Genomic DNA, 56,036 nt, shown 5'->3' on the forward strand with positions numbered 1-56,036 from the left:
TGTCCTTCACGACCGGATGAAAGGCGCGGCAGGCTTCACAAGCCGGATCGAAAAATTCGACAATTGTAACCGGTGCGTCTTTAGGGCCGAGAACAGGCGAGTAGGAACGGATAAGTGTTTCGGCGATTTCGGGTGCGACAGGCTCGGTATTGCCTGAAGCGGTCGTTCGGTTCACGTACCAGGCGGCGGCCCCGAATCCGGCCCCACCGAGCGCGAGAACGGACAAGATCATGCCACGTCTGTTCATACTTGTTTCTCCTTGAGTGAAAGAGCACATAGCGCGCCGATCAGCGCAAACGAAACGAGCGCCATCAGCGGAATCGGGATGCCCAAAACAGATTGATTTGCGTCGGTGCAGGACGGACCACTTGCCGAGCATGGTTGGATTTTTTCGGGGATCAGACCAGCATACAGGCCCATGTGCCACAAGGCGACAGCAGCGCCCCCAAATGCCAGTGCTATCCCGTATCGGCCCACGTTCTGGTCCTGCCACCACAGGCCAAGCCCCAGTACGATCGCCAATGGGAACATGAACGCGCGCTGGAACCAGCACAGCACACAGGGCGTCTGCCCCAGGATCTCTCCAATGAACAGAACAGAAAGAGAAGCAACCAAGGCAATCGCCCAGGCCAGGCCGAGAAGTGTATCTTTGGAAAACCGGGTCATGGTGCTCAGAGTCTCTGTTTCAGATCCGCAAGAATTTCTTCGGCAGGCGTGCCATATGACCAGGACTGGACGAATCCAGCGTCCTTGTTGAACAGAAACAGATGAGCGGTATGCCCCATCGTATATCCATCCGGCGCAGTGGCTTGTTCGATCCGTTCGTAGAATATCGGGAAGGTCTTGGACGTTTGCGCAATCTGTTCTGGCGTGCCTGTAAGCCCAATGATCCCCGCATCGAAAAGTGGTACATACTCGGCCAGGACTGCCGGGGTGTCGCGTTCGGGGTCAATGGATACGAAGATAGGTTGCACTTGGTTTGATTGGCTTCCCAGCCCTTCCTGCACTGCTGCTACCTCAGACAGTGTTGTAGGGCATACGTCCGGGCAGTTGGTGAACCCAAAAAACACCAACATCCATTTGCCCGCAAAGTCGTTCTGAGTACGAACAACGCCAGAGTGATCTGTCAGTTCGAACCTGGCTTCGAACGGAACAGACCCCTCCTCAATCCGCGCAGGTCTATATTCTGACCACAGCATCAGATAGGCAAATGCCGCCGTTGCGACACCAGCCAGTACCCATAAGATTTTTTGAAATACGGTCAGTTTCAAAGTTAGCCGTCCGCCTGTGATTCTTGGTTCAGAACGGCATGTACACCCTCTACCTGCTAGAGGTTCAAAGGGGATTTTGAGCCTGCGGCTGGGTGTCACAGGTCCACCGTCTAGAAGGTGCTATTGTGCGGCGTCAACCCGAGCCTACATAAGCTGTAGCTTTGTAAGGAGACCCAGATGCTGACGATCGGAACGCTTGGAAAAAAGACCGGAACCAAGGTTCAGACGATCCGCTACTACGAGCAGATCGGACTTATGCCGGAACCGGGGCGCACCGAAGGTGGCCAGAGGCGTTACGGCCATGCCGAACTGGATCGCCTTGCATTCATCCGTCATTCCCGCCAATTGGGGTTTTCGCTTGAGGCGATACGCGAACTGCTTGATTTGTCCGACGATCCGGATCGCCCATGTCATGAAGCCGACAGTATCGCGCGCCGACAACTCAAACAGATTGAGCAAAGAATGGCGCGGCTAGAAGCGTTGCGGACCGAGCTAGAGCGCATGGTGCATGAATGCAGTGGCGGCAACACCTCGGATTGTCGCGTTCTCGAAGTTCTACGCGATCATTCCGAATGTCTTACTGATCACGAAGACATCGGCGCCTAACTCCGCGCAGCGTTATTGCGAACTGGAATTAGCCTCTTGAAGCTATAGTCACTGTAGCAACTAAAAGTCTTTCTGAGTTGATTCGACGAGAGACCAAATGCTGAACCGAGACCCGTTGTTAACCGCCACACCTCTGCTTGATTTTGAAACACCCGCAGTTTTGGGACTCATAACGGAACGGCGCTGGCCCGATCTGCCTGTCTCGGATCGAATTGGCGCTATTTATGATTTCGTGCGTAACGAGATTGCCTTTGGTTACAACCGTGCTGACGATATCCCGGCTTCAGAGGTGCTCGCTAACGGCTTTGGGCAATGCAATACCAAGGGCACTCTTTTGATGGCACTGTTTCGCGGCAGCTGTATTCGATGCCGTTTGCATGGCTTTATGATCCACAAAGAGTTGCAGAGGGGTGTGGTTCCCGAATTGATTTATCCGCTGGCGCCAGAAGAAATCTTGCATTCGTGGGTCGAAGTCGAAGTAGACGGTCGTTGGGTCAACCTCGAAGGATTTATTCTGGATCAGCCATACCTGGAGGCCTTGCAGCATAACTTTGCAGAAACAGAAAGCCTGTGCGGTTATGGGGCGGGTACCCGTTGTTTGAGCACCCCTCAGGTTGAATGGGAAGGTCGTGACACGTACATTCAGAAAACCGGAATCGTGAAGGATTTTGGCGTTTTTGATAGTCCGGATGCGTTCTATGCTGATCATGCGCAAAGTTTCGGCAGCATTCGGGGTTGGCTTTATCGCTTCATATTCCGTCACTGGATGAACGCGCGCGTTCGATCCCTGCGCAATGGGAAGCTGAAGGCTCGAATGGCGGCCACGCATACACACGGAAATGCATAGCGGGGTCTCAACTTAAGCGCTTTTGCAAGGCCGTATTCAGTGCCTCTGACAATAAAACCAAAACGATGATTGCCAACGTCACTGTCGCAGCCTTTTCATACTGAAACGACCGCACGTAGGTTTGTACATACAACCCGATGCCACCGGCACCGACAATGCCCAGTATCAGGCTTTCGCGCAGATTTAGCTCAAACCGAAATACGGTATCGCGCACGATCACAGGCGCCATCTGCGGCCAGATTGCCCAACGCAACTGTTGAATTCTGTTGGCCCCTGCGCTTTCAAGCGCCGCCACAGGAGCGGTGGCAACATTGTCGATGGCTTCTGCATAGAACTTTGCCAACATGCCGGTCGCGTGAAATGTGATTGCCAATATTCCGGGAAGTGGACCCAACCCAACAGCGCCCACCATTAGCATAGCGACCAGGATCAGCGGGATCGATCGGATAACCGCCAGCAAGGCACGGACGGGACGCCAGATCGCTGGTGGCACCATAGTTTCAGAGGCCAGAACGGCCAGTCCCGCCGACAGGATCACAGCGAACAATGTTCCCAGAATGGCGATCCTCAGTGTTTCGGCCAGCCCCGTCAGAACCTCGCGCCAAACGGACAGGTCAGGTGGGATCATGCGCCCCAGAAACTCTGCCAGACGGGGGCCCGCGCCTGGCAGCTTGCCCAATCCCATATCCCCGCTGGTCAGCGACCATAGGATCGCCAGTGCCAGCATGACCCAAATGACAGATCGGCCCATCAACTGACTACACGCAGCCCCGATGTGACACCGGCACCGTGATACAGTTCATCGATGTCCCCGCTGGTCAACTGAGCCGACGGTTTGTCGAACAAAACCACGCCATCTCGCAGGCCTATGATGCGCTCAGCAAAGCGGCGTGACAGGTCGGGCTGATGCGAGCTGAAAATGACGCCGATTTCGCGGCTACGTGCAGAGCTGGTGATCAAGCTCAGAATGCGTTCGGCGTGAGCAGGATCCAAATTGCTAACGGGCTCATCCGCAAGGATCAACTCGGGCTCTTGTGCCAGACATCTGGCAATCGCAACGCGCTGCCGTTGTCCACCCGACAACTGATCGGCACGGCGGCTTGCCAGATCGGACAGCCGCGTATCCTGAAGCGCCCGTGTCACGCACATATGGTCCTCTTCCCGGAACCGACCCCAGAGTGAGGACCAGATATTCATCCGGGCCATCCGGCCGTTCATCACATTCTGATAAACACTCTGCCGATCAACCAGGGCGAATTCCTGGAAGACAAAGCCAGTATTGGCACGGTCCTCGCGGGATGGAAATCCTGTTGCCAAAAGTGGCTTGCCCAGCACCTGTGCCTCGCCCTGCCATCCACTCAAACGACCATCCAACAACGCCAGCAACGTTGATTTGCCCGCACCCGAAGGACCCAGTAGCGCGACGCTTTCACCGGGCTGCACCGACAGCGAAACATCTGAAAGAGCTGCCGCACTGGCAAAGTGCTGCGATACCGCGTTGAGTGAAACTATAGGGTTCATTTCAGGAACCCATAGCGCCGCGCAGTCTCGCGCACGCCTTCGTAAACCGACGGATTAGCAGGAAGATAGCCGTCGGGGCCATAGAGGTAGGCCAACAGATGACGGTTCTCACTCTCGTTGAGGCGCAGCATGGTCTCAATGAACATTGCCTGCAGCCCGGCGTCCAGATCAGGGCGGGCAATGATTGCATGGCTGGGAATTTGTTCTGATTCCGCCAGCACCTTGACCTCGGCCTGCTGATCCGGGGTCAGATAGAGATCTGCATACTGGCTCGCACCCGCCGCATCGACCAGCCCATTGGCCATGGCCTGCATCGCTTGCTGATAACCACCGGCAAAAAATTTCTGACCGAAAAAACTGTCGGCATCGCCCGTGCCCGAAAACATCCCGGCGCGCACAAACAGATCAAGCGGATAGATGTAACCGGATTCCGAGACCGGATCGGAAAAGGCAATGTCACGTCCCCGGAGATCGGCCAACGTTTCGATTCCGCTGTCACGCCGAACGAAGACCCGGCCCGAATAGCTGGGTTGCCCGCGATATACCTCGGACAACAGCGGTACGGCGCCGATCTGGTCTTCGGCCAACACAAAGGGCAACGCTCCCATGAACGAGATATCGGCATCACCGTTGCGCAGCGCCTCAACGGCAGCAGCGTGGTCGAACGTGACAAACCCCGTGACCGGGACGCCCATCTGCTCTGAAAGCCAGCCGGTGATGACGTTGATGTCACCAAACAGCTTTTCGGGGTTCTCCTGCGGGATGAAGGCCAGCTTCAGCCCCCGGTCAGTTGCAGCCATTACGGGCAGGGCTGCAGATGCGGCTGCAGCGACCAGAAAATTGCGGCGCGACAACATCAGAACATCCTCTCGTCAATTTCGGCCTGCATGGCCTTGAACAGTTCCCACTGGCGGGTGGCTTCGGTCCAGTTACCTTCGGCGCTGGCATCGCCAACCGCTCGCAGGATCGCGGCGAATTCGTAGATTTCGGGCTTGGCGTTCTGATTGACCATGACACTGGCATCCGCCGCCAGATCAGGAGCTACCGTGTCGATCAGAACCGCTATGTTTTCGGCATCCTGCATCGGCAGCAGGGTATCGAGCGTGCTGGCGAATGTTGTCAGCTCCTCCCAGGACAAGCGGAATACGCTGTTGCGACCCTCGAATACTTGATAGGGTTCTTCACCGTCTCCAACAGCTTCGACGTAGGCCGTCAGATCTGCGCGCTGTGCTTCGTCCAAACCCAAATTTTTGGTATCATTGAACCAGTCAACAACGCTGGCCAGCGTCGGCAGCGATCCGTCATGCATGTAAGGTGCAGTGAAATTGACGTTGCGCAGCGTCGGGGTTTCGAACGCAGAAGCCGTGCCGCCGGGGAATGGTGGTTCAGCGCTGCCGATGTCGTAGGTCAGACCATCGCGGAACTGACGGTCAGGCGTGTGACACGAAGCGCAGGACTTGTCACCAAGTCCGGCAAATTTGGTGTTGAATAGCACCTCCCCGCGCTTGGCGTCATCTGACGCCAGATCCGTCAGCTTACCGGACCGATCGATCTTTGGGTTGGGAAGAAAGTCGAACTGTTTGACATAGGCTTCCAGCGCATCCAGTTGGAACGGCGTTGGTTCCTTTCCCGCGAATTCGGTCACAATCACATTTCGGATGAACCGGCGCAGGCTGGGTTCGCGCCCGTCGCGGCCATAAGGTGCGGTAAAGCGGATGCCGCGCATGGAAGGCGTGTCCAAGTGATCATCGGTCCGGTCATTGAACATTGGATTGAAGAAGGATCCGTCCACATCCATCCCACCCGGATGGGATGACAGGCCCGGAATGAAGAAATCCCGGTTCACGTCGGAGCGGTTATGGCAGGTCGAGCAGGCGATGCCTAACTCGCGCGCCGGGCCGCCGAAGATTTCAGGGCTGTCGAACAGCATATCGCCATAGGCCACCAGCGGTAGATTGGCTTCATCCTCACCCGCCTCTTCAAACTGAAGAACCAGCCGCGGCAGCTGCGCCTGATCTCCGATGTTCGACCCTGGCGGCAGCGTGGCGGGCATTGTGATTTGTTCGCCGGAAAGCACAACTGTTTCAGGCAGCGGTGTTAACTTGTCGCGTTGGGCATACTCGGATGGCAGATAGTTGGCACGAATATAGGCAGCGACAATGGCCTGAGCCTCCGCAAATTGGTCGGCATCCACCGTTTGTGCACCATTGCCCAGTACTCCTGCGCTGCCAAGGGTGGAGTTCAGAACCAGCCATGCCCGGCCCAGATCGCGAGCCGCCGACGCATCCGCAGCCTTGATACCATCTTCGAATGCGCGGAACAGAGCTGCCGCTTGTGCAACCTCGCGTGCCGCTTCAGGCTTACCCAACGCGGTCTTTGCGACATCCAGATGGCGCAGGATTCCCTCAGCAATGGCAATTGTGCTTGCTTCGAACAGCGCCTGGAGATCTTCGGCTTGCATAGCTTGGTTGATCGCAAGCGCCTCTTTGTCGGAAACGCGTGACAATGGAGCGACCTGAATGTCACTGCCAGGTGCGGGCGAGGTCCAACTCCTCTCAATTTCATCCCAGGGAACCGGGGTTAGATTTCCCATGAACAAGGTCAGTCGATACGCGGCAGCGCGCGGAGCCCAAGGAGATTCTTCAATCGCCGTGGCATCGGCGATCACTGGCAATGCGCAAAGAAGTGTGGACGCTATTAGATATTTCATAGCTCTGTCTATTAAAGTTAGCCTTGTCTAATTTATTGATGAAGGCATGCTCATTGTCAAGTTCGGCTTTCAGGTGCATACACTAGTGACTGGATTACCGACCTAATCGTGAGCCGATGACTGAAACGACACCGCAAGATTCAGATCGTACTATTGACACTCAGGCGAGTGGATTTGAGGCTGTGCGACAGGCCCACCAAAGCGAAATGGTTGAAGACTACGTTGAACTTATTGCGGAGTTGATCCACCAGAATGGCTCGGCGCGCCCGGTCGAAATAGCCGAGCGGTTGGGCGTAACCCAACCTACGGTTTCGAAGAATTTGGCCCGTTTGAAACGAGAAGGTTTCATAGAACAAATTCCCTACCGCTCACTTCAACTGACCGATGCCGGGCGTCAATTGGCGGAAGCTTGTAGAAGGCGTCACCGAATTGTCGTGGATTTCCTGATCGCCTTGGGTGTTTCAAAGGAAGTCGCAGAGCATGATGCTGAAGGTATTGAGCATCATGTAAGCGAAGAGACTCTTGCAGTTTTTAAAGGGTTCGTTGAGAGCGCCGACCAAATCAAATAGATTTTAGAAGCGTCATATATTCAGGTGGAATTTTGCAGAGTTAACTGTAGAAAGAGAGCTTCCATCCTATTTTGCGGCTAGGCTATGTCGCCATCCGATGGTTGAAGCCAGGCGCAACACCTTGCTGACCCCAAAAGCTCATACTGATGCAGACTGACCCAGTTCCCTGGCTCAGATTGCGTGTATTTATTTCCGTTCCCGGCCTTTTTTCTAGATTCGGTTGCAGCAAAAGCCTCCTCTGCGGATTTTTTGCACTGTTCACCCAAACTGGTTGCAAAGCTTGTTCCATGCAGCATTGGGCAGGGCAAATTCAAGGCCACGAAGGATATTGATGTTATCAGCATAAACAATGAACCAACAGTTCAATGAACTTTCTGCAGTATTAACTGGATATTATTCTAAAGGGTAATTCCCTCTCTAGTCTGGATTGCCGAACATGGGTCCCGTCAGATACGGCATCAGCATCGCCGCAAAGGTTCGAAACTGCCGCCATTAAATCCAAGTTTTCGGACGCATGGACCGTCTAATTCTGCGCCGAAGCAAACGTCAGATATGACGCGATACTGCTCATTATCCCGATCTTTTTGCGAACGTGGGGAGTGGCCCGGAAGCAAGGTTTCCAAAAATAGTCGAATGCAAGCATCGCGCCGCGCCTAATTTGGATTAATTTGGGCTTCTTGAGCGCCGCGAAAAAAGCCTTATTCCAAGAATACCCCGTCAATGGGCAGTAACGATCCGGCTCTTCCACAACGAATTTCAGGTCCAAACCTTCGGTGCGGCTGGCCATCTGCTCTTACCGCTGGCGGAAGTAGATCTAGGACAGACGTTTGGCACAGTTGATGAAGACTAAATGCGAATCGTGGCCTTCGTCACACATTCACGCTGTAACCCACATCATCGGGATGACGCCCGAGCCAGCCGAAATGAACAGGTACTTGCCTATCGCGCTTTGCGCGTTGGGAACCAAACCCACAGGCCCAATGGCCTTGATGCGCATGCCGGGTCGAAGGTTGTCTAGCATCCGGCACGTTCCGATACTGTCGGCTTGCGCTTTGGCGGTGATAGTGGTCAACCGTGACCGCGACATCGACGACGATATCGTATAGGCATATTGCACGAAACCTCCGATCTGGTTCGGCGCTGGGATCTCGAGCGCCAAGAACTATCCGAGGCTATAGGCAAACTGCTCCCGAGATGGGGCGCGGAACAAAAAAACTGTTGGTGTTCGGCAACTCAGGCTTGACAGAGACGCATTCTAGAATTCCACTATCCTGCCATATAGCCGAAGAGAGCGTGTTTAGATCTTTCATCACTCTTACTCCGCCTCTATCGTTTCAGGTACCAGGCGGGCCGACAATGCTTTGCAATTCCAATCCACAAACTGCAGCACGCAGAATTCCTGAATGAGTGAATACGGACCGGGTACATTAGCCGGGCCGTTGATAACCTGCTGTTTGTCCTCAACCACTTGCCGGTCTTCGTCATTCGTGGCGACTCAAACTTCGGTCAGTTGTTTTACGTAGTAGCCTACGCATTCAACCGCGTCCTTGTTGACCAAACATTTGGTAGTGACCTCAGTCTCTGTTGGGTTGATCGGAGTGACTCGGAAAGCAATCGAGTGATCCGCAAGGAAGTGTTTCCACGTGGTCGGATAGTAGAATCTCAAAAGCGATACCGTATCTGCAAAGACCGACTGGCCCATCCAGCGGCGCACGGCGGACTTTCCGTCCATCTAATAGCTTTCAGCTCCTTCTTTCAGCGGCATACGCGCCAGACGGTATTTGCCGTCGTCATTCAGGTAGAACTGCGAAGGTATGCCTGCAACCTGACACCAGTCAAAGATTGCCTGCATATACACCGGAGTCTCACCACCTTCGCCCCCTTTCACGCCTGGATCGTCGGGGAAAGTTAGCCACAGAGCGGGACGGATTCTACCGCAATGCTAGCACTCAAAGTTGTTTAACCAAAGCTGCTTCCAGTTGCCGTTCTCGATGACTGAGCTTTCGAAAGCGAACTTGGCATTCCCAACATCATACGGCGCAAGATAGGCGCGCGTGATATTAGCGCACGTATCGAAACCCGGCCCCATGTCGTGGGTTCACTGTAAAGAAACGTCAAGCTAATATGTCCATTGGTGATACAGGCAAACTAGTTTCGGCGCGTTGCCTTTTACGGCCTTGCAAATGATAGAGCCGCGACGAGGGCACGTGTTCTGAAATGCCCGGTTCTTGTTGTCGGCGCTACGAACAATAATAACTTGGTGTGCACCCACGTTGCACGTAATGTAATCGCCAGCTTTCACCAGTTCACAAGCCGGTACTGCAAATAGCCAATCGTGGTAATCGTTGATTCCAAAGTCGGTCTGATAGATCTTAGGGTCGGAATAGAACGCCTATTCCAGAGCGTAGTCTGGGTTTCGACGCGCAACAGGCTTTAGATATATTCATTTCAAGCTCTCCCGCCGTGCCTTGGGGGCATTGCTTGGGCAGATGAAAAGCGGAGCCTTCCGGAAGCGAGCGAAGAGCACATTCGAAACCCGTGCCTCCACCGCTTCCCGCAGTTTGATATATCTGTGAGGCTGGTATCTGGATTTGAAAGGGGTTTACTGCGCACGGTTGCGACACTTTCTCGGGATCCTCCTCCCAGTGGTTGATTGTCGAACCTGAACTTCCTTACCATTGCGGGCGACGTGCCGGGTTTACACCGGCTTCCCAATTCTCCGCTGGCTGAGAGTCAATCAGTGGCACTTCACGTTTACAAGATACTCCCGATCCACTTTAGCACTGAAATATTTGCGACATTTGCCGACGCAAACCAGACATCGATTTACTCATATTCTACTCTCTGCGTGTGTTACTCTCCTACATCCAATCATCAATTAGTTCTCAAGTTGGCAAGTGTACTCAAGCACCTGTCAAACGCAGCAGAATGTATAAGCTAACAAGAAACAGAGTTTTCGGTCGGGAAAAATCGAGGTTGCGCTTGTATATGGTGCGATAGTGACAGAAGCGAGTTAAGCACCTCCGACCGTTTCGAAGATTGCTTGTTTCTAAATTAGTTGAGTTACGCTGTTGATGCTATCCGCCCGAACGCCGACTTAATTGCGTATTGCACCATCGAGAGATTGCGGCTTGAGTAATTGCCACTAGCAACACTGAGTTGTTTGATGGCACTTTAACAATCTGCCTAAGTCCTTGAACGGGTGTTAGGCAAATCATTCTCTGGCTGATTTATTCCCTCTTAGTTGAGCCAAACGCACAGTTCATTCATCCCGCCTAATGGCGTCATTGATCCTTCTTACAGAGAATTACCGCAATGCGCCCGAAGCAGACCTTCCTGGACCCAAAGCAACCAAGCTTGCTGCAACACGTGTCAATTATTGTCTAATAGCCGCCTTGCGCCTCATATTGTAGTCTGCGGATTTTCCCCGGGGGCACTTTAAATACCCGTTTGAATGCTTTGTTAAAAGAAGGTTCAGATAGGTACCCGATCTCAGCCACGATTTGCGAGATTGGTTGATCGGTAGCAATTAATCGTTCCCGCGCCAGATGCATTCGCCAAGTTGCGAGGTATTGTATTGCCGGCACACCGACGAGTTCGGTAAACCGTGCGGAAAATGCCGATCTGGACATACCTGCAACCTGTGCAAGAGACTCGACTGTCCAGTTTGCTGCAGGTGCGCGATGAATGGAAACAATGGTGCGGCCAATCTGTTGGTCTCTGGCGGCTTTCAGCCAACCTCGATTGGCGTCGGGCGCACTGTTCAACCATCGGCGAATAGCCTCGATGACAACCACATCGGCCAAGCGTGTAATCACTGTTTCGCCGCCCGGTCGTAATTCACGCGCCTCTCTTGCAATGAATTGCAAAGTTGCTTGTAGCCAGCTCCCTGCATCCTCTTCCCACGGATCGATTTTGAGTACGTCGGGAAGCAAGGCCATCAACATGCCGCTGGCCGCGTGATCTATCCTGACGAGCCCGTACATGATTCCGGTCTCGGCTCCACCGCCGCCGTGCTCTAGCGTTTCGTAGAGCTCGGTCACCTTGCGTATGGGCAGTTCTTCCAGTTTCAAAAGTGGGGTGTCTTTTGAGCTGGAGAACCCAACTGGCGCGCCATTTGTCATCAGAACCAAGTCGCCTTTCTCGACTTCAAACGGCACATCTTCTCCGACCCTCATAAAGCAACGCCCGTGCGTAATGACCGCAAAGCTCAGTATTTCGGGGAAACCCGGTATAGAAACGCCCCAAGGCGCAGACATGCGCGACTGGCAATAGAATGTACCCGTCAGTTTCAGAAGATGAAGAATTTCCCCGAGCGGATCACCGATTGGCTGCGCCAGTGCATGGGGGTCGGGAATATGGGGGTTGATCTGGCTCACTGCACCAGACTGTTCGATATCTCCCCAATTGTCCACAGTATTTGGATGAATGGATAAAAAGTCAGGACAATGCAGACTTCTTCGTCCTTCGTGCTTACCTATTTTGGGGTCATTGACTGATTTTACGGAGATGACCGATGACACAGCAAACCATTCTCGTACTTGGCGCAACAGGTAAAACCGGATCACGTATCGTGACGCGCCTTGAAGACAGCGGCCATGCAGTTCGGCGTGGATCGCGGAATAGCAAAACCCCATTTGATTGGGAAAAACCGCAGACATGGCCCGCAATCCTGGACGGTGTTTCTGCCGCCTATATTTCCTATTTTCCTGACATCGCCTTTCCGGGCGCGGTCGAGCAAGTTGCGGCCTTTTCGGCATTGGCTCGAGAAAAAGGACTGCAGCGACTTGTGCTGTTAACAGGTCGCGGAGAATTTCATGCCGAACGTGCCGAAGGGGTTGTTCGGAACTCCGGTGTGCCCTTTACGATCGTCCGTGCGGCGTGGTTTGCGCAAAACTACTCTGAAGGTGCATTGCTGGAGCCGGTAATGGCCGGTGTGTTGCCCATGCCCGCAGGTGACGTGCGTGAACCGATTATCGACGTGGACGACATTGCCGACGTTGCCGTCGCCGCCTTGACCGAGGAAGGACACACTGGCGAGCTTTATGAAGTTACAGGGCCGCGTCTCATGACATTTGCCGAAATGGCTGCCGAGCTTTCGCGCGCAATGGGTAGAACCGTGCAATATGTGCCGATTTCGTTTGAAGACTTCCATGCGGAAATCATCAACGCGAGCGGAGAGATGATTGCTGACGTGATTACTGACATAGCGAGGGAAACGCTTGATGGTCGCAATGCGAACACTGCGGACGGTGTTCAACGTGCCTTGGGGAGAGCTCCGCGCGATTTCTCTGATTTTGCTGATGAAGCCGCAAAGTCTGGCGCTTGGACACAAGCTGCATGAGTCGGTCTGACGACAAAGGAACACAATCATGACGTTTGACTTAAAACGCAGGCTTGTCCTGGGGTTGGCGGGTCTTGTTGCAGCCACCCTGGGGCTGATCATCACGCTGGCCCCACTGGCCTTTTACTCCAGCTACGGCATTGATATTTCGCCGCAGCCGAACTTGATGAGCGAATTGCGCGCACCTGCTGCCAATCTGGCTGCACTTGGCCTGATCATCCTGTCGGGAGCGCGATACCAAAAGATGGCCCAGACGTCAGCTTGGCTTGGAGCCACTGTGTTCTTCGCCTTTGCCGCGGGGCGCGTGGTCAGCATTATGCTTGATGGACGACCATCGGACAGCATCCTTTCTGCTCTTGGGATAGAGATGGTACTTGGACTGATGTGTTTGTGGGCCGCAAGCAAAGGGCGGCTAACGAAAGCTGGCATGCACCTCATGTCGTCGCGTAAACTCCGGACTTGAGACTCAGTGAAAGCTGCCTGTGTGCATTTGGCCATTCACGGATACAGAGTGGGTGGCCAATATATCAGAGTGACTCCGCGACATACTGAATGGCTGGCGCTACTGATTGTGAGTTATGACATTAAAACCTTCTTCGGGTGATGGTGCCTCGAAATACCTCGCTAAACGCCAATATTGATCTTCCGTTGCTGCAAAGGCATGCGCACCTTCACTGTTGCGCTTGTGCAGCCGGCGCAGACAAACCTCATCCGGCAAGTCCAAAAAGTGAAGCTGGTGCGTCGCAGCAGTTTCTTCCAGCAGCTTGCGCATCCAGGCTCTGTTTTCAATTGTGTTCGCCGGAAAGTCGAGAATGACAGAAACCTCTGCCTTCAGCAACGATGCGATGTGCCGCCCCATGACCGGCCGCAATTTCAAAGCGCAATTTACATAATCCTGCAGGGAGTTCATCTGGTCGCCGAATAGGACGCTAAGCCATTCATCTTCTGAAATGAGTACCGCCCCGCCGCTATTCGCAAGCTTCACCGCCAGACTTGATTTTCCTGAGGCGACTTTGCCACAAAGCAAGTGAAGCGTTGGTTGGACCTGTGACATAGGGTGAACTCCCGGACTACCTAATGGCCCCTGTGCTCAGTTGATCTGCAAGTTGATCAAACACCAACCTGATCCTTCGCGCAGTATGTAATTCCGAGTGCGTCGCCAGCCAAATCGGGAACTTAAACGGGTCTCGGTCGGGTAGCACGCGCTCCACACCTGGTGTCAAGGCAGCCACGTCATCCGACATTACACTGATGCCAAACCCTTGGCGCACCAGCTCCCAGGATACAATTCCGCTTTGCGAGCCAATCCGGAAACTCTTTCGAGTGACCTTAACACCCGCCGGATCGAGAAAACCGATCATCGTGTCAATGTCGCCAAACCCCACGAAATCCAACTTTGCGAGCTCGTTTTCATTTTTCGGCCTTCCCAACTGATCAAGGTACGCAGGTGCTGCGTAAAAATGTGCCGTCGCCTCGGCAACAAGCTTTGCGGTCAGATCTGGTTGCGTCGGGCGTACATGTCGGATGGCGATATCAGCCTCACGTCTCTGTATGTCTCGTAAGTCATTGGCAGCAACGACGTCGATCTCAAGACGCGGTGCTGCAAGTCGGATCTTTTTCAGTATAGGCGGCAGCTGATAGGCAGACATCACATCTGACGCGGTGATCCTGACTTGCCCTTCGACAGTTTGCGACTGGCTTGTAGCAGTAAGGGAGATCCTGTGCGCGACATCCGCCATTTCTCTGACATGCAACAAAAGCTCGGCGCCAGCGGTCGTTAGACTAAGCGATTTACCAACTCTTTCAAACAGGGTGATCCCAAGCGCCAATTCCAGCGCCGCAACCTGACGACCGACAGTAGGTTGAGTTTGCTCGAGAACGCGCGCCGCTGCGGAAAACGAGCCTTCTTCAGCCGTCGCAAGAAAGGTCCGTACCTGATTCCAGTCGAAATTGATGGCATTCCAGTTCATGCATTTATGCATAACACTTCTGCGAATTATGGCAATTTAGTAAATTTGTGTATGGATGTATGGGATGCGACAACAAACTTGAAAGAGAGTAATAAAATGGCTGCTTTGTCCAAAGATGCCGCGTTCTGGAGCAGAATCTCGCGAAAGTATGCGGCGGACCCAATCCGGAACATGGAAGGGTATCTGAACACACTCGAACGTACGAAGTCGCACCTAAAAGCAGAAGACAGTGTACTGGAAATCGGTTGCGGGACGGGTTCAACCGCGCTGCTGCTTGCACCGCATGTCAACCATATCACCGCCTCGGATCTCGCTCCGGGCATGATCGAGATTGCCAACGAGAAGCGTGCTAAAGAAGGATTGGAGAATGTCACTTTCAAGGTGGCCGAAGTTCTCGAGCACGATCCTGTTGAAGGTGGTTACGATGCGGTTCTGGCGCATAACCTGCTTCATCTCCTGCCTGATTTGGATCAAGCGCTAGAGCATATTGCCAAATTGACAAAATCCGGTGGTGTTTTCATATCCAAAACGGTGTGCGCGCCTGAGAATGGTGGGTTCAAGTATGCGATGATCAGTCGTGTCGCGATACCTATCATGCAGTTTTTTGGGAAAGCCCCGTTTGTGAATTTCGTGTCTATGTCGATGCTTGATAGGAAAATTGAGCGCGCAGGCTTTGAAATCCTGGATACTTCCGATCAAGCCTCGATGCTCCAGAGTCGTTATGTTGTCGCGCAAAAACCTTGAATCTACCCTTCTTGTATCTTCGTTGCTAAGGCGATCTCTACGTCTTAATATCTGCCACCTGTTAGTCTCGAATGTACGAATGTATTTTGAGTTTATTTCCACCACACAATCTCTCTAGCAACCCCAATACGACCGACTGTGCACCACATTCAAATCATGGAGAAACACAAAAAGCTAACATTGGAACTGCAGGAACAGCCCAAATAGGAAGCCAGGATCAGTAATTTCTGTTTGGATATTGGATGAACGCAGTAAGGCGAAAATGGAAAGTTTCTGTCGCTGGCGGCAGAACTATGTGGCGCCTCAGCTAATGGTTCTTCATCGTAACAGAGCAGCCCGATGGCTACCGCTGGTCTCAGGTTCAAAGGGAATACGGGAAGAGCCCATACATTTGGATGCTGCAGAGCGGCCGAATGGCCACGAACCTACTTTTTGAGGACCTAAGCAGTCAAAGAACTCAATTCAGAATATCAGCGATTGCTCCTAGCAAGTTCAGCACTTCATGCGTCTCACGATTAATTTCGTAAACATAATCTCCGGCACGCACGTAATATCCGTTGCGCCGTAGTCCCCAACGGCTGGGATCATCAATGCGGACATACCCATCATAGATGTAATCGCCACGTCGATATTTCTTTGCCTGTCCAGGCGGTACGCACGGGATTGCCTTTTTTGCCAAGCCCGGCGGACAATGTCCGGATTTGGATTTCACATGGATCGGCGAGGTAGCGCCGGTTCCGCTAACGTGCCCCGTGCTAAGGCTCCACAAGCTGATACTGGCGTTCGCAAATGACGCGCCTTGCACGGTCAGTGCCACCGCCAGAATCCCAACAATCTTTTTCATTCCCAGCGCCTTTTTCAGCTTCTTAGCCTAGATATGATCTTGAATGGGCCTTGGCGAGTTCATAAGCGAAGAGTCGCTTTCCGATGCAGCAGTTTGTTCACGAGCTGAAATCATCGGCTGCGATTGTCATCGCAAATTCAACTAAAGCACCAAAACGGGAAGTTCTTCCTCCACCTGGTCGCCCGCCTATTCGTTTGTCTTTATTTCGCGAACAACATTAACTGAACGTGAACAATGTATTCTCAGAGTGTTCAAACAGTCTCAGGCATAGTGATGGTGTTGGATCATTCGGGACGTTGTTCCATTTGATCGCTGACAAGGGGAAACGCATGATCAAGTCTGCCTTTGTGACTGAAGAGTCCAGCACAACAGCTGTGATGCAAACCTCCGGCAAAATCGCCGAAGAACGTTTGCCAACCACGACCAAATCGAGCAGTGGTCGCTTCCCTCCTATCGAAAATGCATTAACACAGATCGTCAAAAACAAGCGGCTTTCCGAGGCACATAACAACGTCTGAAGGCAGTTCAGCAGACCCCCAAACAATTCCCGGTATTCGTCCTAGATATTGGAATTGAAAACTAAATCCCGCTCCAGTTTTGGGGCGGGGTTTCTTTATTAAGCCTTAGGGAAAAAGGGCGTAGCCTTTGATATGCAAAAGTATCCGGCCAGCCGCTACCCATCCTGTGAAGCCTTTGGCTGACCCGGGTTTCAGTACTTCCGTGAGTGGTCAGTACTGAGGGTTGATTGACGCAGAGAGCTGTTGTCTTTCGTTACAGACCCAACAGCGCCTTTACCTCATGTTCAACGGCGTCGGTCACGGGCTTGTTTGCGGCCGCTTCCAGGGCTTCTCGCTCGGTCAATTCCTGTTCCTCGACCTGGTCAGCCAGTTCTTGCACCTGTTCAGTCGCTTCTTCGTATTCGACGGCAGCCTGACGTTCATCGTTCAGGTCCTGCGCTGCTTCGATCGAAGAGTCCAAATCAGCGCGGGCTTCATCCAATTGCTCCTCAATCTCTGGGTCTGTTCCCCCTGCGTCTTCCAGCGCTTGTTCGAGATCCTCGACGCGTTCCTGATTTTCCTGGACTTCACCCAACGCGGCTTCGAGGTCTTCTTCAATCTCAGGAACAGTCCGCTCCGGTGGCTCCAAGCCAGCGAGCTCTTCCAATTGTTCCTCAAGCTCTTCGCGCAAGGGTTCTCCGGCCAACACAGTATCTCGATAATTGGCAATTCGGCCTACGCGGGAATTGGGCGCTGCATTTTCTAATGCAGTTGCGCTGGCGTTGGCGGCATTGAGCGCCCCTAACTCAGACGGGTGGGCACCAAGAAGTGCCGCCATCTTGTTCCCCTTTTCCCTGACCGCTGGGCGAATGGACTCTTCGACAATTACTGTTTTCGAAGGCTTCTTGTACGTCCTGGGCTTTTGTTTGCTTCCGCTGGTGGTCGAGCGTTTTCCAGATGTGGCAACCGTTCTCGACTTGCCTTTGCCGCTAAAGATATCCTTCAAGGAAAAACGACCGCCCTTGCCCAAAGCAGAGCGCGAAGATATTGTCTTGGATTTCCCGGTGTTTCGGCCACCAAAACTTTTGTCGGCACCTTTCTTTCCGCCTTTGTTACCGGCGAAACTGTGGTCACCACGATCTCCGCTGGCAGAGTTCCCCTTGCCACCGCTATTGCCTTTTCCGCCGCCGTTGCCTCCACCGTTTCCTTTATCGCCGCCTTTGCCGTTGCCTGGACCGTTACCCTTTCCACCGCCATTGCCTTTGCCCTCCTTTGCAAATGCAATATCCGGCACCGCAACGGTGGCTACGATGGCTGTAGATCCCAACAACGCGATTGCCAGGGTCGATGCTTTTAGCAGTCTCAAACTGGTGATTTTCATATCGACCTCCTCGGTGGAAATCAGCGGGTATCAGTTTTCTGAAACAACTCGCTATGTTCAATAGTCTCGATTCACGCACGAATCCCCAATGCTTCTTGCCATTTAACTTGAGGGTGCTTGAACGCAGGGCTAACTGCTTGTTCATCATCGGTTCATGTCGAAAGACGTAGTCTCTAGCCGCGAAATACGAGGACTTTCATGCGCGCGAAGGTGATCTTGGTGGTTGCAAGCCTGCTTGTTGCTTTGCCTTTTGGGGAAGCGGCTGCCCAGACACGCGAGCTCAAGCAAGGTGAACTGCGCAAAGCGACCCTGACCGGGGACACCATTCGTTTGAAACGGGTTATCAAAGGTGTCGAAAAAGCCTATGGCGGCACCCCTGTCGATGCACGAGCGTTTCAGTCCGATCAGATTTACTATCGCATTCTTGTCAAAAAGCCTGATGGAAAAATTGTCAGTGTCATTGTGAATGCCCAGTCCGGTACAGTCGTTTCCAATCGATCCAGTGTTGGGCGTCAAATATCGAAAGCAGCCCGTTCGAACCCCGCCAACGCCAACAACAGCCGCGACACCAACAGCAATCGTGGAGCTTCTGCGAGCCGTGGAAACAAAGGCAACAGCGGTGGCAATGGCAATGCTGGTGGAAACGGCGGTGGCAACGGCGGCGGCAATGGCAACGGCGGCGGCAATGGCAACGGCGGCGGCAATGGAGGTGGAAATGGTGGTGGAAACGGCGGAGGTAATAGCGGTGGTAACGGCGGCGGCAACTCTGGCGGGAACGGCAAGGGCAACGGTAAAAAATAGGGCTTAAATCAAAGCCCTTGTGACTGTAGTTTTTGAATATGAGAGTACTTCTGGCCGAAGATGAACCGCAGCTATGCGAGCAGATTAAGAAACTTCTTAGCGCAGAAGGCCGCGTGGTAGATGTGGCCAAGAATGGTACTGACGCCCTGCACCTGGGTGCGACCGAACCTTACGACATGATCATCCTCGACATCGGGTTGCCGGAACGCGACGGTATTTCTGTCCTGCGCGAATGGCGCAGCGCGGGCGTCAAGACACCTGTGTTGATCCTCACCGCCCGCGATGGGTGGAGCGAGCGCGTGGATGGTCTTGATGCAGGTGCTGATGACTACATGACCAAGCCATTTCACATGCCCGAGCTGGCCGCTCGTGTACGGGCCATCTTGCGCCGACAAAGCGGTCAGTTGAACCCGGTTATCGAAATGGGGGACGTTATGCTCGATACGCGAAACGGTCGCGTCAGCGTGAGCGGCATTCCTGTTGATCTGACGGCGCAAGAGATCGCAGTTCTGACATACCTTGCCCACAACATGGGACGCATGGTGTCACGTACCGAGTTGTCAGAGCATATCTATGAATATGACGGTGACAGGGATTCGAACACCATTGCCGTCTTCATAACCCGGCTGCGAAAGAAACTGGGCTCTGACCTTATTACAACGGTCAGAGGACGCGGCTATATGATCGATACGGCCTGATGTTATCGCTGCGCCAACGCGCTTTGCTTGGCGGCCTTGCGACAGGCGCGCTTTCTGTCGGCGTCGGAACGTTGATTGTGTTTTCGTACATCAACACACGTGTTCTGGAACAATTCGACCAGACGCTACGTGACCGGCACACCCAACTCGTTGTCGGTTTGAGCGCAACGACGCATAACCCTGAGGCATTGCGCGAACTGATATTCGATCCAGCCTATGGAACGCCGTATTCAGGCAGATACTGGCAGGTTACCGATGGAAACGGGGCTACATTCACATCAGCCTCGCTCTTTGACGAGACAATTTCCGAACCTGTACGTGTGAGCGAAGAGGCAATCGTTTGGAACACCACAGGTCCGGACAGCGAAGCCGTTCGTAGCGCATATCAGAGAATCACATTCGAAGACGGAACTGAGTGGGGCGTAACGGTCGCCGAAAGCAGGCGAGAGCTGATAAGCGAACGCAGAGCCGCGCAAAACAACTTGCTACCGGTTTTTGGATTGGTTGGTTTGATTGGAGTTGCCGGTTCGTTGTTGTTGATGTCAGCAATTATTGGCCCACTCAAAAAACTGCGCGCAGATGTGGTGCATCGCTGGGACAAGGGAGATGACTTGATTCCGGAAGATTACCCAGAAGAGGTTTCGCCGCTTGTTGAGGACCTAAATAAATTGCTGCACAGGAATCGTGAAATTGTGTCTGGTTCTCGGCGACAAGCTGCGGATCTGGCACATGCGCTCAAAACACCGACGGCAATTCTCAGAAATGAACTGGCGACTTTGTCGGACGCGGGTGCAGATATCGAATCTGCAGATGACGCGTTAAATCGAATTGATGCTCAGCTAAAGCGCTCACTTGCGCGTATGCGTGCGTCGAACACCGCAGAACTTACGCATTCACGAACTGACCTTACCAATTCCGTCAACAGGTTATCCAGACTGTTTTCGGTCATGGCAGAACGCGAAGGAAAATCTCTGACGACAGATTGTGAGGATGGGATTCAGGTTCGAATGGATACTCAGGACATCGAAGAGGTGATTGGAAACCTTCTCGACAACGCGCTTAAGTGGTGTCGGACAACAATTCACATCGCCGCAAAGCGTGTAGAGGGCGGCGTTCAAATATGCATTGAAGATGACGGACCTGGAATTCCTGAGAGCGCACGTGAAGGGGTGTTGCGTTCGGGAGGTCGTTTAGACACTTCTGTCAGTGGTACCGGTTTGGGTTTAGCAATATCAGTTGACTTGTTGAACGCCTACGGCAGTAAGCTGACACTGAATACATCCGTAAGCCTCGGCGGATTGGCATGCTGCATGCTTATATTAACGTCAACATAACCAGACCCGGTTAGCAGCGGCCCTTGTTTCAGCTCAATCGAAGGGCAGCTAATTCCTGCATTGCGATCGTCCCAAAATACATCTCGAATTTGGGGCTTACACAACCAATGGATGATCTTCGGCGTCAAAACAGACCCTGAAGACCACTGAATCGGATTGATTTGAAGCGATCCCTGGTTGTGCGTTCAGCTCCCCTGCGTAACAATTATCGCAATCAGGCAAAGCTGTGAATGTCCGGGATTGCGTACTGCAGACCTCAGCCATTTCGAATAAATGAAATCCGAAGTCTGCAGATGTTGCCTGACCCGGACCTACCGAGGTCAGCGCGCGAACCCCTACTTCAGCCCCAAATGTGGGCTAAAATCAAGCAGCGGCGATCTGGCGAGCCTTTTCGACCATCACTTCGGCCTGGCGGATCGAGGCATAGTCGATCAGACGACCATCCAGAGACACCGCACCTTTGCCTGCGGTCTCGGCCTCGGCCATAGCAACAAGGATACGCTGCGCCTTGGTGACTTCGGCATCGCTGGGTGACATGACCTCGTTCGCCAGAGCGATCTGGCTGGGATGGATGGCCCATTTGCCTTCGCAGCCCAACACCGCCGCCCTTTTGGCAGCTGCCTTATAGCCTTCAGGATCATGGAAATCACCGAACGGACCATCAATCGGACGCAGACCGTTGGCACGGGCGGCGACAACCATACGGGCGAGCGCGTAGTGCCACATATCGCCCCAATGGGTCGCGCGCGCAGCATCGCCATCCGGGTCGGTCAGAACCGAATAGTCGGGGTTCACACCACCGATGATCGTGGTCCGCGCGCGGGTCGAGGCTGCATAGTCCGCCACACCGAAGTGCAGGCTCTCATTGCGGTTCGAGGCCGCCGCGATTTCGCTGACATTCTGCATGCCCAGAGCGGTCTCGATGATGTGCTCGAACCCGATGCGTTTCTTGTAACCCATCGCGTCTTCGATCTGCGTGACCATCATATCGACGGCATAGACATCTGCTGCTGTGCCGACCTTGGGGATCATGATCAGGTCCAGCCGCGCACCGGCTTGTTCGACTACATCCACAACGTCGCGATACATGTAATGCGTATCCAGCCCGTTGATGCGCACCGACATTGTCTTGCTGCCCCAGTCGATATCGTTCAGGGCTTGAATGATGTTTTTGCGGGCCTGCTCTTTTTCATCCGGGGCTACCGCGTCTTCGAGATCAAGGAAGATCACGTCCACATCCGAGTTCGCGGCTTTTTCGAACATGCCGGGCTGGCTGCCCGGCACGGCGAGTTCGCTGCGGTTCAGGCGCGCGGAGGCCTGTTCGATGGCATAAAAGCTCATGGGTTTTGCTCCTTTGAAGAAGGGTGCGTCAGATCACGCGGTCACGGGGTGGGCGACCAGCGAAGAAGTCGCCCAGATTGTCCAGCACGCGAAAGCCCATGGCTTCGCGCGATTCTTTTGTTGCGCTGCCCAGATGCGGCAGCATCACCAAGTTGTCGCATTGCAACAGGTCAGGGTTGATGCGCGGCTCGCCGTCGAACACATCCAGCGCAGCGCCGCCGATCGTGTCGAACATCAGCGACTGTACCAAAGCACGCTCGTCCACCACCTCACCGCGCGCGGTGTTGATCAGGAAGGCGTCGGGTTTCATCAAGTCCAGCCTGCGCCCGTTGATCAGATGCCAGTTCGCGGCCCCGCCGGGGCAATGCAGCGAGACGAAATCGCACTGCGGTAACAGATCGTCCACTGTCTCGACCTGCGTGGCGTTGAATTGCTTCAGTACGTCTGGCGACACGGTGCTACGGTTCTGTACGAGAATTTTCATGCCGAAACCGTGATGAGCGCGGCGGGCCATTTCCTGACCGATGCGGCCAAAGCCGATGATGCCCAGCGTCTTGCCGCTGACCTTGGTGCCGACCAAATGGGTCGGACGCCAGCCGGTCCAGCCGCCTGCGCGCAGCTCGCGCTCGCCCTCACCGGCACGACGGGCGACCATCAGAAGCAGGGTCATGGCCAGATCGGCGGTGCATTCAGACAGAACATCGGGCGTGTTGGTGACCGTCATACCCAGATCACGGGCCGCCGGTTCACAGATATGACTGTACCCGACGCCGTAATTGGCCAAAATCTTGGTCTGAGCTGCGGTCACGTCCAGCGCCTCGGCGCTAAGCGTGTCGGTGACGGTGGGCAGAACCGCGTCGTATGTCTTCAACGCGTCGCGGAGTTCAGCCGGGGACATCGGATTGTCCCCGGTATTCAGCACGGCGTTGTAGTTTTCGGCCAGTTGCGCCTCGACGGCGGCAGGCCAGCGACGGGTGACAAGGACCGAAGGTTTGACCATCACGCGGCCTTTCCCATGACACGGGCGATAGTCTCGCCGATCACCGCGGGGTTTTCAGCAACCGTCACACCAGCCGCTGACAGGATTTCCACCTTCTCGCTGGCGCTTTCTCCAAAGGCCGAGATGATTGCACCAGCATGGCCCATGGTCCGGCCCTTGGGCGCGGTCAGGCCCGCGACATAGGCCACAACAGGCTTGGTGACGTGGTCACGGATGTATTCTGCCGCCTCAGCTTCCTGAGGGCCGCCGATCTCGCCGATCATGGCGATGACCTCGGTGTCTTCGTCCTGTTCGAACCGCTCAAGGATATCGCGGAAGGACGAGCCGTTGATCGGATCACCGCCGATGCCGACGCTGGTCGAGACACCGATGCCGCGCTCTTTCAACTGCGCTGCGGCCTCGTAACCCAGCGTGCCCGAACGTCCGATGATGCCCACAGTGCCCGGCAGATAGATATGGCCCGGCATGATGCCCAGCAGCGCCTTACCGGGGCTGATGGTACCGGCACAGTTCGGACCGGTCAGCACCATGCGCTTGTCCTTAGGGTAGCGGTACATGTAGCGTTTTACGCGGATCATGTCCTGCGCGGGGATACCGTCGGTGATGCAGACGCAATAGCGAATACCGGCATCTGCGGCCTCCATGATCGAATCCGCCGCGAACGGAGGGGGCACGAAGACAAGGCTAGCCTCGGCGCCAGTGGCCTCAACCGCCTGTTTGACGGTGTCGAATACGGGTACGCCTTCGACGGTCTCTCCGCCTTTGCCGGGAACAACGCCGCCAACGACGTTGGTGCCATATTGCACCATATCCTTGGTATGCAGGCGCGCCATGCGTCCGGTGATGCCCTGAACGATGACGCGGGTGTCGCGGTCCAGAAGAATGCTCATTACACAGCCCTCATCTTGGTGTTTTGGGACAGATCGTTGCGCCATGCACCCACAGCGCGTTCAGCGGCTTCCATAAGGGTTGTCGCTCGGATGATTGGCAGGCCCGATTTGGCCAGGATTTTCTGACCTTCCTCGACATTGGTACCCGCCAGACGCACGATGACCGGCAGGTCGATTTCCAACTCGCGCAGCGCCTGTACTACGCCCTCGGCCACCCAGTCACAGCGGTTGATGCCTGCGAAGATATTGACCAGCACCGCCTGAACGTTGTCATCGGACAGTACCAGTCGGAACGCCTTGGCCACCCGCTCGGGCGAGGCACCGCCACCGATGTCCAGAAAGTTCGCAGGTTCACCCCCAGCCAGCTTGATGGTGTCCATCGTGGCCATGGCTAAACCGGCACCGTTCACGATACAGCCGATATTGCCGTCCAGTCCGACATAAGACAGTCCGCGATCCGCCGCGCGGCTTTCGCGCGGGTCTTCCTGACTTTTGTCGCGCAATTCAGCAACCTGCGGATGGCGAAACAGAGCATTGTCGTCAAAGCTCATCTTCGCGTCCAATGCCAGCACACGGTCGTCACCAGTGATGACCAGCGGGTTGATCTCGACCATAGTCGCGTCCAGCTCGCTGAACGCAGCATAGCAACCCTGCAGGGTACGGACCATGTGCTGAATTAGGCGAGGTTCCAGCCCCAGATTAAACGCTATTTCGCGGGCCTGAAACTCCTGCAATCCAACGGCAGGTTCAACGATTGAGCGGACGATACTGTCGGGGCGCTCAGATGAGATTTCTTCGATCTCCATCCCACCTTCCGAAGAGGCCACGATCATCACCCGCTGACTGGACCGATCCAGCACAAAGCCCAGATAAATCTCGCGATCAATCGGTACGGCGGCCTCCACATAGACGCGGTAAATGCCTTTGCCCTCGGGGCCGGTCTGGTGCGTCACCAGCTTGCGGCCAAACATCTCGTCACAAGCCTCGTATATTTCGCTTTCCGAGTTGCACAGCTTTACACCACCGGCCTTTCCACGCCCGCCGGCATGGACTTGCGCCTTAATGACCCACTTGTCACCACCCAACTCACGCGCGCGATATGCCGCTTGCTCGGGGCTGTAGGCCAAAGCCCCCGAAGGGACCTCGACGCCGAAATTCGAAAGAAGTTCTTTCGCCTGATATTCATGGATATCCATCTGCATTCCCTCCCGTTATGCAGCGATAGATGTGCCGTAGCGACTTTCCAAAAGTGCTTCGATGGCTTCGAAATCAACCGAGCCGCCCATCTCGCGGATGGCCTGGGCGAACAGCCTGACGATGCGACTGACCGATTGGTGGGTTAGCTGGTTCAGGATGCCGATACGGACTTGAACCGGGGCGCTGAGCGTGGGCCAGATGCCAAAGCCACGGGCGCGGCAGTTCTGTACCAACTCCATCTCACGACCCGCCAGCTCTGCGGGCAGGTTCAGCACCACAAGGCTGGGCATGTCCGATGTGACCTGGCAACCCATCGCGGTGACGGCGTCGCGCAGGACGGCCTCATGCGTGCGATAGGAATGCGCACGTTTGGCCAATCCCTCCTGCAAAGTCAGGCGTAGCGATTCATGGAAGGCGGCGACCGCATAGCCCGAATGGGTACGGTGATAGGTGCCCTTTTCCACGTTTTGCCCGTCAACGATGCCCCAGTGGCGTGCTTCGAAAATCGGGTTGTGGACGTATGTATAGGCGCCGGAGGTCTTCAGCGCGTCGATATAGGCGTCGGTGAAGCTGACCGGCGCATAGGTCAGCGGTAGGCAGCACAGCCCTTTTTGCGGGCACGAGGCCCATCCCGCGACACCCGGATAGTCATCGATGCGGAAATCCGCGATACCCAACGACGATACGGCATCGATCAAACCCATCACATCGTGGCGTTCACAGGCATCCGAGAAGCCACGCAGGTCGTTGACCCGACCTGACCCGGTTTCCCAATGCGCCATGAAGGCCCACTTCGGTTTGTGCGTGGCCAACACCTCTTCGACCATCTCGCCTGTGACGGGCTGGCCGTGGGGAATTTCAATAACGGCGACACTCGCGGCTTGTGGGTCCAGAGGGTTGGTCGCGTGCTCTTCCGGTGTTGCAGCCTTGATCCGCAGAGTCATCGCATCGATGCCCGAGAAGGTGCCATTGGTGAAGGCCACAACCTTATCACCCGGCATCACCGCCGAGAACATGGTGTCCAGCCCACTCCATCCGGTGCCAGCAACCGCGAAGGTATGGGTGTTGGCGGTGCCCCAGATCTGACGCAGCATGTGCTTGCATTCGATCATGCCACGCAGCACGTCGCTCTGCATGTGGTCGGCAACGCCGGCGCTGGCAAACGCCTGCAAAACACGTGCGTCGGTGTTTCCCGGTCCTGGGCCAGCGGCCAGCGTCTCGGGGATGTCGAGCGTTGGATAGATCTGAAACGTCATGTGCTCCTCCTATGCGTCGGGTGTGTTCGATACCGCCGATCGCCTTGACCCAGAGGAAAACTGAAACTTGCGCCGGGGCGCAACGTAACTTACTACAGCTTTAGCATATCTTGTTAGGTGGGTATTAACCTACCCATTTTGGTAAATATGCCAATGTATACTGAAAGCATCCCCACCAAAATGGGTAGGTTTAGATAAAACCAGACGGGAAAACAATGTCCGACACATCTCAACGCCCCATTGATGTCATGCTGGCCAACAACAACCCTTTGGTGCTGTCGGCCATGTCCGAGATCTTCGAGCGCGACCCGCGATTCTCTCTGGTGGCCACTTCAGCGACCGCCGAGGGATTTCTGGGCACAGTCATGCGGGTGCCGGTTCAGGTGGGGATCGTGTCCTGGGAACTTCCTGCTTTGGGCGCGGCAAAACTGATTGAGGTTCTGCGCGAACAGACCAACGCGCCACGCTTTGTGGTCTATGGGGACGAGGCTGGGGACGTACCGCGTCAGGCTATGCAGGCCGGGGCCGCAGGGTTCGCGCCGCGTTCGGGCGAGGTCGAAGGCTTGCTGGAAACCTGTGTCGATGTCGCTAAGGGCAAAATGGTATTTCCCTATATCGACGTGCGCAAAATGCATCAAAACCCGTTGCAGACTTTGTCGCGCAAAGAACTCGCTATCCTTGAGGCGCTGGCGCAGGGCATGTCTAACAAGGAATTGTCGAAAGAGCTGCAGATTTCGACCAACACGGTAAAGTTCCATCTGTCGAACATTTACGACAAGCTGTCGATCAAGAACCGCGCGCAGGCGATTGCCTTCTATTACGCTTCAAAACTGGAAAACGGAAACTCGTGAACTGCGAAGCTCAGATAATCGGAGATTTCTAGAAAGAAGCGTCCGCAGGTTTTGTGATACTGGCGACATTCTCGCGCGTTAGGGCTGCAGCCTGCAGAAATATCAAATAGCCATTGCAATACCCGTTGAAACCAAGATAACCCGCGAAACAGATTCCCGTCTGCAGCCCCCTCTTGATTGTGGCGGCGATCTCGTGCTCAGGCTGCTGTCGGCGGTTATAACGCGTTGAGTTCTCAAATCCATGATTGTGATACCCCGCACCTTCGGCTCTTAGGATTAGAGCAGTCAGGATGTGAAGCTGAGTCCCGGCTGAGAGATGTGCATATTCGTTGGTGCTAGCGGGATATCACCACGCTTGATAGCTCTCCTAATCGCAGCAAAAAGTCAGCTTTTTTACCTTAGTCTCGCTAAATGCAATCGAAGCAGCGAACTTCGGATTTCCGCCCATACATCAGAAAAAGAACGTGTGGTGTCGCAATGAGTTACGGCGCAGCCCTCACTGGCGAGCATGTTTTGGGTCCAGTCGGATTTGGACAAGCCAGGTGCCCCTGGCCATCGAGGGTGAGACGCTGCCTTCCTCCTCGGGCAATCCCATTAGACGGCACCGTGTCCTCGACTGCGCTTGCGGGCCGCATCACCATTGTCGAATTGCATTGCCTCGCCCCCATCCGCGTTCACCACGTGGCTGTTCAGCAGGATCAGGCACCTTCAGCGTCTGATCTGCAATTCAGCCTTGATTCTCTCAAAGGGAAGTCAAGATTAGTGATATCGGTCTAGGTGCTGAATGAAGGAAGTGAGACGAAAATGGTAATGTTCTATCGCTGTTGGCAGAGCTATGTGTCGCCCTACAAAGAAATGTGGAGCGTCTCCGATAATTGCCTCAATCGGCAGCCAAAACTTCAATAAATCGATCAATTACGTCCATCATTTGTGACCCAAAACGAATTGCGGCCGTTTGACCAGAATAAGGAAAGGTTTTGTCTGAAGGGACGGGTTATGAACAAAACCTCCACTCGTGTCCGCAACACCAAGGGCGGCTTGGCGTAACCTTTGACAACAGCGGAAAACACTCAAGTTTGACAGTTAAACAAATCTGTTCACATAATTCTCTAGTATTTCCTGGCGTCCAGATTGCGGCTCTGGGTTTATTCCTTCATTTAAAACGCGAGTGGAAATCTCTTCCAGACTGCTACCCAACATAGAAACTGCTTCCGGCGTGTTCCAACCGGAATACCGTTCCGTCAGCGCGTCCTCCAAGCCACCGTCTTCAATCATAGCAGCCGCAGCTTTAAAGCCCCGTGCACAAATGTCCATTCCACCGACATGGGCTGCAACAAGATCTTTTGCATCAAGCGATTGCCGACGAATTTTGGCGTCAAAATTTGTGCCCCCAGTTGTAAAGCCACCAGCTTTCAGGATGTAGTAATATGCCAAAGCAACCTCTGGCGTGTTATTCGGGAACTGGTCCGTATCCCATCCGGATTGGTAATCGTTTCGGTTCATGTCGATCGAGCCAAGCATCCCTTCGGCAGCGGCAACCGCAATTTCATGCTCGAAACTGTGTCCGGCCAGGATCGCATGCCCCTGCTCCAGGTTCAACTTGACCTCATCCTCCAACCCGTACTTCCTGAGAAATCCAATACAAGTCGCGGCGTCGTAGTCGTATTGGTGTTTGGACGGCTCCTGAGGCTTGGGCTCCACGAGAATAGTTCCTTTGAACCCAATCTTGTGTTTGTATTCAACGACCATGTTCAAAAAACGGCCCATGTGGTCCAATTCGGATTTCAAATCCGTGTTCAACAGGGTTTCATAGCCTTCTCGGCCACCCCATAGAACGTAGTTTTCTCCGCCGAGCTTATGGGTCGCATCCATGCAGGATTTCACTGTCGCAGCTGCAAACGCAAAAACGTCGGGATCAGGATTGGTACTGGCACCAGACATCCAGCGACGATGGCTGAACATATTGGCCGTGCCCCAAAGCAGCTTGGTGCCAGACACCTGCATCTTTTCACCGATATAATCGGTGATATCTTCCAATGTGCGCAGGTTATCGGCAAAATTTCCCTGTTCGGGCCGGATGTCAGCGTCGTGCCAGCAAAAGAATGGCTGCCCCAAAAGCGCAAACAATTCGAATGCAATATCTGCCTTCTGTCGGGCCCGGCCCATATCGTCCTGAGGATACCATGGGCGTTCGAACGTAGGTCCACCAAAGGGGTCTCCGCCCTCCCACGCGAATGAATGCCACCAGGCCACTGCAAACCGCAGATGGTCCTCCATACGCTTGCCCATGATTATTTCATCCGGGTCGTAGTGACGAAAGGCCAACGGGTTCTTGCTGTCCACGCCTTCAAACTGGACCTTCTCGATCCCTTCAAAAAATCCACTTGGCATTTCTGCCCCCTACTCTGCTTTTTGTGCTGGCTGCTTGCCTAGAATGATCATCGACAAAAGATCGTCGTCAGTGACGTCTGCAATATCGACCGTCCCAACCAGTTTTCCGTTCTTCATGACCGAGGCGCGGTCGCACAGTTCCATGACGGCGTGCACATCGTGATCGATCAGAAATATCCCGATGCCTTGCGCCTTCAGCTGGTGGATCAGATCCGCCACCATCTGGGTTTCATGCGGCCCAAGCGCCGCAGTGGGTTCATCCATGATCAGAATGCGGGCATTGAAATAGACGGCCCGAGCAATCGCCACTGATTGTCTTTGCCCACCCGATAAGGCGGAGACCGGGTCATTGAACTTCTGAAAGTTTGGGTTGAGCTGCGCCATGATCTTTCGGCACTCGGCCTCCATGGCCGCGTCGTTGACCAACCCAAACGGCGTCGTCATCTCGCGCCCAAGAAAAAGGTTCGAGGTCGCGTCCAGATTGTCGGCCAAGGCAAGCGTTTGATAGATGGTCTCAATATTGTTCGCCCGGGCGTCACGGGGATTGCCAATCTCGACCGGATTCCCATCGATCAGAATCTCGCCGTGGTCCATCTGATAGGCGCCGGACAATACCTTGATCAACGTGGACTTTCCGGCCCCGTTATGGCCAAGCAAACCAACGACTTCACCCGGATAGAGATCGACCGACACATGGTCGACGGCCTTGATCCCACCGAAGGAAATCGAAATATCGCGCATCTCGACCAATGGCGGCGCGCCTGAACCGCGCCCAGTGCCAGAAGGTTTTTTCTGCGTATCCTGAGCTTGCATCACTTTGCCCCCAGTCGCTTGCGGTAAACGATGTCGATATAGACGGCCAACACGAGGACGCTGCCGACGACGATGTTCTGAAACGGCGCGTCAACGCCAACCATTGCCATGCCCGATTGCAGCGCCTGCATGATCAATGCACCCAGAATCGCGCCATAGATGGTGCCGATGCCGCCCGACAATGCGGTTCCTCCGATCACTGCAGCTGCTATGACCCGAAGTTCGTCGAGCGTACCAATGTCGTTCGAATGGTTCGCCAAGCGAGCCGAGGCGACCACCGCGGACACGGCGCACAAGAAACCCATCAAAGCAAAGATTTTCACGGTTAGCAGTCGAGTGTTGATACCCGAAAGCTCTGCCGCATCCGGGTTGCCGCCAGTGGCAAAGATGTACCGACCAAACCGGGTTTTTCGCGCCACAATTGTCAGCGTGACAGCCACGATGATTAGGATGAGTACAGAAATCGGTATGCCGTATCCGACGACCAGCCCCTCTGGCATTGTCTCTCCGCGCGCTTCGAACATACGTTGCAGCCGACGCGTTGGTATGGCGTAGCTGTTTACGATGTAAACGTACCCGAGGATGGCGATCGCGATTATCCCGGCCAAAGTGGCCTCGGCCCAGACAGGTTTGACGGGGAACCCATGCGCCGCCTTTGCGCGACGACTGCTCCACAAAGCCCAGATCGCGATTGCGGTAGCAAACAAGCCGAACAGCCAGCTTGTCGTCGTTCCCAATGTCCCGTTGGTCCCGCCAAACATCAGGAATGTACTATCCAGAGGACCGATCGTCTGACCGCTAGTCAAATACCACGCCACGTTTCTCCAAACCAGAAATCCACCAAGCGTGACGATGAAGGCTGGTATCGTCAGGTATCCGACCATCCAGCCATGAAACGCACCAATCAGCGTGCCGACAAACAGCCCGACAACAATGGTGATCGCCCAGGTTGCTGGATTGTTCAAACCCATCCCAAGGACTTGCGGCAAAAGCTCAGTTTGCGTCATTGCCATCACAGCCGAGGTAGTTGCCAGCAGCGCTCCTACCGACAAGTCGATGTGCCGCGTGACGATAATGAACACCATCCCACATGCCATAATGGCGACCGAAACTGTCTGGATGGACAGGTTGAATAGATTGCGCGGCGTCAGGAACCTTCCATCTGTGAAGATGTTGAACCCGATGCACAGGATGACAAACGCGCCGATCATTCCCAAAAGCCGCATATCCAGTTCCAGTTGCTGGAACAGGCTGGGTTTCGCTTTTTCAGGTACCGGCTGAGACGAAGTTTCGGTCATTTCCGATCTTTCATATTCAGCATTTGCCCCAGGCCCGGACAAAAGGGCCTAGGGCTGAGTGGTTTAGTTACAAGGGGCAGGTCCGTTTTCAACGCCTTGGCAAAGATCTTCCAGCGGGATCCATCCGGCATCAACAACCACGGACAAGTTGTCCTTAGTGATTGGAACAGGCGCTAGGAAAACCGAGTTCATCTCGGTCCCACCCGGTGATGTCCAGCTAACTGCGCCTTCGACATCAGCAGGGCTTGTCCCACCGCTCAATGCGACAGCAATTTCACCAGCCGCCTTTCCAAGTTCGCGAGCATCCTTCCAAACCGAAACCGTCTGCGTTCCCAGTGCGACACGATTCAATGCCGCGTGGTCGCCGTCCTGACCGGAAACCGGAATGCCTTCCATGCCCTGTGCGGTCAGCGCAGCAACAACACCGCCTGCAGTACCGTCATTCGACGCAACGACTGCATCCACGTTGTTTTCGTTCGCGGTCAGGATTTGTTCCATGTTCCGCTGCGCGTTCGCGGGCAACCAACCATCTGTGTAGGCTTCACCAACAATTACAATGTCACCGCTGTCGACGGCTGCTCCGATGATCTCTTGCTGACCACCGCGCAGGAAATCTGCGTTTGGATCAGTAGGAGAGCCTTTGATCATCACGTAGTTGCCTTTGGGCATGGCCTCAAAGACAGCCCGAGCCTGCATTCTGCCGACTTCCACGTTGTCGAAGGTCAGATAAAATGCTCGGTCGTCCTCGATCAGACGGTCATAGGCAATGACCGGGATGCCTTCGTCAGCGGCAGCCTGAACCGCCGGTCCAATCGCCTGCGCGTCTTGCGCTAGGATGATAAGCGCGTCCACACCCTGGGCGATCAGGCTTTCGATGTCCGATAGCTGCTTTGCGGAGGACGATTGCGCGTCTGCCGAAATGTACTCGGCACCACCTGCTTCAAGTGCCGACTTGATGGCCGCTTCGTCTGTTTTCCAACGCTCCTCCTGAAAGTTCGACCAGCTCACGCCGACCACTGGCTCTGCGAATGCGGTCGAAGCCAACAAAGTGGCCACAGCCGAAAAGCTGAGAATTCTCTTCATGATTTCCTCCCATTTGCCGAGCCATCGCATTTCGATTCGCGGCTCTCACAAATTTGAATACCATATTTATTTCAGTCGGTAAAATATTTACTCTACAAGAGGTACCCAAATTCAAATAGATTGGGCCAACAGCAAGATTCGCGAGGACAGGATGCTAAAAAGCAAAGCCTCTCCGGTTTCTTTGGAACAAAGAAATGCTACCCGCCTGCGGGTATTGGAACACATCAGAGCCAAGGGATCCGTTTCGCGGATCGATATTGCATCCGCCTTGCAAACCAGTCCTGCGACCGTCACCGCAGCCACGGCTGATCTCATCTCAGCCGGGCTGGTGAAGGAGACTGAAAGCCAGGCACAGTCCAAGTCGGGGAAGAGAGGCAGACCCAGAGTATTGCTGCAATTGGACGGCCAGATGCACCTTGTGGCTGGTCTAAAAGTGGCTCGGCAAGTAATCTCGGTTATCTTGGTCGACTTTGAAGGTAACGAAGTCGCATCCCATAAATATGCTTTGGATCACGCCAGGATGTCGCCGCAAGAATTTGTATCGGCGATCCGCGAAGCTCTTGAAGAAACCTGCAAACAGATCGATCGTTCTGTCGCTCATTTGGCAGGTGTTTCTATCGGGGTGGCTGGACTGGTCGATGCAAACAAGAATTTTGTCCACTGGTCATCCTCGATTACTGAAAGAAATATTGATTTCAGCCACTTGCTTTCAAATGAGCTGCCCTGCCCCGCATTCGTCGACAACGACGCCAATCTTGTCGCCAAGGCCGAACAGCTTTTTGGCTTGGGCAAGGGCTTGAAAAACTTCCTCGTCGTTACGATCGAACACGGTGTTGGCCTCGGTATCGTTCTAGATGGCAAACTTTACCGTGGAGAGCGAGGCTGCGGCGCTGAGTTTGGGCACACCAAAGTTCAACTTGACGGAGCCCTTTGCCAATGCGGTCAACGCGGATGTCTAGAAGCCTATGTGGGCGCCTATGCTTTGATCCGCGAGATGACGGTAACTGGTCATACCAACGACATGAAATCCATTTCCGACATACATGACCGCGCCAACTCAGGTGACGACAGAGCTTCATCGGTACTTGCCCGCGCAGGTCAGATGTTTGGCCTAGGGATTTCCAACCTGATCAACTTGTATGACCCAGAGTGCATTATAGTCTCGGGGGCACAAATGAGCTTTGAGCATTTGTGTTCCAGCGAAGTTATGACCCGCATTCGAAACGGCGTTGTGAATGTCGATGCACCTTTGCCTCAGATCAAAGTTCATCACTGGGGCGACATGGTGTGGGCCAAAGGGGCGGCAGCCTATGGAATTGAGCAAATCTCGATTCTCAAGGTCAAGGAGCTGACGTCGAATGCGTCTTGAGTTTGCGATACTTGTAGCTTTTGCCACTGTCGCGAATGCGGACACTGTTATTCCCCAATTTACAAATGTGGATGTACCAAAACATGTCTATGATGGCGGGTGGGAGCATTTTGTCGGCGGTGGTGTGGCCGTTTTCGATTGCAATGGGGACTCGCTGCCAGAACTCTTTTTGGCTGGCGGTTCCAACCGGTCTCAACTGTTCATCAATACCTCGAAGGAACAGATAGCATTTCAGGCAAAGACGCCTGAAGATCTTTCGCTGGCCAGTGTGACAGGGGCCTACCCTCTAGACGTTGATAGCGACGGCATGGTGGATCTGGCGATTTTGCGTGTTGGCCCAGACCTGCTTCTTCGGGGCCATCCCGACTGCCAATTCAGCCCTTTCGCTGACCTCGGGTTTCAGTCCGATGACCATTGGACCACAGGTTTCTCGGCAACATGGGAAAGCGGGCAAACTTTACCGACCTTGGCTTTTGGCACCTATGTTGATCGGTTTGATCCCGAAGGCCCTTTTGAATCCTGCGGGCCAACCCTTTTGTACCGCCCAGAAGGCGACTTGTATCACGAGCCATTGCATCTTGAGCCCGGCTACTGCTCACTTTCTATTTTGTTTTCGGACTGGGTCCGAACTGGCCGCGCTGATCTTCGCATCAGCAACGACCGTCACTACTATGTTCGCGGCGGTCACGAGCAGTTATGGGCGATGGAACCCGAGCCTCGGCAATACTCGGAAGACGAAGGTTGGCTTCCATTTTCGATCTGGGGAATGGGGATCGCCTCTCGGGATCTTACAGGAGACGGATTTCCCGAAGTCTATCTGACCTCGATGGGTGACCAGAAACTCCAGGTTTTTGACCCAGTGACAAACGGCCCGACCTGGCGCGATGCAACTTACGAAAAGGGTACGACCGCTCATAGACCGCATATCGGCGGAGACGGAAGGCCATCCACCGGGTGGCACGCACAGTTTGGCGACGTCAATAACGACGGCCGGGACGATATATTCGTGGCCAAGGGAAACGTAGAACAGATGCCCGATGCGGCTCTGGACGACCCCAATAACCTACTACTACAGAACTCCGACGGTCAGTTTATTGAAGCTGCAGCAGATGCCGGCGTCGCTTCGATGGCTAAATCACGCGGCGCGGCCCTTGCCGACCTAAACAACGATGGGAAGCTGGATCTGGTGGTCGTCAACCGAGGTTCTGAGCTCGAAGTCAGCCAGAACACTTCTCATAGTGGCAACTGGCTATTGCTGGATGTCACTCAGGATCAATCCAATCACGCAGCAATTGGTGGATTTTTTGAAGTCAAAACCTCGCTGGGTGTTCAAACCCGCGAGCTAACAATCGGCGGCGGTCACGCTGGTGGTATCGCTGGGTTTCAGCATTTTGGGCTTGGGAGTGAGGACCAGGTGCAGGTTCGTATGATCTGGCCGGATGGGTCGAAAGGCGAGTGGTTGGACTATCAGCCCAACCAAATCATACGTCTTCACCGCTGATTACTTTTCAATCGGCAACCCGCTTGGAACTTGGTCGGGCACACCTAGCCGCTCTGCCGGGTCTTCAAGGCTTGCCAGAAATCTGAGAAGAGCGTCGATTTCCTGACCCGTCAGGCTTACTTTCGACAAGCTGTTGCTTTGGGCAATCGCACCCAAGTGCTGATTATCCGACATTGCCCTTTGGTCGTCAGAGCCGGGGAAGTCCGGCAAGGTGGCCATTTCGATCGAGTAGTTTCGCAAGGACGCCAACGGGTCAAGATGATGGCGTACTATATCCTCAAGTTCAGCATAGGCTCCGTTGTGTCCGTATGGCGCAGTCAGGGTCACGTTGCGCAATGATGGCGTACGAAAAGCAAACGCGTCTTCGGAGTCGCCGGTTACGCGAAGGCGCCCATCGTCCCTGACATGGTTTTCAAATCGCGCCGCCTTTCCCGGACCGATCTGCGGCAGCGCAATCGAATGAAATTTGTGATCCGTCTGAAACCAGCCCGAATGGCAGTTGCTGCAGCCAGCTTTTCCGTAGAACAGGCCCATGCCAATCTCGGCCTCTTCTGAAAGCACGGCCTCACCTCGCATTGCACGATCAAACAGGCTGTTATCCGCGCGCCACTCGAACGCGATAAAGTCCGCGATTACATTGGCAATTGCCGTGAACGTAACTCCATGTTCCGGCGCTAATTCCTCAAACCTCTGCTCATACTCTGGAATGGCCGCAACACGTTCTGCAATCAGATCCCACGCACCGCCTTGCTGTGTCAGAAATCCGAGGCGAACCGCTTTGCTCACGTCATTCTCAGAATAGTGACCCGCCATTTCGTCTGGCGACAAAACCGGGAACATGGCCTGTGCGGCCAGCGCTGAATTGAAACCAGACCGCATATGAGTACCCAACGGGGTTCTGATACCATCAGGTTGCGTTGCGTCGGTCTCTAATCGCCCATCATGGAAAAACGTCGTGAACTCAATAGCTCCGAGGTTCCAAAGCCCTGGTGAGTTTCGTGGAATACGTTGTTCCGGGGTATTCTCTGGGTCCAATGTCCGCTCTGGTCCCAACCCAATTCCCCCTTCCCCTATACCAAGGGAAACACCGTCGGACGTACCAAGCCTGGGATGATGACAGGTCGCGCAGCTGATATTCTTGTTGCCAGACAAAATCGGGTCATAGAACAGCAAACGCCCCAGCTCAGCACTTGCAAAGTCGGGTTCGAGGAACTCCGGCAGAGGATCAAGCGATTGGGCAAGCGCACCACCCACCGCTGAGATTGTTGAGCCAATAATCAAGAATAGCGAAACTGCTCTCATGTCATTCCTCAGAAACTTCTAGAATAAGTTCCTGCCGATACGGATTCTCCGGAGTATAGATGATTGAGGGAAACGACGAGATATTCGGTGCGTTGGGATAACCCGATGGCTCGATACACACACCACGCGAAGCGCGACGCGGTTTCATCAGCTCATAGCCCGAATAAACCTGTGCTCCGGGCTGGTCAGAGTTGACTGTCAACGCAAGGCCAGAGGGTGAAGTGAGTTCCGCCACCGGAGCCTTTGGGCCGCGATCATGATCAAAGCAGAAATAGTGATCGATCCCTTCGGGAACACGGCCAATCGTATTGGGCGTTGAAAAATCCAACCCATTTTCGGTGGTCGCAAGTACTCTGCCCGACGGAATACCCTGATCGTCGATTTCCAGATACCAAATTGAAGCGAGTGTCAGCTTATGCTGGTCTACCCCTTCTGCAGCACCCAAAGTGTAGTAGTTGTGCTGTGTAATGCTTATCGGCGTCGGCCGGTCAGGCTGTGCAGTTATTGAATAGACCAAGCGTGAGCCCTGTAGGCAGATCCTGACTTCGAACCTGATATTCCCCGGAAAGCCTCCCTCTCCGTCGTGAGAAACGTAGCTCAGCAAAACCTCGTTCTGTGCAATCTGTTCGAGTTCCCAAAACTGTTTAGACAGCCCATCGTCGCCGCCATGCAAGGTGTTTTTGCCCTCGTTGGCGTTCAATTCAAAACTGGTACCATCCAAGTCAAACGTCGCGCCGCTGATCCGGTTGGCAACGCGCCCAACAATTGCGCCCAGGTAACGCGTATCTGTGAGATACTCATTTGGGTCCTCGAACCCAAGGATGAGCGGGACGTCCTTGTACCACCACCCCTGCGTGATAGCCCCATAGTTCAGGACTGAAACACGCATATTCCCATCCGTGATAATAGCAGCTTCGATCCCAGAGGCTTTACCCGTTTCTGGTTTCATCTTACTGCCAGCGGCGCAAGCGCCTGATAGAATTGCTTGTATCTCCGGTATTCGTTTTCGTAGGCGTCAATCAGATCGCCGCGTGGTTCGATGCGTTCCTGAATTTCCGGCGGCGTCATTACTTGCGCCGGTTCAGCGTCGTTGGCAGCACATATCGCGAGTCGCGCAGCGCCCATTGCGGCACCGAATTCGCTGCCTTTTGGCAATTCCAGCGGAACTTGCAAAACAGTAGCCAAGGTTTCCAGCCAGAACCGAGATCGCGCACCTCCCCCAACTGCCATAAGGCTATTTGGCTGGGTTCCGGTGCTCTTCAGTGCTTCCAGGCAATCTCTCATTCCAAAAGAAACACCCTCCATTACGGACTGGGTCAACCCAGCGGGTTCCGACGAGATGTCCAAGCCCAAAAACGCGCCTCGAATATGGCTATTGTTATGCGGCGTCCGTTCTCCTGACAGATATGGTAGGAAGGTGATCGCTGTAGGCCCGTTCAGTCTTTCAGGCATAGCTGAAGCGAGTCTTTCCACGGGTTCGCCCAGATTGCGAGCAAGCCAGTTCATGCTGTTCGTTGCTGAAAGCATGACACCCATTTGTATCCACCGATCCGGGACCGCGTGACAAAAACAGTGCACGGCGGTTTCCGGATCAGGAGCATAGGCTTCCCTCGCAACAAGCAACACGCCAGACGTTCCGAGTGAGACAAAACCGGTGCCGTCGTTGATGCTCCCGATCCCGCAGGCAGCGGCAGCATTGTCGCCAGCACCTCCAGCCACGACAACCGGATTCGAAAGCCCCCACTCCTGCCTCAAACGGACCTTCAACTCTCCACCCGGATCACTGCCCTCGACCAAGCGCGGCATCTGCTCGACACGCATGTGACCTATGGCCAGCGCCCTTTCCGACCACTGCCGAGCATCTACGTTCAGCCACGATGTTCCTGCGCTGTCAGACACGTCTGAGACATATTCGCCAGTAAGCCAAAACCGCAAATAATCTTTCGGCAGCAATACTTTGCCCACCTTTGAGAACACATCCAGCTCATTCGCACGCAACCATTCGAGTTTCGGCGCCGTAAACCCCGGGAACACGATGTTTCCCGATATTGCGCGCATCTCTGGTGTTTGATCTAGTGTCCGCGCTTCGTCGGCTGACCGAGTATCGTTCCAAAGAATACAGGGCCTCAATATTTCGCCATCAGAATCCAGTAGTGTGGCGCCGTGCATGTGTCCGCTTAGGCCAATACCTCGCAATTTTGAGAATGCTTCAGGGTTGCTAACGCGAAGCTTCCCAACAACCTCTTCACAAGCGTTGGTCCAATCCAAAGGGTCCTGCTCAGACCAGCCAAGCTTGGGCGTCGAAGTGGAAATGCTGACTTCGGCATCACCGACAACGTGTCCTGTGTCATCTACCAGAATCCCGCGAAGACCTGACGTTCCCAAATCCAAGCCCAGATACATTGAGCAACACCTGCCTAAATATTTTAATGATTAAAATTATTTGAAACAGCGATCTTGTCAAGGCTCCGTCAAAGGAGTGCCCTCCATTCGTATCTGGATCAGAAAGCACGAACGCGGTTTCCTTCGACACCCCGGATAGCCAAAAGAAATACAGAGCAAGAGTTGAGTTTAGTCGACTGAACGAACATGGCGCAAACCTCTAACAAAAGCCACTTTGGCAGGAGGCAAGGTTTAAGCGAGTATTTCCCCAGTTTGACCGACCGTCAGCGTTCCACCATTAACCACTTCGACATAAACGCCCATATCCGTATGGCCCATCAATTTCCGAATAAGGTAGGGTATTTTCAAGTCGCGCTCGGCCGTTTTCGGGTTCACTTCAGTTGCTGCACACCTTTTCGTGCGTGAGAGTATCTTCAACTCGACGTCGCCAAATCTTAAAACTGATCCAACTGCATCCAGCTCAGCAAACGAAGGTAATCCGTCTATCTCAATATTCGCTCGGAAGCGCGCCGGGTGGATTTCTGCGTTCAGTTGCTCGCCCAACTCTTTCACAGAGGCCAGATTCAAAACGGATATCGCGTTCATCATTTGCGGTGATACGACAGATACATCTGTAAACCTATGAGGAGCAGAGGAGACAAACTTTGGTGGCTCTGAATCTCTTAAATTGATCTTTGAAGAAAGGAACTCTGCCGCCTTCTGTCGATCTTCAGACTCTCGCATATCAAAGCGTCGTGTCTTTCCGTCCGTATTGATCTCAAGTGCCTGGGACTCAATTTCAAAACTTGTCTGAATGCCTGCCAGCGCAGCCTCGTTCAACAAAACGACAAAACGATCTTTCGGCAGTGGCATTGGGTTTTGCATGTCGAAACCGGAGTTGTAGCGAGCAAATCCGAACAGGCGGTCGCCCGGAATGCCATCTCCTGCTCGCAGCGTCACAGTTTGCATAGGCTCGGAACTCAAGCCTTTTATAGGGTAGCGGTTCAATCGGACGATGGAGAGATTGTTCATACGTCTGCACCTGACCAAGAAGTGTTACGCAAGGTCCCGAGTTGTCCGCGCTGTTTGACGCTATCTCGAATTTCATAAGGTATCGACCAAATAATCTTTGAGCGCTTCAGAAGCGAGTTCGCTGAACCTGTTGGCCGCATGACGGCAGCGCCGATTGAAGTCGATATGGCCATTCAATAACTCGCTACCAAAAATACATGCGCATCAAGTTCAAAGGGCAATTTTACTATAAATCAATAACTAAGAGACAAAAATGGCGATCTCTTTCGGGCCCTTGAGGTACGAACCTCAAAAATATCTGGACTTGAGGTGCGTACCTCAAATAGCCTTATAGACATGCCGCGATTCGCACATCCTCGAATGACGGCGCAAAAAAGGGAGGAATGGATGACTTACTCAAAACTGGCCTCGGCCAGCGCAATAGTCCTTGCCGCTACTACTCTTTCTACAAGGGCATATGCCGAAGACCTGACACTGTGTTGGGCAGCATGGGACCCGGCCAACGCTCTAGTTGAGCTTTCAAAAGAATTCGAAGCTGAGTCCGGCCATACTATGAACTTCGAGTTTGTGCCGTGGCCAAATTTTGCGGACCGGATGCTGAATGAGCTGAACTCTGGGGGTAAGCTCTGTGACCTGTTGATCGGAGATAGTCAGTGGATCGGCGGGGGCGCTGAAAACGGCCATTATGTAAAACTGAATGATTTCTTCGATGCCGAGAGCATCAGCATGGACGATTTCGCGCCGGCAACGGTTTACGCCTATTCGACATGGCCTAAAGGTACTCCGAACTACTACGCATTGCCCGCAATGGGGGATGCAAACGGCTGGTTCTATCGCAAGGACTGGTTCGAGAATCCGGACATCCAAGCTGCGTACAAGGAAGCAACAGGGCAAGATTTGCGTGAACCTCAGTCTCAGAAAGAATTGCTGCAAATCGCGCAGTTTTTCCAGGGTCGTGAGATCGATGGAAAGACGGTTTACGGTGCGGCGATCTTTACTGAGCGTGGTTCCGAAGGGATCACCATGGGTGTGACCGGAGCACTCTATCCGTGGGGCTTCAAATATGAAAACACACCAGGATCCTACGATATGGAGGGTGCCGTAAACTCGCCCGAAGCAGTCGAAGCGCTAGAGTTTTACAAAGAATTCTACAAAACAGCGACACCCCCAGGATACACAAACTCCTACATGGGCGAGAGCTTGGACGCCTTTAAGTCCGGTCAGGTCGCCATGGCTATGAACTGGTTCGCGTTCTTCCCGGGTCTCTATGCCGATCCCAATACCGGTGGTGACAAGATCGACTTCTTCGTCAACCCACCACAAAATCAGGCAGGCTCGACACTGGGCGGACAAGGTATCTCTGTTGTCAGCTACTCTGACAAACAGGACGCCGCGCTTGAGTACATTAAGTGGTTCGCGCAGCCAGAAGTTCAGGCCAAATGGTGGGAACTAGGCGGCTACTCAGCACATAATTCGGTGCTGGAAGATCCTGGTTTCGTAGACAGCCAACCGTTCGCCGGTGACTTCCTGGAAGCAATGGCTGGGGTGCAGGATTTCTGGCAAGAGCCTGCCTACGCGGAACTGCTGCTGGCAATGCAGAAGCGCATCCACGACTACGTGGTTGCCGACCAAGGCACAGCTCAAGAAGCGCTTGATCTTCTGATCGAAGATTGGACGGAAGTCTTCGAAGACGAAGGCAAGCTTTAGTCCGGACACAGGCAGGAGCGGGTGCAAACCCGCTCTACCTTCACCCGTGAGTCCTAAACCAACAAGAACTGGCAAAGAGATGTCTGACAGGACCGTAGATCGCGTTGCGCAGGCAACGCCCGAGCGAGTTGCGCGAAAAATTCGGGGGTTATCCGACCGCGCGATCGCCTGGGTATTCATCTCCCCAACGATATTTCTACTGCTGGCGATCAATATCTTCCCTTTGATCTGGACCATCCAACTGAGCTTTACCAACTACAAGGCCAACCGGATCGGCCGTGAAGTCAAAGATGTCGGGCTCAGGAATTACGAGCGTATCCTGACAGACTCGGACACATGGCTGAACATGCAGGCCACGGCGCATTTCCTGTTCTGGACGATTTTTTTTCAAGTCCTGATCGGATTTACTCTGGCGTGGTTGATCAACAAGAAATTCAAGGGCAATGATCTTTGGACCACGATCATCGTGCTGCCGATGATGCTGTCCCCGGCCGTTGTCGGAAACTTCTGGAAGTTTCTCTATCAGCCTCAGATCGGCCTGTTTAACTACATCGTATCGTGGTTTATCGGCAAAGACCCGTCGAGCTTTGAGATGCTCGGGTCCGTAACGCTGGCGCCCTGGTCCATCGTGATTGTCGACACCTGGATGTGGACCCCCTTCGTGATGCTCATCTGTCTGGCCGGGCTGCGCAGTATTCCCGATTACATCTACGAGGCAGCTGAGATCGACAGGGCCAGCAAGCTGCGCCAGTTCTTTACGATTACCATCCCGATGGTCCTGCCATTCCTCATGTTGGCGGTGCTGTTTAGAGGGATCGAGAACTTCAAGATGTTCGATCTGGTGGTGCAACTGACGGGCGGCGGGCCAGGGTCTGTTACGGAGCTGACCTCCATCAATTTGAAGCGCGAAGCCTTTGAGAAATGGCGCACGGGTTATGCCTCGGCCTATGCGATCATCCTTTTCGTCACCGTGTTCGGCCTTGCGTCGATCTACGTCAAAGCCCTGAACAAGGTGAAACAGAGATGAGCAGTTTTTCCGTCACCGAACCTTCGAACCGTTCAAAGTGGATCGCCGGGTTTCTGGTTATCACCTATGCGCTGATCACGATGATCCCGCTGGTTTGGATTTTGCTAACTGGCTTCAAGTCTCCAGCCGACGCGATCAGCTATCCGCCCAAGGTTGTCTTTGACCCAACGCTTGAAGGCTATGTCAATCTCTTCACCACTCGCACACGGCAGACGCAGGAGTTCCTGGAAGCAAACCCGCCACAGAACTGGGCCGATGAGATCGTCCGGCAATATGACATGGTTATTGTCGGGCCATCCAAGTTTGGCGAGCGTTTTATGAATTCGGTGATCATCGGGTTTGGATCGACGTTCCTAAGCATCTTCCTTGGCACCTTGGCTGCTTATGCATTCAGCCGTTTCAAGGTGCCGCTCAAGGATGACCTTCTATTCTTCATCCTCAGTACGAGAATGATGCCCCCGGTTGCCGTTGCGATCCCAATCTTCCTGATGTTCAGAAACCTCGGTCTAAGCGACACGCATTTGGGGATGATCCTTCTCTATACGGGTGTGAACATCTCGTTGGCTGTTTGGCTGCTGAAAGGGTTCATCGACGAAATCCCGCGAGAGTACGAGGAAGCGGCACTAATAGACGGCTACACCCGGTTTCAGGCGTTTTACAAAGTTGTACTGCCGCAGGCTGCGACGGGTATCGCTTCGACAGCGATCTTTTGCCTTATCTTTGCATGGAACGAGTATGCGTTTGCCGTGTTGCTGACATCCGCGAATGCGCAGACCGCGCCGCCCTTTATTCCCACCATCATCGGGATCGGTGGGCTGGATTGGCCTGCAGTTGCGGCTGGTGCCACGATCTTCCTGATTCCGGTCATGATTTTCACCATCCTGATGCGCAAACACCTGCTGCGCGGGATCACATTCGGAGCGGTACGCAAATGAGCGAGTTTCTATCAGGACTAATGCGTTTTCGCCGAGGCCCATGGGAGATGGTCGCGACCATCCTCATCGCGGTCGGCGTATTTATGCTGATGCAACCGTTCGTCCTTTGGGCGTTCACCTATTCCTTTATCGTCACGCTGATCGGAACCGTCATGTTCATCATCGTCAGCCATTTCCCGGAGTAGAAATGGCCCAGATCGTAGTTAAAAACGTAAAGAAGATGTTCGGCGACTTCACGGCTGTCCGCGAAAGCTCGTTCACGATTGAGGACGGTGAGTTTTTCATGTTGCTAGGGCCATCTGGCTGCGGAAAAACGACGACACTGCGGATGATCGCAGGCTTGGAACTTCCAACGTCGGGTGAAATCTACCTAGACGGCGAAGAGATCAGCCAGCGACCCCCATCAGAGCGAGACATCGCTTTCGTATTCCAAATGTTTGCGCTGTATCCACATATGAACGTGCGTAAGAATATCAGCTACCCCCTGATATCGCAGGGCATGCCGCGTGCTGCTGTAAAAGCCAAAGTAGAAGAAGTCGCGGCAATTCTGGGGATCAACGACATCCTCGATAGCCCGGTTGGTGGACTGTCAGGTGGCGACCGGCAGCGCGTGGCGCTGGGCCGCGCGATCGTTCGCGAACCCAAGGCATTCATGATGGACGAACCGTTGGGTGCCTTAGATGCCGAGTTTCGAGAACACATGGCCGAAGAGTTACGCGCGCTTCATGACCGTATGGGCGCAACCACTGTTTACGTGACACACGACCAGTTGGAAGCCATGCAAATGGGCGACAAGATCGTAGTGATGAACAACGCTGTGATTGAGCAATTCGGCACACCTCAGGAAATCTACGACAAACCAGCCACAATGTTCGTTGCAGATTTTATCGGGTCCCCTTCCATGAACTTCCTGCCGTTTCAAGGAAAGGTCGCGCCTGACTCGGAAATGGTTCGACTAAATGGCCATGACGAAGCCGTGCCCAAACTGATGGAGGGGGCGGAAGGTGACTTAGTTTTTGGGGTTCGCCCTGAGCATGTTTTTCTATCGGATGCGAGCGCCTACAGAGCCAAGGTTCTGGCGACAGAATATTTGGGAACCACCCAGATCGTGACGCTGCAAAGCCCGAACGGAGAGCTGAAAGCCCGGATTGATGCGCGCGAAGTCGTAAATCCCGGCGAGACGGTGGGGTTAGAGTTCCGCTCACCCGCAGTAACACTATTTGAAAAGGCCACCGGACGCGCGTTGAGGTCCGCTCTGAACGACGAGGTACTAAGTAATGGCTGAAGTCGTTTTAGAGAGTATCTCGAAGTCATTCGGCGATCTAAAGGCGGTGGATGATATCTCGATGACGATCCCCAACGGCGCCTTTGTGGTGCTATTGGGTCCAACGGGCGCGGGAAAGACAACGACGCTGAGATTGATATCCGGACTTGAGAAACTGGATTCTGGAACCGTTCGCATTGCTGGACGGGATGTTGGAATAGAAACGCCAGCCCAGCGCGATGTGGCCATGGTTTTCCAGCAATACTCACTGTACCCGCATATGACAGTGCGGGAGAACCTGTCTTTTCCTCTGAGGTCGCCGATCCTGAAGACGCCAGAGGATGAGATCAAGAGGAAGGTTAACGAAGTTGCGGACATCCTCCAGATTCCGCACAAGTTGAACAACAAAGCGACTGAACTGTCTGGCGGTGAAATGCAGCGCGTTTCAATTGGACGAGCGCTGGTGCGAGCCCCCCAGATATTTCTGATGGATGAACCCCTTAGCTCTTTGGACGCCAAGCTTCGGGCGGATTTGCGGGTCGAATTGAAAAGAATTCAGGCGGATCTGGGATCGACCTTGCTATACGTGACCCATGATCAAGTCGAAGCCATGACAATGGCGACGCATATCGGCGTTTTGGAAAACGGCAGGCTGGTTCAGTACGGAACACCCCGGGACATCTATGAAAACCCCGGTAGCGTTTATGTCGCCAGCCGGTTGGGACTACCGCGGATCAACATTCTGCCTTCCGAGCTGTTCGGAGGCAATCACAAAGGTCCGCAAATAGGTCTTCGCCCGGAAAACATCATCGAAGGAGAAGGCAGCGAAGCGCGGGTAATACGCGCAGAGCATCTGGGGGATCAAACGCGGCTACACCTGGACCTGAACGGTCACCCGGTTGTGACCTTGATTGATGTACATCAGGATTATCCATCTGGAAAACTTATAAAAATCCGCCCACACAACCCGTTGTATTTTGACGCGTCCGGCGCGCGCGTGAACTAAGGAGCAAAAGCATGGCCCAGTTCCTCAACACAAAAGAAACTTTGGTTACAGAGGCCATAGACGGTCTTCTGGCGTCTTCCGGAGGGCAACTGACCCGGTTGGACGGTTACCCGCACATCAAGGTTGTTTACAGGTCGGATTGGGACAAGTCGAAGGTCGCCCTGGTTTCTGGCGGGGGGTCTGGTCACGAACCCGCCCATGCAGGTTTTGTTGGCGCCGGTATGCTGACAGCCGCGGTGTGCGGGGAAGTGTTTGCATCCCCGTCAGTCGAGGCGGTTTTGGCGGGCATTCTTGCGGTCACGGGTGAGGCTGGGTGCCTGCTTATCGTCAAAAATTACACCGGTGATCGGTTGAACTTTGGACTGGCAGCTGAACGCGCCCGTGCATTGGGCCGCAAGGTAGAGATGGTCGTTGTCGACGATGACATCGCCCTGCCCGACCTTCCGCAACCACGTGGCGTGGCGGGTACGTTGTTCGTACACAAAATCGCCGGAGCGCTTGCTGAAGACGGTGCTGACCTAGACACCGTTACAAATGCTGCAAGAAGCACCATTGCGAAGGTTGTCAGCATCGGTATGAGCTTGGACACCTGTACCGTTCCGGGATCTCCAAAAGAAGACCGGATCGCCCCCGGGAAAGCAGAGCTTGGCTTGGGTATTCATGGCGAACCCGGTGTACAGCAAGTCGAGTTCTCAAATGCTGTATCGGCTATGTCCACAGTGGTGGAGAAGCTGAAGCAAAGGGTGGGGTCCGGGGATTGCGTGGCGTTGGTCAACAACCTGGGTTCTACAACTCCGCTAGAAATGGCTGTCCTTACGCATGCGTTGTCCGAAACTGGTTTTGCCCACCATATCATTGGCCCGGCACCCATGATGACGTCGCTGGATATGCACGGGTTTTCGGTTTCCATTCTGCCTGTGGATCAGGACGATTTGTCAGCCCTTGAAACACCCGTTGATCTGGCCGCATGGCCCGGGGTCGATTCCATCGGCCCGATCAAAGTGGCACCATTGCCTGATGGCCTGACCCCTATCGATCCAATTCCTTCTAACAATCCCACCACAAGGGAAACGATCACCCGGTTGTCTGAACTGCTCATCAACGCAGAGAAGAACCTCAACGAACTGGACGCGAAATCTGGAGATGGCGATACAGGAAGCACATTGGCGACTGCCGCAAGAGCATTGCAAGGTAGCCTTGACCGCATGCCGCTTGCTGATCTGACACAACTGTTTCCGGCGTTGGGCAATGAGTTAAGTCAGACAATGGGTGGTTCTTCCGGCGTGATACTCGCAATCTTCTTCAACGCAGCTGGAGATGCCTGTGCGAGCGGAGCATCGGTACCGAAATCTCTCGTCGAAGGACTGAATCGCGTCAGCCAGGTTGGGGGTGCCAAGGTCGGTGACAGGACAATGATTGACGCCCTGGCACCGGCACTTGTCGCACTACCATCTGGTCTGACGCATGCGGCCGAGGCTGCCCGCAAAGGCGCGAACAACACCGCAAATATTCGACGTGCTAAGGCAGGCCGCGCAGCCTATGTTCCCGAAGAAAACCTTGTTGGACATAACGATCCCGGCGCTGAGGCTGTTGCTTTGTTGTTTGAAGGCTTAGCGCGGGAGATTGAGGGCTGAAGAACACGTGGAAGACCAAAAACAAAGATTAGAATTGGTGAAAAAGCCAACCGTTAATGACATCGCGCGCGTTGCGGGTGTCAGCCTAGCGACTGTTGACCGGGTCTTGAACAGACGCCCCGGCGTGCGGGCGGTGACCGTACAGAAAGTACAAAAGGCGATTGATGAGCTGGGGTATGTACGCGACACGGCCGCGGCCAACCTTGCGCGTAACCGAGTTTACAACTTCCTCTTTGTTCTGCCGGACACGGACAACGAGTTTGTGGAGGCAATCAGCAGTCAGATCGCAGAACAATCACGCGACCAATTTATCGAGCGGACTCGCATTGCAATAAAGAAGGTTGCTCCGTTTGAGCCCCAAGATATCGTCAACATTCTGGATGCTGTAGACAGTTTGGATGTAGACGGAGTCGCCGTTTTCGGGCCCGAAACGCCTTCTGTCCGGGATGCTGTTAAAAGGCTCAGGGACAAAGGCGTTCCGGTGGTTGCGTTGGTGTCTGACTTGCCGAGTTCTGAGCGAGACCACTTTGTGGGTATCGATAACGTTTCGGCAGGACGAACCGCCGCTCAGCTAATGGGGCGATTTGTGCATCGTGACGGCAAGGTCTTGGTACTTACAGGATCCCGTTTGGCACGTGACCACCTCGAACGACGTCAAGGCTTTGACCTTGTTGTGGCTGAGGAATTTCCGCACCTCGAAGTCGTAGCATCAGTCGAGGGCCGAGATGACCCGGATCTGATTTACAGGATGATGCCCGAAATATTTGAAACCTATCCAGATCTGGTCGGAATATACTCGTCAGCAGCGGGTAACGCAGGCCTGATTCAATTCCTTTCAGAAAACAAGCTCAGCGAAGATCTGGTGATCATAGCTCATGAGCTTACACCGCTCAGTCGTGAGGCGCTCACGCTCGGTACATTTGACGCTCTGATCTCGCAAGACACTGGGCACATTGTACGTTCAGCCGTCCGCCTGCTGCGCGCAACTTCGGATAAGGTTCCGTTCAACAAAGCGCAGGAACGTATCCGCATCGACATCTATCTGAAGGAAAATTTACCACCATAGAGGCTCAGGTTTTGGGGAGGAGATTTTATGAAGACGATCAAAGGTCCAGCTTTGTTTCTTGCGCAATTTGCGGGGGACGAAGCGCCGTTCAATTCGTGGGACGCGATCACTAAATGGGCAGCTGACTGTGGATACAAAGGCGTTCAGGTGCCCAGTTGGGACGGCCGGCTGTTCGACCTAGAACAGGCCGCGTCCAGCACCGGTTACTGCGATGACTTCAAAGGAAAAGCCAGGGACAATGGTGTCGAAGTTACTGAACTTTCAACGCACCTTCAGGGCCAGCTTGTGGCCGTTCACCCGGCCTATGACAGTGCATTTGACGGCTTTGCGGCCGAAAGCGTCAGAGGGAACCCGAAAGCCCGGCAAGAATGGGCAGTAGACCAGGTCAAGAAAGCGCTATCAGCTTCAAAAAACTTGGGTATTTCGGCTCATGCGACATTCTCGGGCGCGTTGGCATGGCCTTATGTCTATCCTTGGCCGCAGCGCCCCGCCGGCTTGATTGAAACGGCGTTTGATGAGCTTGCGCGTCGTTGGGTGCCAATCCTTGATCACGCCGAAGACTGCGGCGTTGATGTATGCTACGAAATCCACCCCGGAGAGGACCTCCACGATGGTGTGACGTACGAGATGTTTCTGGAACGGACGGGAAATCACCCACGGGCCTGCATGCTATACGACCCGTCGCACTACGTGCTGCAATGCCTCGACTATATGGATAATATCGACATCTACAAAGATCGGATCCGGATGTTCCATGTCAAAGATGCCGAGTTCAACCCAACCGGGCGGCAAGGTGTTTATTCCGGGTATCAAAGCTGGGTTGATCGGGCTGGGCGGTTCCGGTCGCTTGGTGATGGCCAAGTGGATTTCGGTGCGGTCTTCTCAAAAATGGCGGCGAATGACTTTGATGGTTGGGCTGTGGTCGAATGGGAATGCTGTCTCAAACACCCCGAGGATGGCGCGCGTGAAGGCGCTCAGTTTGTGTCAGATCACATCATCCGTGTGACCGAGAGAGCCTTTGATGATTTCGCTGATAGTGGCGCCGACGAAGCCGCCAATCGTAAAATGCTGGGGATTGAGTGATGGTCACAGGACGGAGTGAAGAAACCTCGGGCCGCATTCGGCTTGGCATGGTTGGCGGCGGAAACGACGCCTTCATAGGGGGTGTTCATCGCATAGCTGCACGACTGGACGACAAGTTCGAGCTGGTCGCCGGTGCTTTGTCTTCGACGCCAGAGAAATCCATGGAAAGTGGGCAGGCATTGGGGCTCGAACGGGTCTATGAAGACTTCAAACAAATGGCAATCAGGGAAGCTCGGTTGAAATCTGGAATCGAGGCGGTCTCAATCGTCACGCCAAACCACGTTCACTATGCAGCCGCGCGTGAATTCCTGAAACGCGGTATTCACGTCATTTGTGACAAGCCACTCACCTCGACCCTTGCGGATGCAAAAAGACTGGTGAAGGCGGCCGAAAGCGCGAAGGCACTGTTCATTTTGACCCACAATTACACGGGCTATCCGATGGTTCGGCAGGCGCGTGAAATGGTTGCCAACGGCGAAATTGGCAAGATTCGTGTGGTTCAAGTTGAGTACCCGCAGGACTGGCTGACCGAGCAGCAGGATTTCAAACAGGCTGAGTGGCGAACCGATCCCGAACGCTCGGGCGCGGGTGGATCAACCGGTGACATCGGAACCCATGCCTACAACCTCGCTTGCTTTGTAACCGGGCTGACAGCGGAAAGCCTGGCGGCGGATTTGCAGGCCTTTGTGCCGGGGCGCAAGGTCGATGATAACGCCCACGTTTTGCTTCGCTTTGAAGGCGGCGCGCGTGGTATGCTGTGGTCTTCTCAGGTGGCGCCCGGTAACGAAAACGCATTGCGCTTGCGGGTCTATGGCGAAAAAGGTGGGTTGGAGTGGTCTCAGGAAGATCCCAATTACCTTTGGTTCACGCCATACAACAAACCCAAGCGTCTGATCACCCGAAATGGAGTTGGAGCAGGTGACGCTGCCAATCGGTTGAGTAGAGTCCCTCCGGGCCATCCCGAGGGATATCTTGAAGGTTTCGCCAATATCTATGGAGAGGCTGCTGAGGCAATCCAAGCTTTCCGAGGCGGGATTTCACCTGATACTTCGGTTGTCTATCCAACGGTCCATGATGGACTCAATGGTGTAAAGTTTGTAGCCGCATGCGTGCAAAGCTCCTCAAGGAATGCGGCTTGGATCAAGTTAGAGTAAATTCCAGCTATGGGCATAAAGTGGACATCTGGGAAAACATCTTGGGTATCTGCCAAGAACCGAAGCACGCACAAACTATAGATGAACGCTCCGGATCAACAAAGTTTCAAACGTCGCTAATGGGTGCTATGTGATTACGCAGGCGCTGCGAACTTTTCTCTGAAGTAATGCAACGCTACAGCCAAGTACCGTGCTGACTGACAGTCAAAAAAGCGGCGTCTAACTCGAAATCTAGAAACTGATTTGAGTGCTGCGTTAGTTTTCATTGGAAATTGCAAATTCTACTTTGGGTGCCTTCTGATGTCGAACGTTCACCTAGTTTCTGGTCCGACTATGTCGGAGGGGTCAGGTTCGTGTTACGTTCAACAGGAATGTCGGGCAACGCATGGATTTACCACTGAGCGAAGGCTAATCCTTTGACTTTGAGTCATTCAGTTTTTCATAGCCGCACAGGTTTTGCCATTTGCGACTCATAGGTATCCCTCCCATCTATCGCTCCCGCCGCTACAGTCCTATTCTGGCTGAAAGTAAATTAGTCTTGAAACGATCGGCTGGCTGCGCGGCATGCAAAGCAATCAATTTATGTAAGACCGAGAAAACATGGCGCTTGAAGAACCTTTCACAGACCTGAAAATAAGAACTCAGCGGACCGGCTTTTACAAAGGGTATTGCCTGCCGATTGCGCTGGTAAGCAAACTCTCGGTTTCTCTACTCGTTCTCTGGGCGCTGGTTTGGCCACTATCAGCCAACGATACTCTGCGAACTTGGAAGTCAGGAATGCTGTCCGAGTTCAATACATTCTACAACCTTTCCGTTGGATTGTTTGTACTTTTCCTTTTCCTTATCGCGCTCATTCCTTCAACCGGCCGCATGAGGCTGGGTTTAGAAGATGAGAAACCGGAATTTTCTAACTTCTCTTGGTTTTCGATGATGTTTGGGGCGGGTCTGGGCGTGGGCCTAATGGTCTATGCAACCGCTGAACCACTTGGCCTTTGGGAAACCAATCCACTGACTATTTCCGGGGAAGTCACGCCCAAAAGCGAAGACGCGATTGAAGGAGCCTACCGCTATACTTTTTTGCACACCGGATTTCACGCCTGGGCAATATACGTCGTCACCGGCCTTAGCCTTGCCTACTACGCATTTACCAGAGACATGCCGCTGACAATCCGCACCGCACTGACCCCGTTGCTTGGAGAATATTCAAACGGTGTTGCAGGCCATGTGATCGATATACTCGGCGTCGTTGCGACAATACTCGGCGTAGCGGTAACGATCGGTTATGGCGTTTCTCAATTGGTGGATGGTGCGTTTCTAATTACCGGAGCGAATTGGCTTGTGGAGAAAGAAGTAACCAATATGATCCCGTCAACCGCCGGCCTAATAACGGCGTTGATCGTTGTTATGATTATGTCGACACTCTCTGCCGTCTCTGGCGTCGGGCGTGGTGTCAAATACTTGTCAAATATTAATCTTCTCTTTTCACTGGTATTGCTGGTGGTATTCATTGTTTATGGCTCATTCGCGTTTGCGGCGACAACCTATGCTACAGCGCTGGTTGACTATATCAAAAATTTTGTCCCTCTGAGCTTCCAAGCTTTTCGACCGATTTCCGAAGTCGAGTTTGCCTCAGTATTGCCTGCAGAAGCGGCACCCTTTGTCGGCGAACTCTTTGCGGGTGCAACTGATCCATGGGGAACAAAAGCAACCTTTCTTGAGGGTTTGAGCAACGAAACAGCCGGTCTTTCTGATGCAACCAAGACTGCAGTTTATAACGCGGGTACAAGCGGAAGGTTGTTTGGATGGCAGGCCGGATGGACTACATTTTATTGGGCATGGTGGATCGCGTTTTCGCCCTTTGTCGGACTTTTCTTAGCGCGTATCTCAAGAGGGCGAACCGTACGCGAGTTCATACTTGGCGCGGTCATTGCCCCGTCCCTCGTATGTTTTGCATGGATGGCCATTCTGGGCGGCGCGGCCATCGATTTGGAACTGAATGGAGATGCCAATGGATCAATCATTGCGGCATCAACGACGGCAACACTATTCGTCACCTTGGGGGAAATGATATCGGGTGACCTGCTCGCGGTAGTGAGTGTCATGTGTGTTCTGTTAACCATGACCTTCCTTGTCACATCCGCCGACTCTGGCATCCTTGTGATGAACACGATCATGTCCGGCGGATCCGAAGACACCGGCATGCTTCATCGTATCCTCTGGGGCGTTCTTCTAACCCTTGTAATTGGAACTCTGCTGGTCGCGGGCGGCGGTGGATTAGAGGCATTGACCAATTCGATGATCATCGGGGCACTGCCGTTCAGTGCTGTTTTACTGCTCATGTGCGTCTCTTTGGCCAAAGCAATGATCAACGACTTGCGTCGATTTCACCATGAGACACAGACGGATTCGTGATTGACCGAGGTTAGTTCCTAGTCACTTAAGTCACCTGCACTCGCGGATCGACTAGCGCTAAAGTGTTTTGGAAATATCGACTGCAGCACAAACAGGCAGATCTTCAAGGCCTCCGAGGGTTTGAAGATATCCGAGTGCAAATGGTAGTCGGTCCAAAGCCCTTCCAACAAAGCAACCAACGCGTCTGTTGCAAGTTTGACGTCTATGTCCTCGTACTCGCCTTCGTCCTTTATTTGTTCCAACAGCTCCAGGATCACCGCGCGGAAACCTTTGTCTCGCGAGTCGATGAAAGGAAAAACGTTTGGGTTTGAGAGCGCTTCAGCCCGAAAGGAAAACCAGATCGAAACGTCCCGCGCATTAAGGACTAAGGGGTCGAAATCTGCCTTAATGATAGAGATTAGCTTGTCTGCCGGGTCTAACTCTGGATTTATTGCAATGGCCTTCCACTGCCCCGCGTAGCGGACTGACAGTTCCTCAGCCACCGCAAGCAGCAGCTTTTCCTTGGAGCCAAAGTGTAGGTTTATCATCCCTTGCGACAATCCCGACAACTCTTGGATTCTTGCCGCGGTTGTGCCGCGAATTCCGTATTTATAGATGGCGTCTGCAGCCGATTGGATCAACTGACTTCGGTTCTGCAACCTGCTGAGTTCCCGTGCGTTTGCTGGAGTATCGGGCTCGAGAGTAATTTTACTTGTCCTTTTCTGGGGTGCGCTTTCTTGATCTTTTCGCATTTAACAGAGCGGAGGTTCAAGGATTGACATTGAATGAATGCTCGTTCATTTTGTGATATTTATTACATCACGGTGGCCTATGACCCTATCGAACTCCGACTTTCAATCCATACGCAATTGGGACAACGAGAACTTTCTGCACCCGTGGGAGGGCATGGCACATCTGGGCCAAAACGAACGGACCTTTGCCGAAAGCGGTCTTGGCGTTCACGTCGTGACAGAGGACGGAAAGCGCCTGATAGACGGCCCTGCTGGTATGTGGTGCATTCAATTGGGCTATGGAAACACCGAGATTGCCGACGCGATGGCGCAGCAGGCGAAAGAGATGGCGTATTTTTCGCCGTTCAATAATGCCAACTCGGCTCCGGCCCGGTTGGCACATGAAATTGCCCAGAGAACCCCGGGTGACCTGAACCACGTGTTCTTTACAACAGGAGGTTCAACGGCCGTGGATAGCGCTCTGCGGTTTGTGCAATTTCGCAATAACCTGCTGGGAAAACCTGAAAAGAAAATCGTGATATCGCGGCAGAAAGCTTATCACGGATCGACGTATCTGGCGGCCTCGGTGTCCGGAAAAGAGCGTGACAAAGGTTGGCTGGACCAGGCAAGTCAGCTGACGCGCTTCCTGCCGAATGTTAATCCGTATACTCGTCGCTCCGATCAGACGGTTGACGACTTTCTGGACGAAAAAATAGCGGATCTGGAAAACATGATCTTACAGACCGGCGCAGACAAGGTCGCTGCTTTCATCGCTGAACCGATCTTGTGCTCTGGTGGCGTCATTGTGCCTCCACAAGGATATCATCAGCGCTGTCTGGAAATCTGCCAGAAATACGATGTCCTGTATATTTCAGACGAGGTCGTGACCGGATTTGGGAGGCTTGGACACTGGTTTGCTTCTGAAGACGTCTTTGGAATTCAACCCGACATCATCACTTGCGCCAAAGGCATGACGTCCGGGTACGTACCTATGGGGGCGTGCATCATCTCTGATCGGCTGATTGCAGATGTGAGCGGAGACTACGGGCGGAACGCTACTTTTTCAAACGGCTTCACCTATTCGGGCCATCCAGTGAGCGCGGCAGCGGGATTGAAAACTATTGAAATCATGGAGCGCGACGGCATTCTGGAACATGTCCGCACAATCACTCCGCTTTTTGAAGAGCGCCTACAG

57 protein-coding genes and 1 riboswitch (2 of these 58 only partly in view) are annotated in these 56,036 nt (G+C 53.8%); of the genes, 26 read left to right on the top strand and 31 right to left on the bottom strand.

The features are described from left to right. The 3 genes in view from AC2TEM_RS16180 to AC2TEM_RS16190 are tightly spaced (at most 5 nt apart) and all read right to left on the bottom strand, a layout consistent with a single transcriptional unit that may run on beyond the window. Positions 1-247 carry the start of a thioredoxin domain-containing protein gene (locus AC2TEM_RS16180; RefSeq protein WP_170424838.1) on the bottom strand. 413 nt of this gene lie to the left of the window's left edge, so only the first 247 of its 660 coding nucleotides appear in the window; its start codon is at positions 245-247; its stop codon lies beyond the left edge, outside the window. Continuing rightward, positions 244-666 carry a disulfide bond formation protein B gene (locus tag AC2TEM_RS16185; protein ID WP_170424835.1) on the bottom strand — a complete coding sequence of 141 codons (423 nt, stop codon included), beginning with the start codon at positions 664-666 and terminating at the stop codon, positions 244-246. The genes AC2TEM_RS16180 and AC2TEM_RS16185 overlap by 4 nt, the downstream gene beginning before the upstream one ends. 5 nt (positions 667-671) lie before the next feature. After that, positions 672-1,271, bottom strand: a complete 600-nt coding sequence (locus AC2TEM_RS16190) for an SCO family protein (protein WP_480790558.1) — start codon at positions 1,269-1,271, stop codon at positions 672-674. 177 nt (positions 1,272-1,448) lie between these two features. Here AC2TEM_RS16190 and AC2TEM_RS16195 point away from each other — a divergent pair, with 177 nt between their 5' ends. Both AC2TEM_RS16195 and AC2TEM_RS16200 read left to right on the top strand, forming a co-directional pair. Further along, entirely contained in the window at positions 1,449-1,877 is a 429-nt protein-coding gene (locus tag AC2TEM_RS16195) for a MerR family transcriptional regulator (protein WP_170424832.1), read from the top strand. 97 nt (positions 1,878-1,974) lie between these two features. Further along, complete coding sequence (locus AC2TEM_RS16200; RefSeq protein ID WP_170424830.1) at positions 1,975-2,724, top strand: transglutaminase-like domain-containing protein; 750 nt, start codon at positions 1,975-1,977, stop codon at positions 2,722-2,724. A 7-nt stretch (positions 2,725-2,731) separates the two neighbouring features. Here AC2TEM_RS16200 and phnE read toward each other — a convergent pair whose 3' ends face one another. The 4 genes from phnE to AC2TEM_RS16220 are packed head-to-tail and all read right to left on the bottom strand — an operon-like array spanning position 2,732 to position 6,955. After that, the gene (gene phnE / locus AC2TEM_RS16205; protein ID WP_170424827.1) at positions 2,732-3,475 is read right to left on the bottom strand and encodes a phosphonate ABC transporter, permease protein PhnE; all 744 of its coding nucleotides are present in this window, start codon (positions 3,473-3,475) and stop codon (positions 2,732-2,734) included. Then, entirely contained in the window at positions 3,475-4,245 is a 771-nt protein-coding gene (locus AC2TEM_RS16210) for an ATP-binding cassette domain-containing protein (protein ID WP_170424824.1), read from the bottom strand. The genes phnE and AC2TEM_RS16210 overlap by 1 nt, the downstream gene beginning before the upstream one ends. Beyond that, positions 4,242-5,102, bottom strand: coding sequence for a phosphate/phosphite/phosphonate ABC transporter substrate-binding protein (locus AC2TEM_RS16215; RefSeq protein WP_480856308.1), 861 nt, complete (start codon positions 5,100-5,102; stop codon positions 4,242-4,244). The genes AC2TEM_RS16210 and AC2TEM_RS16215 overlap by 4 nt, the downstream gene beginning before the upstream one ends. Continuing rightward, a complete protein-coding gene (locus AC2TEM_RS16220; protein WP_480856309.1) occupies positions 5,102-6,955 on the bottom strand; it encodes a cytochrome c peroxidase in 1,854 nt (617 codons plus the stop codon). The genes AC2TEM_RS16215 and AC2TEM_RS16220 overlap by 1 nt, the downstream gene beginning before the upstream one ends. A gap of 116 nt (positions 6,956-7,071) precedes the next feature. Here AC2TEM_RS16220 and mntR point away from each other — a divergent pair, with 116 nt between their 5' ends. Continuing rightward, entirely contained in the window at positions 7,072-7,524 is a 453-nt protein-coding gene (gene mntR, locus AC2TEM_RS16225) for a manganese-binding transcriptional regulator MntR (RefSeq protein ID WP_480856310.1), read from the top strand. A gap of 523 nt (positions 7,525-8,047) precedes the next feature. Here the strand turns inward: mntR and AC2TEM_RS16230 are convergent. The 6 genes from AC2TEM_RS16230 to AC2TEM_RS16255 form a co-directional block, all read right to left on the bottom strand. Next, positions 8,048-8,311 carry a hypothetical protein gene (locus tag AC2TEM_RS16230; RefSeq protein ID WP_170424813.1) on the bottom strand — a complete coding sequence of 88 codons (264 nt, stop codon included), beginning with the start codon at positions 8,309-8,311 and terminating at the stop codon, positions 8,048-8,050. A gap of 90 nt (positions 8,312-8,401) precedes the next feature. Continuing rightward, positions 8,402-8,683, bottom strand: coding sequence for a ferredoxin reductase domain-containing protein (locus AC2TEM_RS16235; protein WP_170424810.1), 282 nt, complete (start codon positions 8,681-8,683; stop codon positions 8,402-8,404). Positions 8,684-9,019: 336 nt separating this feature from the next. Next, a complete protein-coding gene (locus AC2TEM_RS16240; protein ID WP_480790557.1) occupies positions 9,020-9,256 on the bottom strand; it encodes an SRPBCC family protein in 237 nt (78 codons plus the stop codon). Further along, positions 9,257-9,412: a hypothetical protein gene (locus AC2TEM_RS16245; protein WP_480790556.1), complete on the bottom strand. Its 156-nt coding sequence runs from the start codon at positions 9,410-9,412 to the stop codon at positions 9,257-9,259. It abuts the gene before it with no gap. Between the two features lie 231 nt (positions 9,413-9,643). Beyond that, positions 9,644-9,826 carry a Rieske 2Fe-2S domain-containing protein gene (locus AC2TEM_RS16250; protein ID WP_480856312.1) on the bottom strand — a complete coding sequence of 61 codons (183 nt, stop codon included), beginning with the start codon at positions 9,824-9,826 and terminating at the stop codon, positions 9,644-9,646. Between the two features lie 257 nt (positions 9,827-10,083). Beyond that, positions 10,084-10,290, bottom strand: a riboswitch (cobalamin riboswitch). A gap of 617 nt (positions 10,291-10,907) precedes the next feature. Continuing rightward, entirely contained in the window at positions 10,908-11,903 is a 996-nt protein-coding gene (locus AC2TEM_RS16255; RefSeq protein ID WP_480856314.1) for an AraC family transcriptional regulator, read from the bottom strand. Between the two features lie 137 nt (positions 11,904-12,040). Between AC2TEM_RS16255 and AC2TEM_RS16260 the strand changes: the two genes are divergently transcribed. Continuing rightward, complete coding sequence (locus AC2TEM_RS16260; protein WP_170424807.1) at positions 12,041-12,868, top strand: NmrA family NAD(P)-binding protein; 828 nt, start codon at positions 12,041-12,043, stop codon at positions 12,866-12,868. A 28-nt stretch (positions 12,869-12,896) separates the two neighbouring features. Beyond that, complete coding sequence (locus tag AC2TEM_RS16265; protein WP_170424805.1) at positions 12,897-13,331, top strand: DUF4345 domain-containing protein; 435 nt, start codon at positions 12,897-12,899, stop codon at positions 13,329-13,331. 99 nt (positions 13,332-13,430) lie between these two features. Here the strand turns inward: AC2TEM_RS16265 and AC2TEM_RS16270 are convergent, their stop codons facing one another. After that, entirely contained in the window at positions 13,431-13,922 is a 492-nt protein-coding gene (locus tag AC2TEM_RS16270) for an ATP-binding protein (RefSeq protein WP_170424803.1), read from the bottom strand. A gap of 16 nt (positions 13,923-13,938) precedes the next feature. Continuing rightward, positions 13,939-14,838 carry a LysR family transcriptional regulator gene (locus tag AC2TEM_RS16275; protein WP_170424800.1) on the bottom strand — a complete coding sequence of 300 codons (900 nt, stop codon included), beginning with the start codon at positions 14,836-14,838 and terminating at the stop codon, positions 13,939-13,941. A 51-nt stretch (positions 14,839-14,889) separates the two neighbouring features. On the opposite strand from AC2TEM_RS16275, the gene AC2TEM_RS16280 reads away from it, so the two are divergent. After that, complete coding sequence (locus AC2TEM_RS16280) at positions 14,890-15,582, top strand: class I SAM-dependent methyltransferase (protein WP_480459945.1); 693 nt, start codon at positions 14,890-14,892, stop codon at positions 15,580-15,582. A gap of 457 nt (positions 15,583-16,039) precedes the next feature. On the opposite strand, the gene AC2TEM_RS16285 is transcribed toward AC2TEM_RS16280, so the two are convergent. After that, complete coding sequence (locus tag AC2TEM_RS16285) at positions 16,040-16,426, bottom strand: excinuclease ABC subunit A (protein ID WP_480790553.1); 387 nt, start codon at positions 16,424-16,426, stop codon at positions 16,040-16,042. Positions 16,427-16,755: 329 nt separating this feature from the next. Here AC2TEM_RS16285 and AC2TEM_RS16290 point away from each other — a divergent pair, with 329 nt between their 5' ends. Further along, entirely contained in the window at positions 16,756-16,944 is a 189-nt protein-coding gene (locus tag AC2TEM_RS16290) for a hypothetical protein (RefSeq protein WP_170424798.1), read from the top strand. 253 nt (positions 16,945-17,197) lie between these two features. On the opposite strand, the gene AC2TEM_RS16295 is transcribed toward AC2TEM_RS16290, so the two are convergent. After that, the gene (locus tag AC2TEM_RS16295) at positions 17,198-17,761 is read right to left on the bottom strand and encodes a coiled-coil domain-containing protein (RefSeq protein ID WP_170424796.1); all 564 of its coding nucleotides are present in this window, start codon (positions 17,759-17,761) and stop codon (positions 17,198-17,200) included. A gap of 31 nt (positions 17,762-17,792) precedes the next feature. Between AC2TEM_RS16295 and AC2TEM_RS16300 the strand changes: the two genes are divergently transcribed. The 4 genes from AC2TEM_RS16300 (at position 17,793) to AC2TEM_RS16315 (ending at position 21,137) form a co-directional block, all read left to right on the top strand. Beyond that, positions 17,793-18,368 carry a hypothetical protein gene (locus tag AC2TEM_RS16300; RefSeq protein ID WP_480856316.1) on the top strand — a complete coding sequence of 192 codons (576 nt, stop codon included), beginning with the start codon at positions 17,793-17,795 and terminating at the stop codon, positions 18,366-18,368. A gap of 134 nt (positions 18,369-18,502) precedes the next feature. After that, complete coding sequence (locus AC2TEM_RS16305; RefSeq protein ID WP_480454317.1) at positions 18,503-19,105, top strand: PepSY domain-containing protein; 603 nt, start codon at positions 18,503-18,505, stop codon at positions 19,103-19,105. A gap of 38 nt (positions 19,106-19,143) precedes the next feature. Beyond that, complete coding sequence (locus tag AC2TEM_RS16310) at positions 19,144-19,803, top strand: response regulator transcription factor (protein WP_170424792.1); 660 nt, start codon at positions 19,144-19,146, stop codon at positions 19,801-19,803. Further along, positions 19,803-21,137, top strand: a complete 1,335-nt coding sequence (locus AC2TEM_RS16315; protein ID WP_170424790.1) for a sensor histidine kinase — start codon at positions 19,803-19,805, stop codon at positions 21,135-21,137. Before AC2TEM_RS16310 ends, AC2TEM_RS16315 begins: the two co-directional genes overlap by 1 nt. A 363-nt stretch (positions 21,138-21,500) precedes the next feature. On the opposite strand, the gene AC2TEM_RS16320 is transcribed toward AC2TEM_RS16315, so the two are convergent. From AC2TEM_RS16320 to AC2TEM_RS16340, 5 genes are read right to left on the bottom strand one after another with little or no spacing between them, the layout of a single operon-like run. Then, positions 21,501-22,478 carry an HpcH/HpaI aldolase/citrate lyase family protein gene (locus AC2TEM_RS16320; RefSeq protein ID WP_170424788.1) on the bottom strand — a complete coding sequence of 326 codons (978 nt, stop codon included), beginning with the start codon at positions 22,476-22,478 and terminating at the stop codon, positions 21,501-21,503. 28 nt (positions 22,479-22,506) lie between these two features. Beyond that, on the bottom strand, positions 22,507-23,478 hold the full coding sequence (locus AC2TEM_RS16325; protein WP_170425289.1) for a 2-hydroxyacid dehydrogenase: 972 nt from the start codon (positions 23,476-23,478) through the stop codon (positions 22,507-22,509). Continuing rightward, positions 23,478-24,368, bottom strand: a complete 891-nt coding sequence (sucD, locus tag AC2TEM_RS16330) for a succinate--CoA ligase subunit alpha (RefSeq protein ID WP_170424786.1) — start codon at positions 24,366-24,368, stop codon at positions 23,478-23,480. The genes AC2TEM_RS16325 and sucD overlap by 1 nt, the downstream gene beginning before the upstream one ends. Then, the gene (locus AC2TEM_RS16335) at positions 24,368-25,564 is read right to left on the bottom strand and encodes a malate--CoA ligase subunit beta (protein ID WP_170396612.1); all 1,197 of its coding nucleotides are present in this window, start codon (positions 25,562-25,564) and stop codon (positions 24,368-24,370) included. The genes sucD and AC2TEM_RS16335 overlap by 1 nt, the downstream gene beginning before the upstream one ends. 15 nt (positions 25,565-25,579) lie before the next feature. Further along, positions 25,580-26,821, bottom strand: a complete 1,242-nt coding sequence (locus tag AC2TEM_RS16340; protein WP_170408423.1) for an alanine--glyoxylate aminotransferase family protein — start codon at positions 26,819-26,821, stop codon at positions 25,580-25,582. A 215-nt stretch (positions 26,822-27,036) separates the two neighbouring features. Here AC2TEM_RS16340 and AC2TEM_RS16345 point away from each other — a divergent pair, with 215 nt between their 5' ends. Next, positions 27,037-27,672 (top strand): LuxR C-terminal-related transcriptional regulator, encoded by a 636-nt coding sequence (locus tag AC2TEM_RS16345; RefSeq protein ID WP_480790552.1) that lies wholly within the window; start codon positions 27,037-27,039, stop codon positions 27,670-27,672. Positions 27,673-28,755: 1,083 nt separating this feature from the next. Here AC2TEM_RS16345 and xylA read toward each other — a convergent pair. The 4 genes from xylA to xylF form a co-directional block, all read right to left on the bottom strand. After that, positions 28,756-30,063 carry a xylose isomerase gene (gene xylA / locus AC2TEM_RS16350; RefSeq protein ID WP_170424784.1) on the bottom strand — a complete coding sequence of 436 codons (1,308 nt, stop codon included), beginning with the start codon at positions 30,061-30,063 and terminating at the stop codon, positions 28,756-28,758. Between the two features lie 9 nt (positions 30,064-30,072). Continuing rightward, a complete protein-coding gene (locus tag AC2TEM_RS16355; protein WP_170424780.1) occupies positions 30,073-30,876 on the bottom strand; it encodes an ATP-binding cassette domain-containing protein in 804 nt (267 codons plus the stop codon). Next, entirely contained in the window at positions 30,876-32,174 is a 1,299-nt protein-coding gene (locus tag AC2TEM_RS16360; protein WP_170396208.1) for a sugar ABC transporter permease, read from the bottom strand. Before AC2TEM_RS16360 ends, AC2TEM_RS16355 begins: the two co-directional genes overlap by 1 nt. Before the next feature lie 63 nt (positions 32,175-32,237). Beyond that, the gene (gene xylF, locus AC2TEM_RS16365) at positions 32,238-33,257 is read right to left on the bottom strand and encodes a D-xylose ABC transporter substrate-binding protein (protein ID WP_155150139.1); all 1,020 of its coding nucleotides are present in this window, start codon (positions 33,255-33,257) and stop codon (positions 32,238-32,240) included. Between the two features lie 151 nt (positions 33,258-33,408). Here xylF and AC2TEM_RS16370 point away from each other — a divergent pair, with 151 nt between their 5' ends. Together AC2TEM_RS16370 and AC2TEM_RS16375 are read left to right on the top strand one after the other, a co-directional pair. Next, positions 33,409-34,626 (top strand): ROK family transcriptional regulator, encoded by a 1,218-nt coding sequence (locus AC2TEM_RS16370; protein WP_170424777.1) that lies wholly within the window; start codon positions 33,409-33,411, stop codon positions 34,624-34,626. Beyond that, positions 34,616-36,127 carry a CRTAC1 family protein gene (locus AC2TEM_RS16375; protein WP_170424774.1) on the top strand — a complete coding sequence of 504 codons (1,512 nt, stop codon included), beginning with the start codon at positions 34,616-34,618 and terminating at the stop codon, positions 36,125-36,127. The genes AC2TEM_RS16370 and AC2TEM_RS16375 overlap by 11 nt, the downstream gene beginning before the upstream one ends. Here the strand turns inward: AC2TEM_RS16375 and AC2TEM_RS16380 are convergent, their stop codons facing one another. The 4 genes from AC2TEM_RS16380 to AC2TEM_RS16395 form a co-directional block, all read right to left on the bottom strand. Continuing rightward, complete coding sequence (locus AC2TEM_RS16380; RefSeq protein WP_170424771.1) at positions 36,128-37,429, bottom strand: cytochrome c peroxidase; 1,302 nt, start codon at positions 37,427-37,429, stop codon at positions 36,128-36,130. It abuts the gene before it with no gap. Between the two features lies 1 nt (position 37,430). After that, the gene (locus tag AC2TEM_RS16385) at positions 37,431-38,378 is read right to left on the bottom strand and encodes an aldose epimerase family protein (RefSeq protein WP_170424768.1); all 948 of its coding nucleotides are present in this window, start codon (positions 38,376-38,378) and stop codon (positions 37,431-37,433) included. Further along, positions 38,375-39,832, bottom strand: coding sequence for a xylulokinase (xylB, locus tag AC2TEM_RS16390; RefSeq protein ID WP_170424765.1), 1,458 nt, complete (start codon positions 39,830-39,832; stop codon positions 38,375-38,377). The genes AC2TEM_RS16385 and xylB overlap by 4 nt, the downstream gene beginning before the upstream one ends. A gap of 231 nt (positions 39,833-40,063) precedes the next feature. Then, positions 40,064-40,843: an MOSC domain-containing protein gene (locus AC2TEM_RS16395; RefSeq protein WP_170424762.1), complete on the bottom strand. Its 780-nt coding sequence runs from the start codon at positions 40,841-40,843 to the stop codon at positions 40,064-40,066. 387 nt (positions 40,844-41,230) lie between these two features. Between AC2TEM_RS16395 and AC2TEM_RS16400 the strand changes: the two genes are divergently transcribed. From AC2TEM_RS16400 to AC2TEM_RS16450, 11 genes are all read left to right on the top strand, one after another. Beyond that, positions 41,231-42,550: an extracellular solute-binding protein gene (locus AC2TEM_RS16400; RefSeq protein ID WP_170424759.1), complete on the top strand. Its 1,320-nt coding sequence runs from the start codon at positions 41,231-41,233 to the stop codon at positions 42,548-42,550. Between the two features lie 79 nt (positions 42,551-42,629). Then, positions 42,630-43,577, top strand: coding sequence for a carbohydrate ABC transporter permease (locus AC2TEM_RS16405; RefSeq protein ID WP_170399680.1), 948 nt, complete (start codon positions 42,630-42,632; stop codon positions 43,575-43,577). Beyond that, positions 43,574-44,512, top strand: a complete 939-nt coding sequence (locus tag AC2TEM_RS16410) for a carbohydrate ABC transporter permease (RefSeq protein ID WP_010442361.1) — start codon at positions 43,574-43,576, stop codon at positions 44,510-44,512. The genes AC2TEM_RS16405 and AC2TEM_RS16410 overlap by 4 nt, the downstream gene beginning before the upstream one ends. Further along, positions 44,509-44,697 (top strand): hypothetical protein, encoded by a 189-nt coding sequence (locus AC2TEM_RS16415; RefSeq protein ID WP_170399676.1) that lies wholly within the window; start codon positions 44,509-44,511, stop codon positions 44,695-44,697. The genes AC2TEM_RS16410 and AC2TEM_RS16415 overlap by 4 nt, the downstream gene beginning before the upstream one ends. A 2-nt stretch (positions 44,698-44,699) precedes the next feature. Further along, positions 44,700-45,797 carry an ABC transporter ATP-binding protein gene (locus tag AC2TEM_RS16420; RefSeq protein WP_170399673.1) on the top strand — a complete coding sequence of 366 codons (1,098 nt, stop codon included), beginning with the start codon at positions 44,700-44,702 and terminating at the stop codon, positions 45,795-45,797. Continuing rightward, positions 45,790-46,782, top strand: a complete 993-nt coding sequence (locus AC2TEM_RS16425; RefSeq protein WP_170399670.1) for an ABC transporter ATP-binding protein — start codon at positions 45,790-45,792, stop codon at positions 46,780-46,782. Before AC2TEM_RS16420 ends, AC2TEM_RS16425 begins: the two co-directional genes overlap by 8 nt. A gap of 11 nt (positions 46,783-46,793) precedes the next feature. Then, complete coding sequence (locus AC2TEM_RS16430; protein WP_170399666.1) at positions 46,794-48,416, top strand: dihydroxyacetone kinase subunit DhaK; 1,623 nt, start codon at positions 46,794-46,796, stop codon at positions 48,414-48,416. Between the two features lie 37 nt (positions 48,417-48,453). Next, a complete protein-coding gene (locus tag AC2TEM_RS16435) occupies positions 48,454-49,482 on the top strand; it encodes a LacI family DNA-binding transcriptional regulator (protein WP_480437991.1) in 1,029 nt (342 codons plus the stop codon). Positions 49,483-49,509: 27 nt separating this feature from the next. After that, positions 49,510-50,565, top strand: coding sequence for a sugar phosphate isomerase/epimerase family protein (locus AC2TEM_RS16440; protein ID WP_170609176.1), 1,056 nt, complete (start codon positions 49,510-49,512; stop codon positions 50,563-50,565). Beyond that, positions 50,565-51,719: a Gfo/Idh/MocA family protein gene (locus AC2TEM_RS16445; RefSeq protein ID WP_170424753.1), complete on the top strand. Its 1,155-nt coding sequence runs from the start codon at positions 50,565-50,567 to the stop codon at positions 51,717-51,719. Before AC2TEM_RS16440 ends, AC2TEM_RS16445 begins: the two co-directional genes overlap by 1 nt. Before the next feature lie 600 nt (positions 51,720-52,319). Next, a complete protein-coding gene (locus AC2TEM_RS16450; protein WP_480856318.1) occupies positions 52,320-54,131 on the top strand; it encodes a BCCT family transporter in 1,812 nt (603 codons plus the stop codon). A gap of 17 nt (positions 54,132-54,148) precedes the next feature. Here the strand turns inward: AC2TEM_RS16450 and AC2TEM_RS16455 are convergent, their stop codons facing one another. Beyond that, positions 54,149-54,862, bottom strand: coding sequence for a TetR/AcrR family transcriptional regulator (locus AC2TEM_RS16455; RefSeq protein ID WP_480856319.1), 714 nt, complete (start codon positions 54,860-54,862; stop codon positions 54,149-54,151). A 79-nt stretch (positions 54,863-54,941) separates the two neighbouring features. Between AC2TEM_RS16455 and AC2TEM_RS16460 the strand changes: the two genes are divergently transcribed. After that, on the top strand, positions 54,942-56,036 hold the 5' portion of the coding sequence (locus tag AC2TEM_RS16460; protein ID WP_170424747.1) for an aminotransferase. The gene runs 300 nt beyond the window's last position; the window shows 1,095 of its 1,395 coding nt (coding positions 1-1,095); it begins with the start codon at positions 54,942-54,944; its stop codon lies off the right edge, out of view.

Source organism: Ruegeria sp. HKCCD3925 (assembly GCF_057221175.1).

Excerpts from the sequence above, each read along its gene's own strand:
- xylA (WP_170424784.1), bottom strand. The coding sequence starts at position 30,063 with ATGCCAAGTGGATTTTTTGAAGGGATCGAGAAGGTCCAGTTTGAAGGC.
- phnE (WP_170424827.1), bottom strand. The coding sequence starts at position 3,475 with ATGGGCCGATCTGTCATTTGGGTCATGCTGGCACTGGCGATCCTATGG.
- AC2TEM_RS16395 (WP_170424762.1), bottom strand. The coding sequence starts at position 40,843 with ATGAACAATCTCTCCATCGTCCGATTGAACCGCTACCCTATAAAAGGC.
- AC2TEM_RS16405 (WP_170399680.1), top strand. The coding sequence starts at position 42,630 with ATGTCTGACAGGACCGTAGATCGCGTTGCGCAGGCAACGCCCGAGCGA.
- AC2TEM_RS16455 (WP_480856319.1), bottom strand. The coding sequence starts at position 54,862 with ATGCGAAAAGATCAAGAAAGCGCACCCCAGAAAAGGACAAGTAAAATT.
- AC2TEM_RS16375 (WP_170424774.1), top strand. The coding sequence starts at position 34,616 with ATGCGTCTTGAGTTTGCGATACTTGTAGCTTTTGCCACTGTCGCGAAT.
- xylF (WP_155150139.1), bottom strand. The coding sequence starts at position 33,257 with ATGAAGAGAATTCTCAGCTTTTCGGCTGTGGCCACTTTGTTGGCTTCG.
- AC2TEM_RS16355 (WP_170424780.1), bottom strand. The coding sequence starts at position 30,876 with ATGCAAGCTCAGGATACGCAGAAAAAACCTTCTGGCACTGGGCGCGGT.
- AC2TEM_RS16275 (WP_170424800.1), bottom strand. The coding sequence starts at position 14,838 with ATGAACTGGAATGCCATCAATTTCGACTGGAATCAGGTACGGACCTTT.
- AC2TEM_RS16270 (WP_170424803.1), bottom strand. The coding sequence starts at position 13,922 with ATGTCACAGGTCCAACCAACGCTTCACTTGCTTTGTGGCAAAGTCGCC.
- AC2TEM_RS16305 (WP_480454317.1), top strand. The coding sequence starts at position 18,503 with ATGCGCGCGAAGGTGATCTTGGTGGTTGCAAGCCTGCTTGTTGCTTTG.
- sucD (WP_170424786.1), bottom strand. The coding sequence starts at position 24,368 with ATGAGCATTCTTCTGGACCGCGACACCCGCGTCATCGTTCAGGGCATC.
- AC2TEM_RS16425 (WP_170399670.1), top strand. The coding sequence starts at position 45,790 with ATGGCTGAAGTCGTTTTAGAGAGTATCTCGAAGTCATTCGGCGATCTA.
- AC2TEM_RS16295 (WP_170424796.1), bottom strand. The coding sequence starts at position 17,761 with ATGGCGGCACTTCTTGGTGCCCACCCGTCTGAGTTAGGGGCGCTCAAT.
- AC2TEM_RS16265 (WP_170424805.1), top strand. The coding sequence starts at position 12,897 with ATGACGTTTGACTTAAAACGCAGGCTTGTCCTGGGGTTGGCGGGTCTT.
- AC2TEM_RS16385 (WP_170424768.1), bottom strand. The coding sequence starts at position 38,378 with ATGAAACCAGAAACGGGTAAAGCCTCTGGGATCGAAGCTGCTATTATC.
- AC2TEM_RS16200 (WP_170424830.1), top strand. The coding sequence starts at position 1,975 with ATGCTGAACCGAGACCCGTTGTTAACCGCCACACCTCTGCTTGATTTT.
- AC2TEM_RS16290 (WP_170424798.1), top strand. The coding sequence starts at position 16,756 with ATGATCAAGTCTGCCTTTGTGACTGAAGAGTCCAGCACAACAGCTGTG.
- AC2TEM_RS16415 (WP_170399676.1), top strand. The coding sequence starts at position 44,509 with ATGAGCGAGTTTCTATCAGGACTAATGCGTTTTCGCCGAGGCCCATGG.
- AC2TEM_RS16445 (WP_170424753.1), top strand. The coding sequence starts at position 50,565 with ATGGTCACAGGACGGAGTGAAGAAACCTCGGGCCGCATTCGGCTTGGC.
- AC2TEM_RS16310 (WP_170424792.1), top strand. The coding sequence starts at position 19,144 with ATGAGAGTACTTCTGGCCGAAGATGAACCGCAGCTATGCGAGCAGATT.
- AC2TEM_RS16195 (WP_170424832.1), top strand. The coding sequence starts at position 1,449 with ATGCTGACGATCGGAACGCTTGGAAAAAAGACCGGAACCAAGGTTCAG.
- AC2TEM_RS16440 (WP_170609176.1), top strand. The coding sequence starts at position 49,510 with ATGAAGACGATCAAAGGTCCAGCTTTGTTTCTTGCGCAATTTGCGGGG.
- AC2TEM_RS16185 (WP_170424835.1), bottom strand. The coding sequence starts at position 666 with ATGACCCGGTTTTCCAAAGATACACTTCTCGGCCTGGCCTGGGCGATT.
- AC2TEM_RS16410 (WP_010442361.1), top strand. The coding sequence starts at position 43,574 with ATGAGCAGTTTTTCCGTCACCGAACCTTCGAACCGTTCAAAGTGGATC.
- AC2TEM_RS16260 (WP_170424807.1), top strand. The coding sequence starts at position 12,041 with ATGACACAGCAAACCATTCTCGTACTTGGCGCAACAGGTAAAACCGGA.
- AC2TEM_RS16325 (WP_170425289.1), bottom strand. The coding sequence starts at position 23,478 with ATGGTCAAACCTTCGGTCCTTGTCACCCGTCGCTGGCCTGCCGCCGTC.
- AC2TEM_RS16300 (WP_480856316.1), top strand. The coding sequence starts at position 17,793 with ATGGACTCTTCGACAATTACTGTTTTCGAAGGCTTCTTGTACGTCCTG.
- mntR (WP_480856310.1), top strand. The coding sequence starts at position 7,072 with ATGACTGAAACGACACCGCAAGATTCAGATCGTACTATTGACACTCAG.
- AC2TEM_RS16220 (WP_480856309.1), bottom strand. The coding sequence starts at position 6,955 with ATGAAATATCTAATAGCGTCCACACTTCTTTGCGCATTGCCAGTGATC.
- AC2TEM_RS16240 (WP_480790557.1), bottom strand. The coding sequence starts at position 9,256 with ATGGACGGAAAGTCCGCCGTGCGCCGCTGGATGGGCCAGTCGGTCTTT.
- AC2TEM_RS16400 (WP_170424759.1), top strand. The coding sequence starts at position 41,231 with ATGACTTACTCAAAACTGGCCTCGGCCAGCGCAATAGTCCTTGCCGCT.
- AC2TEM_RS16360 (WP_170396208.1), bottom strand. The coding sequence starts at position 32,174 with ATGACCGAAACTTCGTCTCAGCCGGTACCTGAAAAAGCGAAACCCAGC.
- AC2TEM_RS16370 (WP_170424777.1), top strand. The coding sequence starts at position 33,409 with ATGCTAAAAAGCAAAGCCTCTCCGGTTTCTTTGGAACAAAGAAATGCT.
- AC2TEM_RS16320 (WP_170424788.1), bottom strand. The coding sequence starts at position 22,478 with ATGAGCTTTTATGCCATCGAACAGGCCTCCGCGCGCCTGAACCGCAGC.
- AC2TEM_RS16285 (WP_480790553.1), bottom strand. The coding sequence starts at position 16,426 with ATGAAAAAGATTGTTGGGATTCTGGCGGTGGCACTGACCGTGCAAGGC.
- AC2TEM_RS16210 (WP_170424824.1), bottom strand. The coding sequence starts at position 4,245 with ATGAACCCTATAGTTTCACTCAACGCGGTATCGCAGCACTTTGCCAGT.
- AC2TEM_RS16230 (WP_170424813.1), bottom strand. The coding sequence starts at position 8,311 with ATGGCCAGCCGCACCGAAGGTTTGGACCTGAAATTCGTTGTGGAAGAG.
- AC2TEM_RS16450 (WP_480856318.1), top strand. The coding sequence starts at position 52,320 with ATGGCGCTTGAAGAACCTTTCACAGACCTGAAAATAAGAACTCAGCGG.
- AC2TEM_RS16315 (WP_170424790.1), top strand. The coding sequence starts at position 19,803 with ATGTTATCGCTGCGCCAACGCGCTTTGCTTGGCGGCCTTGCGACAGGC.
- AC2TEM_RS16345 (WP_480790552.1), top strand. The coding sequence starts at position 27,037 with ATGTCCGACACATCTCAACGCCCCATTGATGTCATGCTGGCCAACAAC.
- AC2TEM_RS16420 (WP_170399673.1), top strand. The coding sequence starts at position 44,700 with ATGGCCCAGATCGTAGTTAAAAACGTAAAGAAGATGTTCGGCGACTTC.
- AC2TEM_RS16280 (WP_480459945.1), top strand. The coding sequence starts at position 14,890 with ATGGATGTATGGGATGCGACAACAAACTTGAAAGAGAGTAATAAAATG.
- AC2TEM_RS16335 (WP_170396612.1), bottom strand. The coding sequence starts at position 25,564 with ATGGATATCCATGAATATCAGGCGAAAGAACTTCTTTCGAATTTCGGC.
- AC2TEM_RS16340 (WP_170408423.1), bottom strand. The coding sequence starts at position 26,821 with ATGACGTTTCAGATCTATCCAACGCTCGACATCCCCGAGACGCTGGCC.
- AC2TEM_RS16215 (WP_480856308.1), bottom strand. The coding sequence starts at position 5,102 with ATGTTGTCGCGCCGCAATTTTCTGGTCGCTGCAGCCGCATCTGCAGCC.
- xylB (WP_170424765.1), bottom strand. The coding sequence starts at position 39,832 with ATGTATCTGGGCTTGGATTTGGGAACGTCAGGTCTTCGCGGGATTCTG.
- AC2TEM_RS16430 (WP_170399666.1), top strand. The coding sequence starts at position 46,794 with ATGGCCCAGTTCCTCAACACAAAAGAAACTTTGGTTACAGAGGCCATA.
- AC2TEM_RS16380 (WP_170424771.1), bottom strand. The coding sequence starts at position 37,429 with ATGAGAGCAGTTTCGCTATTCTTGATTATTGGCTCAACAATCTCAGCG.